Annotated in this window: 35 protein-coding genes; 10 read left to right on the top strand and 25 right to left on the bottom strand. The window is 73.0% G+C overall.

Going from position 1 to position 40,578, the window contains the following annotated elements:
* Nucleotides 1-127 precede the first annotated feature (127 nt).
* From ABZ693_RS30525 to ABZ693_RS30560, 8 genes are all read right to left on the bottom strand, one after another.
* Complete coding sequence (locus ABZ693_RS30525; protein WP_359883943.1) at nt 128-1,060, bottom strand: TauD/TfdA family dioxygenase; 933 nt, start codon at nt 1,058-1,060, stop codon at nt 128-130.
* A 12-nt stretch (nt 1,061-1,072) separates the two neighbouring features.
* Complete coding sequence (locus tag ABZ693_RS30530; protein ID WP_359883945.1) at nt 1,073-1,930, bottom strand: enoyl-CoA hydratase/isomerase family protein; 858 nt, start codon at nt 1,928-1,930, stop codon at nt 1,073-1,075.
* Nucleotides 1,917-2,735, bottom strand: a complete 819-nt coding sequence (locus tag ABZ693_RS30535) for an alpha/beta hydrolase (protein ID WP_359883948.1) — start codon at nt 2,733-2,735, stop codon at nt 1,917-1,919. Before ABZ693_RS30535 ends, ABZ693_RS30530 begins: the two co-directional genes overlap by 14 nt.
* Nucleotides 2,732-4,336, bottom strand: coding sequence for an amino acid adenylation domain-containing protein (locus tag ABZ693_RS30540; RefSeq protein ID WP_359883951.1), 1,605 nt, complete (start codon nt 4,334-4,336; stop codon nt 2,732-2,734). Before ABZ693_RS30540 ends, ABZ693_RS30535 begins: the two co-directional genes overlap by 4 nt.
* Nucleotides 4,320-5,519 carry an acyl-CoA dehydrogenase family protein gene (locus ABZ693_RS30545; RefSeq protein WP_359883954.1) on the bottom strand — a complete coding sequence of 400 codons (1,200 nt, stop codon included), beginning with the start codon at nt 5,517-5,519 and terminating at the stop codon, nt 4,320-4,322. The genes ABZ693_RS30540 and ABZ693_RS30545 overlap by 17 nt, the downstream gene beginning before the upstream one ends.
* Nucleotides 5,516-6,919, bottom strand: a complete 1,404-nt coding sequence (locus tag ABZ693_RS30550; protein WP_359883957.1) for a TrpB-like pyridoxal phosphate-dependent enzyme — start codon at nt 6,917-6,919, stop codon at nt 5,516-5,518. The genes ABZ693_RS30545 and ABZ693_RS30550 overlap by 4 nt, the downstream gene beginning before the upstream one ends.
* Nucleotides 6,916-7,200, bottom strand: coding sequence for a phosphopantetheine-binding protein (locus tag ABZ693_RS30555; protein WP_359883959.1), 285 nt, complete (start codon nt 7,198-7,200; stop codon nt 6,916-6,918). Before ABZ693_RS30555 ends, ABZ693_RS30550 begins: the two co-directional genes overlap by 4 nt.
* Before the next feature lie 169 nt (nt 7,201-7,369).
* Entirely contained in the window at nt 7,370-8,149 is a 780-nt protein-coding gene (locus ABZ693_RS30560) for a thioesterase II family protein (protein ID WP_359883961.1), read from the bottom strand.
* Nucleotides 8,150-8,405: 256 nt separating this feature from the next.
* On the opposite strand from ABZ693_RS30560, the gene ABZ693_RS30565 reads away from it, so the two are divergent.
* The 5 genes from ABZ693_RS30565 to ABZ693_RS30585 all read left to right on the top strand — a co-directional run bounded on the left by ABZ693_RS30565 (nt 8,406) and on the right by ABZ693_RS30585 (nt 13,999).
* Nucleotides 8,406-9,836: an aldehyde dehydrogenase family protein gene (locus tag ABZ693_RS30565; protein WP_359883962.1), complete on the top strand. Its 1,431-nt coding sequence runs from the start codon at nt 8,406-8,408 to the stop codon at nt 9,834-9,836.
* Nucleotides 9,837-9,934: 98 nt separating this feature from the next.
* Nucleotides 9,935-10,939, top strand: coding sequence for a terpene synthase family protein (locus ABZ693_RS30570; RefSeq protein ID WP_359883965.1), 1,005 nt, complete (start codon nt 9,935-9,937; stop codon nt 10,937-10,939).
* A gap of 54 nt (nt 10,940-10,993) precedes the next feature.
* On the top strand, nt 10,994-11,896 hold the full coding sequence (locus ABZ693_RS30575) for a DUF2236 domain-containing protein (protein ID WP_359883968.1): 903 nt from the start codon (nt 10,994-10,996) through the stop codon (nt 11,894-11,896).
* A gap of 4 nt (nt 11,897-11,900) precedes the next feature.
* On the top strand, nt 11,901-12,968 hold the full coding sequence (locus ABZ693_RS30580) for a PLP-dependent cysteine synthase family protein (RefSeq protein WP_359883971.1): 1,068 nt from the start codon (nt 11,901-11,903) through the stop codon (nt 12,966-12,968).
* The gene (locus tag ABZ693_RS30585) at nt 12,968-13,999 is read left to right on the top strand and encodes an ornithine cyclodeaminase (protein ID WP_359883973.1); all 1,032 of its coding nucleotides are present in this window, start codon (nt 12,968-12,970) and stop codon (nt 13,997-13,999) included. The genes ABZ693_RS30580 and ABZ693_RS30585 overlap by 1 nt, the downstream gene beginning before the upstream one ends.
* 106 nt (nt 14,000-14,105) lie before the next feature.
* On the opposite strand, the gene ABZ693_RS30590 is transcribed toward ABZ693_RS30585, so the two are convergent.
* The 5 genes from ABZ693_RS30590 to ABZ693_RS30610 all read right to left on the bottom strand — a co-directional run bounded on the left by ABZ693_RS30590 (nt 14,106) and on the right by ABZ693_RS30610 (nt 19,966).
* Nucleotides 14,106-15,476: a M1 family metallopeptidase gene (locus ABZ693_RS30590; protein ID WP_359883976.1), complete on the bottom strand. Its 1,371-nt coding sequence runs from the start codon at nt 15,474-15,476 to the stop codon at nt 14,106-14,108.
* Between the two features lie 84 nt (nt 15,477-15,560).
* Nucleotides 15,561-16,148 carry a hypothetical protein gene (locus tag ABZ693_RS30595; RefSeq protein ID WP_359883979.1) on the bottom strand — a complete coding sequence of 196 codons (588 nt, stop codon included), beginning with the start codon at nt 16,146-16,148 and terminating at the stop codon, nt 15,561-15,563.
* Nucleotides 16,149-16,522: 374 nt separating this feature from the next.
* A complete protein-coding gene (locus ABZ693_RS30600; protein WP_359883981.1) occupies nt 16,523-17,293 on the bottom strand; it encodes a hypothetical protein in 771 nt (256 codons plus the stop codon).
* A 364-nt stretch (nt 17,294-17,657) separates the two neighbouring features.
* Complete coding sequence (locus tag ABZ693_RS30605; RefSeq protein ID WP_359883984.1) at nt 17,658-18,812, bottom strand: acyl-CoA dehydrogenase family protein; 1,155 nt, start codon at nt 18,810-18,812, stop codon at nt 17,658-17,660.
* Entirely contained in the window at nt 18,809-19,966 is a 1,158-nt protein-coding gene (locus ABZ693_RS30610; protein WP_359883987.1) for a CaiB/BaiF CoA transferase family protein, read from the bottom strand. The genes ABZ693_RS30605 and ABZ693_RS30610 overlap by 4 nt, the downstream gene beginning before the upstream one ends.
* 236 nt (nt 19,967-20,202) lie before the next feature.
* On the opposite strand from ABZ693_RS30610, the gene ABZ693_RS30615 reads away from it, so the two are divergent.
* Both ABZ693_RS30615 and ABZ693_RS30620 read left to right on the top strand, forming a co-directional pair.
* Nucleotides 20,203-21,918, top strand: coding sequence for a class I adenylate-forming enzyme family protein (locus ABZ693_RS30615; protein ID WP_359883990.1), 1,716 nt, complete (start codon nt 20,203-20,205; stop codon nt 21,916-21,918).
* Nucleotides 21,919-22,043: 125 nt separating this feature from the next.
* Entirely contained in the window at nt 22,044-23,087 is a 1,044-nt protein-coding gene (locus ABZ693_RS30620; protein ID WP_359883993.1) for an LLM class F420-dependent oxidoreductase, read from the top strand.
* A 33-nt stretch (nt 23,088-23,120) separates the two neighbouring features.
* Here ABZ693_RS30620 and ABZ693_RS30625 read toward each other — a convergent pair whose 3' ends face one another.
* The gene (locus ABZ693_RS30625; protein WP_359883995.1) at nt 23,121-23,771 is read right to left on the bottom strand and encodes a response regulator; all 651 of its coding nucleotides are present in this window, start codon (nt 23,769-23,771) and stop codon (nt 23,121-23,123) included.
* 2 nt (nt 23,772-23,773) lie between these two features.
* Nucleotides 23,774-24,997, bottom strand: a complete 1,224-nt coding sequence (locus tag ABZ693_RS30630; RefSeq protein WP_359883998.1) for a sensor histidine kinase — start codon at nt 24,995-24,997, stop codon at nt 23,774-23,776.
* An 84-nt stretch (nt 24,998-25,081) separates the two neighbouring features.
* Here ABZ693_RS30630 and ABZ693_RS30635 point away from each other — a divergent pair, with 84 nt between their 5' ends.
* Together ABZ693_RS30635 and ABZ693_RS30640 are read left to right on the top strand one after the other, a co-directional pair.
* Complete coding sequence (locus tag ABZ693_RS30635) at nt 25,082-26,047, top strand: ABC transporter ATP-binding protein (RefSeq protein WP_359884001.1); 966 nt, start codon at nt 25,082-25,084, stop codon at nt 26,045-26,047.
* A gap of 2 nt (nt 26,048-26,049) precedes the next feature.
* A complete protein-coding gene (locus ABZ693_RS30640) occupies nt 26,050-26,799 on the top strand; it encodes an ABC transporter permease (RefSeq protein WP_359884003.1) in 750 nt (249 codons plus the stop codon).
* 72 nt (nt 26,800-26,871) lie between these two features.
* On the opposite strand, the gene ABZ693_RS30645 is transcribed toward ABZ693_RS30640, so the two are convergent.
* The 4 genes from ABZ693_RS30645 to ABZ693_RS30660 all read right to left on the bottom strand — a co-directional run bounded on the left by ABZ693_RS30645 (nt 26,872) and on the right by ABZ693_RS30660 (nt 34,274).
* Entirely contained in the window at nt 26,872-28,935 is a 2,064-nt protein-coding gene (locus tag ABZ693_RS30645; RefSeq protein WP_359884006.1) for a BTAD domain-containing putative transcriptional regulator, read from the bottom strand.
* Between the two features lie 70 nt (nt 28,936-29,005).
* Nucleotides 29,006-29,197, bottom strand: a complete 192-nt coding sequence (locus ABZ693_RS30650; protein ID WP_359884009.1) for a hypothetical protein — start codon at nt 29,195-29,197, stop codon at nt 29,006-29,008.
* A gap of 137 nt (nt 29,198-29,334) precedes the next feature.
* The gene (locus ABZ693_RS30655; RefSeq protein WP_359884011.1) at nt 29,335-32,391 is read right to left on the bottom strand and encodes an AfsR/SARP family transcriptional regulator; all 3,057 of its coding nucleotides are present in this window, start codon (nt 32,389-32,391) and stop codon (nt 29,335-29,337) included.
* A 710-nt stretch (nt 32,392-33,101) separates the two neighbouring features.
* Nucleotides 33,102-34,274: an MFS transporter gene (locus tag ABZ693_RS30660; protein ID WP_359884014.1), complete on the bottom strand. Its 1,173-nt coding sequence runs from the start codon at nt 34,272-34,274 to the stop codon at nt 33,102-33,104.
* An 89-nt stretch (nt 34,275-34,363) separates the two neighbouring features.
* Between ABZ693_RS30660 and ABZ693_RS30665 the strand changes: the two genes are divergently transcribed.
* Nucleotides 34,364-35,332 carry an ArsR/SmtB family transcription factor gene (locus ABZ693_RS30665; RefSeq protein ID WP_359884017.1) on the top strand — a complete coding sequence of 323 codons (969 nt, stop codon included), beginning with the start codon at nt 34,364-34,366 and terminating at the stop codon, nt 35,330-35,332.
* 396 nt (nt 35,333-35,728) lie between these two features.
* Here the strand turns inward: ABZ693_RS30665 and ABZ693_RS30670 are convergent, their stop codons facing one another.
* The 6 genes from ABZ693_RS30670 to ABZ693_RS30695 form a co-directional block, all read right to left on the bottom strand.
* Entirely contained in the window at nt 35,729-36,622 is an 894-nt protein-coding gene (locus ABZ693_RS30670) for a hypothetical protein (protein WP_359884018.1), read from the bottom strand.
* Nucleotides 36,623-36,722: 100 nt separating this feature from the next.
* Nucleotides 36,723-37,727: a peptidoglycan-binding protein gene (locus tag ABZ693_RS30675; protein ID WP_359884021.1), complete on the bottom strand. Its 1,005-nt coding sequence runs from the start codon at nt 37,725-37,727 to the stop codon at nt 36,723-36,725.
* A gap of 1 nt (nt 37,728) precedes the next feature.
* On the bottom strand, nt 37,729-37,875 hold the full coding sequence (locus tag ABZ693_RS30680; protein WP_359884023.1) for a hypothetical protein: 147 nt from the start codon (nt 37,873-37,875) through the stop codon (nt 37,729-37,731).
* Between the two features lie 679 nt (nt 37,876-38,554).
* A complete protein-coding gene (locus tag ABZ693_RS30685) occupies nt 38,555-39,103 on the bottom strand; it encodes an amidohydrolase family protein (RefSeq protein WP_359884026.1) in 549 nt (182 codons plus the stop codon).
* A gap of 84 nt (nt 39,104-39,187) precedes the next feature.
* Complete coding sequence (locus ABZ693_RS30690; RefSeq protein WP_359884029.1) at nt 39,188-39,838, bottom strand: class I SAM-dependent methyltransferase; 651 nt, start codon at nt 39,836-39,838, stop codon at nt 39,188-39,190.
* A 424-nt stretch (nt 39,839-40,262) separates the two neighbouring features.
* Nucleotides 40,263-40,454, bottom strand: coding sequence for a hypothetical protein (locus ABZ693_RS30695; protein ID WP_359884031.1), 192 nt, complete (start codon nt 40,452-40,454; stop codon nt 40,263-40,265).
* Nucleotides 40,455-40,578 lie beyond the last annotated feature (124 nt).

Consider the following 40,578-nt stretch of genomic DNA (forward strand, 5'->3'; position numbering starts at 1 on the left):
CTGCCACCGGACAGGGGCAGGACCCCGGGCCGCGCGCCGCCGCCGTACAGCAGTCCCGCCGCACGGAGCGCGGGGCCGGCCCACTCGGGCCGGCCCTTCGAGGCGTGTACGGGAGCGGAGGCGCTGATCAGGCCATGGCGACCAGGATCCGGCGCTGCCCGGTGAACGCGCGGCGGCCGTGCGCGACCGCGACGTTGTCGACGAGCAGCAGGTCGCCGGCCTCCCAGGCGACATCCACGGCGGTCTTCATGCCGATCTCCTGGACGTGGGTGATGTACTCGGCCGGGATGGGGCTGCCGTCGGCGAAGAACGCGTTCTGCGGGAGTTCGTCCTCGGGGATGATCTCGGCGAGCGCGGCGGCGTCGTCGCCGAGTCCGGCGATGTGCCACTGGTCGGCCTGGTTGAACCAGACCTCCGTGCCCGTGACCGGGTGCTCCAGCGTCGCGCGGCGGAGCTGGGTGACGCGGAGGGTGCCGTCGGGCTGCCAGCTCCACTCGGCCTCGGCGCCGTCGAGGAACGTCTCGACCTCGGCCCGGTCCTCGGTCTCGAAGGTGGCCTGCCAGCTCTTGCCGAAGCCCATGCCGTCGTGGAGGTTCTGGGTGTAGCGGACGCCGGCGGCGAAGGCCGCCCGGATCTCCGGGTCGATGGACTCCAGCCACAGCCGGCCGTCGACGAGCGGGGTGGCACCGCCGGTGGCGGCCGCCACGTCGCAGAAGAACAGGATCCGGGAGGGCCAGGCGTGCGCGTACGACATCTCGTTGTGCATGGAGATCTCGAACTCGGCCGGGTACTCGGTGGAGGTGTAGAGGTTGCGGCCGACCTTGGTACGCGGCGAGTTGCCGTGGACGTACGCGAGACGGTTCGCCAGCAGCAGGTCGGCGGCGCCGTCGTAGCTGTCGGCGGTGATGCCGAAGCCGCGGAAGTAGACGGCGCGTTCCTCGGCCAGGAGCCGGGCGACGTCGGTGGCCCGCAGGTACTCCTCCAGGCCCTGCGGGGTGGCGTCGGCGCCCACGTCGGCGGGGCGCAGGATCCGGGGCAGCCAGGCGTTCTCGGTGGTCACGTGGAGTTCCTTTCAGGAGGGGGTCGCCGACGGGACGGCGTCCCCGGCAGGCTGGGAGGTCGTGGGCCGGGCGGCGCCGAAGTCGGGCGCGCGGCGGTCCCGGAAGGCGGCCACCGCCTCGCGGACGTCCGGCGAGTGGGCGGCGACGACCTGGACGGGGGCCTCCCTGTCGAGGGCGGCCGCCAGCGAAGGCGCGTCGGTGTTGGCCTGGAGCACCTGCTTGGTGAGGGCCAGGGAGACCGGGCTGTTCGCGGCGATCTCGGCGGCGAGGCCGAGCGCGGCGCCGGCCGGGTCGCCGGGGGCGGTCACCCGGCTCACCAGGCCGCGGGCGAGGGCCTCGTCAGCCGCCACGAACCGGCCGGTGAGCATCATGTCGGAGGCGAAGCCGAGGCCGGTGAGCCGGGGCAGCAGCCAGGAGGCGCCCATGTCGCCGCCGGAGAGTCCCATCTTCACGAAGGAGGCCCGGAAGCGGGCGCCGGGCGCGGCGAGCCGGATGTCGGCGGCGAGCGCCAGGGAGAGCCCGGCGCCGACGGCGGAGCCGTCGACGGCGGCGATCACGGTCTGCGGCAGGGCCGTGAGTCCGGTGACCGCCTCGGCCTGCCGGTGCAGCAGGTCGAGCAGGGTGAGCGGAGGCAGCGCGGCGATCCGGCCGACCTCGTCGATGTCGTACCCCGCGCAGAAGGTGCCCCCGGCGCCGGTCAGGACGAGCACTCGTACGGAGGGGTCGGCCCGCAGCTCGGCGCAGAGGTCCGTGAGGCGGGCGAACAGCTCCTCGTTCAGGGCGTTCTTGCGGGCGGGCCGGTTCAGGGTCGCCGTGACGACGCCCGGGAGGGGGCGGGTGACCAGGAGGGAGGGTTCAGACGCGTTCACGTGTGCGCTCCTCCGTGTGGCGGGCGACGAAGTCCAGGGAGGCGGGCAGAGCTCCGTCGACGAACCGCCAGTCGTGGCCGCCGGGCCGCTCGTGGTACGTGACCTCGTGGCCGCGCTCGCGCAGCGCGTCGCGGACCCGGCGGTTCATGGCCCGCATCCGGTCGTGGTCCTCGGTGCCGATGTCCAGGTAGAGGGCGGGCGGCGGGGTGTGGCCGTCCTTCCCGATCAGGCGGTACGGGTCGTACCGCCGCCGGGTCTCGCTGCCGGGCGGACCCCAGACCCGCTCGTGGCACTCCACGGTGGGCATGGCGAATCCGGGGTCCGAGCGGAACGCCGCGTACGGGTCCCCCGTCCGCAGCGGCGCCTCGAAGGCCCCGGCGTGCGAGGCGACCGCTCCGAAGACGTCGCGGTGCCGCAGCCCCAGGTAGAGCGCGGCGGCCCCGCCCATGGAGAAGCCTCCGACGGCGCGTCCGGAGCGGTCGGCTCGGGTGTGGAACGCCGTGTCGATGGCCGGCACGAGTTCGTGGACGAGGTGGTCCTCGTACCGCAGCCCGGCGTGGTCGTTGACGAACCAGCGGCGTCCGCTCTGCGGCAGGACGACGATGGTCCGGCCGGCGCCGACCAGGTCGACGAGACGGGTGTTGACGATCCAGGTCTCCTTGCTGCCGCCGTAGCCGTGCAGCAAATACAGGACGGGGTGGGCGGGTCCGTCCTCGCTGTAGCAGCCGGGCAGGACGATGTTGACGCCCTTGTCGCGGCCGAGCAGCCGGCTCGGCAGGCGCGGGGTGAGCACGCGCGCGGTCACGCCGCCTCCTGGAGGGAAGGGGCGGCCAGGGCCCGGCGGTCGATCTTGCCGGTCGAGGTGCGGGGGAAGGAGCCGGCGAGGTGGAAGGCGGCGGGGACCATGTAGCGCGGGAGGGCCGCCCCGCAGTGGGCGCGCAACTCCGCGGGGTCGGGGGCCGCGCCGTCGGCGGGCACCACGTGGGCGTGGAGTTCCTGGTCGCCGTCGGCGTCCGGGACGGCGACGCAGACCGCCTCGTGGACGTCGGGCAGCCGCATCAGGACCGCCTCGATCTCCTCCGGTTCGACCCGGTACCCCCGGATCTTGATCATGTGGTCGCGGCGGCCGAGGTAGCGGTAGCCGCCGCCCTCCAGCGACCGGACGAGGTCGCCGGTGCGGTGGATGCGGGCCGCTGTCCCGGGGGCCTCGGCGGGCGGGGTGCGGCCCCAGTAGCCGAGCATCACCGAGTCGCCTGTGACGCAGAGTTCGCCCTCGGCGCCCGGGACGTCCGGGACCGGCCGGCCGTCCCGGTCGAGCAGCCGGGTGTCGGCGTACGGGCAGGGGCGGCCGATGGGCGGGGGTGCGGTGCGGCCGGGGGCGAGGTCGGCGTCGGTGACCCGGTGGTGGGTGCAGACGTTGGTCTCGGTCGGGCCGTACAGGTTGTGCAGGGCGGCTCCCGGCAGCGCCGCGCGCAGCCGCCGCAGGTGCGCGAGCGCGAACGGCTCGCCCGCGAAGAGCACGGTCCGCAGCCGTGAACTCTCCAGCAGAGAGCGGTTCTTGGCGTCGAGCATCCGGATGAGGGCGCCGGGTACCGAGTACCAGACGGTGACGCCCTCCTCGGCGACCAGCCGGTTGAGCGCCGGGCCGAGGGCCCGCTGGTGCTCGGGCACGAGGACGAGGCAGGCGCCGGCGCTCGCGGCGGCGAAGACGTCGAAGACGGAGAGGTCGAAGTGGACGGGGGCGTGGGAGGACAGCCGGTCCTCGGCGGTCAGCCCGAACTCGGTCACGGTCCAGCCGACGAACGCGAGGGCGTTGCGGTGGGAGAGCATGACGCCCTTGGGCGTGCCGGTGGAGCCGGAGGTGTAGAGGATGTAGGCGAGGTCGTCGGGGCCGACGGCGGCGGGCGTGAACCCGTCGGGCGCCGGCCGGTCCACGGCCCGCGCCCAGCTCGTCGACCGGAGCGCCGGGACGCCGGGCGGGACGGGCGGCGCGGGCGGCGCGGGCGGCGCGGGCTCGTCGCCGACGAGGACGGCCGTGCGCAGCGCGGCGGGAACGCCGTGCTTCTGGAGCAGCGCGAGCCGGGGCGCGTCGGTGACCAGGCAGCGGACGGCGCAGTCGCCGAGGATGTACCCGGCGCGGGCGACGGGCGTGGCCGGGTCGACCGGCACGTACGCGGCCCCGCACTTGAGGATCGCGTGGAGGGTCACGAGGGTCTCGGTCGACTTGCCGAACCACAGACCCACCCGGTCGCCGGGGCGGACGCCCTGCTCGCGCAGGGTCGCGGCGAGCGCGGTGGCCGCCCGGTCCAGGCCGGCGTAGTCGGTGGAGCGGCCCCGGTGACGTACCGCCTCGGCCGTGGGCCGGGTGGCCGCGGCGCGGGTCAGCAGCTCATTCAGCGTGCGCATGGCGGACTCCAGCGGGGCGGGGGGACGCGGCGCGGGCGCGGGTGGTGAGGCCGAGCTTCTCGGCGATCACCATCCGTTGCATGTCGGAGGTGCCGGAGGAGATCCGGGTGCCGAGCGCGTCGCGCAGATTCCGTTCGACATCGGTGTCGGTGGTGTAGCCGAGGCCGCCGTACACCTGGAGGGCGTCGAGGAAGGTCTCGACGGCGGACTCGCTGGTACGGAGCTGGGCCGCCTCGGCGTAGTGCGAGGCGACATCCCGCTCCAGGTCACAGGCGGCCCGGTGGGTGAGCAGCCGGGCCTCGTCCAGCCGGATCCGCATCTCGACGATGCGGTGGGACACGGCCTGGAACCTGCCGATGTTCCGGCCGAACTGCTCGCGGGTGCGCGCGTACTGGACGCAGTCGTCGATCTGCCGTCCCATGGTGCCGAGCAGCGGCGCCAGGATCAGCGAGCGTTCCCAGGCCATGGTGGCGGCGAGGACGCGGGAGCCCTGTTTCTCCGCGCCGAGTCGCGCGGAGAGCGGGACGCGGCAGCCGCTGAGGGTGATCTCGCCCCAGGGCGCGGTGCGCAGTCCGGCCTTCTCGTAGCGGGTCTCGACGGTCAGCCCCGCCTGGTCGCGGTCGACGAGGAAGGCGGTGACGCCGGTGAATCCGAGGGCCGGGTTGACGGTGGCGTACACGAGGAAGACGTCGGCGAGGGGCGCGTTGGTGATGAAGCGCTTGGTGCCGTCGAGTACGTAGGTGTCCCCGTCGCGGCGGGCGGTGGCGGTGAGAGAGAGGGCGTCGGAGCCGGAGCCGGCCTCGGTGATGGCGTGGGCGCCGATCAGCCGGCCGTCGCAGAGCCCGGGGAGATAGCGGTTCTTCTGCTCCTCGCTCCCGAAGAGCAGCAGCGGGATCTCGGCGGCCCAGATGTGCGCGCCGAGCGCGATCATGAGGCCGTTGTCCCGGCAGCCTTCGCCCAGGCCCTCCAGCGCGCGGGCGCAGGTCAGCGGGTCCAGGCCGAGCCCGCCGTAGGCGCGGGGCACGGGAAGGCCGAGGACTCCGGCGTCGGCGCAGCGCTGCCAGTCGCCGGGCTGGAGCGTCCCGGTGCGTTCCCGGGCCGGGAGGTCGGCGCCGAGGTCCCGGCCGAGCCGGCGGAAGCGGTCGGCGAGGGCGGTCTGTTCCTCGGTGGGGTCGAAGGTCACGGGCGGCCGCCGACCGGGTCGAGGGCGGGCAGCCCGGCCAGCGAGGCGGCGATGTGGCCGTCGGAGACCACGTGGTCCTCCAGGGTGCCCGCCAGGTACTGGTCGTACGCGGACAGGTCGAGCAGACCGTGGCCGCTGACGTTGAAGAGGATGACGCGCGGCCGGTTCTCCTCGCGGGCCCGTACGGCCTCGTCGACGGCGCACTTGACGGCGTGCGCGGACTCGGGGGCGGGGATGAGGTTCTCCGTGCGGGCGAAGAACGCTCCCGCCTCGAACACCTCCTTCTGCCCGTAGGCCACGGCCTCCATCAGGCCGCGGTCGTAGAGGGCGCTCACCAGCGGCGCGGCGCCGTGGTAGCGCAGCCCGCCGGCGTGTACGCCGGGCGCGACGAAGGTGTGGCCGAGGGTGTACATCTTCGTCATGGGAGTGGTGCCGGAGAAGTCGTTGTAGTCCCACGCGTAGCGGCCCCGGGTCATCTTGGGGCACGCTTCGGGCTCCACCGCGACCAGCCGGGTCGCGGCTCCGGTGCGCAGCTTCTCGCGGTGGAAGGGGAAGGCGAGACCGGCGAAGTTGCTGCCCGCGCCCATCGCGCCGATGACCACGTCGGGGAACTCCCCCGCCGACTCCATCTGGAGCAGGGCCTCTTCGCCGATGACCGTCTGATGCAGCAGGACGTGGTTCTCGCCGCTGCCGACGGAGAAGGCGCCGCGGGTCACGCTCCGGGCGTGTTCGAGGGCCTCGGCGTTGGCGATGGCGACGCTGCCGTCGCCGTCGGGCGAGGCGGCGAGCAGGGCGCGGCCCGCCTCGGTGGTGCCGCTCGGACTCGGGATGACGCGGGCGCCGTTGAGCTCCATCAGCACCCGGCGGTAGGGCTTCTGCCGGTAGCTGCAGTTCACCATGAAGACGGTGCAGGCGAGGTCGAGGGCGTGGCAGGCCATCGACAGCGCGGTGCCCCACTGGCCGGCGCCGGTGCCGGTGGTGATCTCCTGGACGCCGGCCTTCTTGTAGTAATAGGCCTGCGCGAGAGCCGAGTTGAGCTTGTGACTGCCGGAGGCGTTGGCGCCCTCGTACTTGTAGTAGATGTGCGCGGGGGTGTCGAGCGCCTGCTCAAGGCGGTGGGCACGGATCAGCGGGGTGGGGCGCCAGCGCTGGTACTGCGCGCGTACCGGGTCGGGGATCCTCACATGGCGCTCGGTGCCGACACTGCCGCGGTACATGGAGAGCGGGATGTTGGCCCCGGTGGAACCGCGGTCGGCCGTCCGCGCGTCGCCGTCCGGCTGTGCGGCGGGCCGGGCCCGGCGGACGTCGGAGGACGACACGTCGAGGTCGGCGAGGATGTTGTACCAGTGGGTCGGGACGTCGTCCTCGTCGAGAAGGTACTGGTTGCGCACGGCCCTCATGCCGGGATCTCCCTCCGCGGGCCGGCGACATGCCGGCGGACGAGCTCGATCAGGTCGCCGACGGTCTCCAGGTCGGCCTCCATGACGTCCTCGTCCTCGACGTGGCCGCCGAACTCGGTCTCCACGGCGAGCAGGAGCTGGAGCAGGTTGAGCGAGTCGAGCTGGATCATCGGCGAGTAGAGCGAGGTCTGCGCACCGATGTCCTGAGGGTCGAGCCGGAGATCGAGGGCGTCGACCATGAGTGCGCGGACCTTCGTGGCCACGTCGTCGTCGGGCAGCATGTCGAAAGGCTCCTTGGGGGCAGGAAATGCGTCGGGCCGGGATGACTTCGTGCGAGCGGCACCGTCATGACGCCGGAGAAGGATTCCCGCGACGGCCGACAGCCGGGGGCGCGGGAAAGCCGGGGAAAGGCGGGAAAAGACGGGGTTACGGAAAGGGGGATACGGGGGGTCAGTGCGGGGCGGCGAGAACGCGGGCGACGTCCGTGACGATCTCGCTCCCCATCACGAGAGAGAAGTGGTCACCAGGGAAGACCCGCAGGGCGAATTCCCCGGACGTCGCGTCCGACCAGGCGGCGGCGTGCGCGACGGGCACGCCCGGGTCGGCGTCCCCCACGTACGCCGTCACCGGCACGGTCACCGGCCGTGCCGCGGCGGGGCGGTAGGTCTCGATCAGCGTCAGGTCGGCGCGGAACGACGGCAGCAGCAGGGCCAGCAGCTCCGGCTCGGCGACCACCGCCGGGTCCATGCCGCCGAGCGCGAGCAAGCCCTCGACCATGGCCTCGTCGCCTTGGAGATGGAGGTCCCGGCCGCCCCGGGGGCTGAGCGGCGAGCCGTGTCCCGAGACGAACAGGTGTAGCGGCCGGGCCCGGTACAGCGCCTCCAGACGCAGGGTGACCTCGTACGCGAGGGCCGCGCCCATGCTGTGGCCGAGCAGCGCGACCGGCCGGTCGAACAACGGCAGCAGCTCCCGCGCCACGCTGTCGGCGAGCGGCGCCATGGCGCCGACGCACGTCTCCCCCAAGCGGTCCTGCCGCCCGGGGTACTGCACCGCGACGAGTTCCACGTCGTCCGGCAGGGCGTCGGCCCAGCCGTAGAACGCGCCGGCGGTACCGCCCGCGTGCGGCAGGCACACCAGACGGATCCTCGGCGCGAACACCGGGCGGGGCCGGCGCAGCCAGAGCCCGTCCGGGCCGGCGGCATTCGGGGCACGTACCGGGCTGGGTATCACTGGCGGCCTGCTTCCCTGGGCTTCTCGAACGGCCGGGACTCACCCGTCCCGGCATTTCAAGTACCGCACCCTAACGTCATTCCACGGCTCGTCAACACCCGATTCGGGCGGCAGTTTCGCCGTGCAGAACTCATCCAGTCCACCGACGTCCGGACTCCGTACATTGGTCCGCCGTCACGTCGCGAATTTCCTCCCTGTTGCCCGTCGCCGGAGAAATTCCGCTCATTCGATCCTGCCGAAAGAGAACCGTCACGCCATGAATTCCCTCCCTCTGCGCCAGGTCTATGTCGACGGCCGGTGGACCGCCCCGCGCGCCACCGGCACGATCTCCGTGGAGAACCCGGCGACCCTGCGGATCGTCGGCGAGGTCCCGGACTGCGGCAGCGAGGACGTCTGGCGCGCGGTGGACGCCGCCCGACGGGCGCTGCCCGGCTGGGCGGCGACCGGCGTCGAGGAGCGCGCGGCGGCCCTGACGGCGCTGCGCGAGGCCCTGGTGAAGCACCGGGACGAGCTGGCGGAGACCGTCACCCGGGAGATGGGGGCACCCCTCGCGTTCTCCCGGCGCGTCCAGGCGGGCCTGCCGGTGCGGGTACTCGACGGCTTCACGGCGGAGCTCGCCGCGGCCACCGCCGAGGAACGGATCGGGCACTCCCTCGTGGTGCGCGAGCCGGTCGGCGTGGTCGGCGCCATCACCCCGTGGAACTACCCCCTCCACCAGGCGGTCGCCAAGATCGGCGCCGCCGTCGCGGCGGGCTGCACCCTGGTGCTCAAGCCGAGTGAACTCGCCCCGCTCTCCTCCTGCTTCCTTGCGACGCTCATCGACGGGATCGGGCTGCCGCCGGGCGTCTTCAACCTCGTGCCCGGCCGGGGCACGACGGCGGGCGCCGCGCTGACCGTCGACGACGGCGTCGACCTGGTGTCCTTCACGGGGTCGCTGGAGGCCGGCCGGAAGGTCGGCGCGGCAGCGGCCGGTACGGTCAAGAAGACCTGCCTGGAGCTGGGCGGCAAGTCCGCCACGCTGGTCCTGCCGGACGCCGACCTGGTCACCGCCGTCGAGGACGGGGTCCACAGCGCCCTGCACAACGCGGGACAGACCTGCACCGCCCGCACCAGGCTGCTGGTGCCGCGGGCGCGGCTGGACGAGGCCCTGGACATCGCCCGTGCGGTCGTCGCCGGCTACGTGCCGGGCGACCCCGAGGATCCGGCGACCCTGCTGGGCCCGCTCGCCTCCGCCGGGCAGCGGGAGCGGGTCCTCGGCCATCTGGCGCGGGCCGCCCGCTCGGGCGCCCGCCAGGTCGCCGGCCAGGACATCGCGGCCGCACTGCCCCCGACCGGGCATTACGTGGCGCCGAGCGTCTGGGCGGACGTCAGCCCGTCCATGCCGCTGGCCCGTGAGGAGATCTTCGGCCCCGTTCTCGCGGTCATGGCGTTCGAGGACGACGACGAGGCGGTGTCGCTCGCGAATCACTCCGAGTACGGCCTCGCCGCCACCGTGTGGTCCGGCGACCGGGATCGCGCCCTCGCCGTGGCCCGCCGGCTCCGGGTGGGCCAGGTCGACGTCAACGGCGCCAAGTTCAACGCCGCCGCTCCGTTCGGGGGTTACAAGCAGTCCGGCATCGGCCGGGAACTCGGCCGGCACGGCATCCGGGAGTTCCAGGAAGTCAAGTCCCTCCAACTCCCGGTCTGACCCTGCTCGGTGGCCGCCACCGGACCGAGGCCCCCTTCTCCCTCCCCCTGTTCCCTGCACCTCGACTCGAAACGACGGGTGACACCGTGTCCCTGCGCATGCCGCACATCCATGTCGAATTCCCTCCGGAACTCAGTCCGTTCGCCGACCGGGCGGAGGCCGGCGCCCGGGCCTTCGTGGCCCGCTTCGGCCTCGCCCCCGACGAGGCCGCCCGCCACCACCATGAGCGCTCCCTGCTCGGCACCCTGATGGGCAGGGCGTACCCGCACTCCGGCGCCGAGGAGCTCCAGCTCGTGACGGACTGGATCAGCTGCATGCTGGTCCTGGACGACCAGTTCGACGAGACCTCCCTCGGCACGGAGCCGGAGCGGCTGCGCGAGGTCTGCGACGAGGTCCTCGGCTGGTTCACCGAGGACGGCTCCGTCGACGACGCCGGCCCGGCGGCACACTCCCTGACCCGGGTGTTCCGCCCCGCCTACGCGGACCTGTGGCGCCGCACCGTCCCGCTGACCTCGCCGGCCTGGCGCCGCCGGCTCGCCGCGCACATCGGGGCCTTCTTCGACACCTGCGTGTGGGAGTCGGAGAACCGGCTCGCGGGCCGTGTCCCCGGCCTGGACGAGTACATCGCCCACCGGGGCCGCGCGCTCATGCCGTACCTCGACCTCATCGAGGTCACCACGCACTTCGAGGTGCCGGAGGAGATCTACACGCTGCCGGCCTTCGCCGAGATGAACGCGGCGCTGTCCGACGCGGACCTGTGGACCAACGACCTCTTCAGCTGCGAGAAGGAGGCGCTGCTCGGCGACCCGCACAACCTTGTCCTGGTCCACCGGCACGCCCACGGCACGGACCTGCAGACCGCCGCGGACGCCGTCGGGGAGATGGTGCAGGGCCGCTTCGACCGTTTCACCGAGCTCAGTTCCTCCTTCGCGAAGCTCCTGACGCCCGCGCAGCGCGCGCTCTTCCCGACGGACCGCCTGGAGCGCCACGTCGCGGGGCTGCGGAGCTGGCTCACCGGCCAGCTCCAGTGGCGCTTCGAGACGCTGCGGTTCGACCCCACGCGGCCCGAGGTCACCAGCACCGCGGGGTCCACCCCGCTGTAGGCGCGCGTCGTCGACCGACTTCCCCCACCGTGACCCACCGTGAACGGGGTACGCATGCGAGACCGTTACGCGACACTCAGACATCTGGAGACCCTCGACCCGAAGGCGGACCACCAGGAGATCCACCGCATATCCTCCGACCGCGAGTTCCCCTGGGACTACGGCCGGGGGCTCGAGGTGGCGATCTGGCGCACCTGTTGCGTGCCCGCCATCTCCGACGTCCTGGACGGCAGCGGCGAGTTCGCCCTGCGCGCCCAGAAACGTTACGACGACACGCGGATCCTGCTCGGCGAACTGGTCCGCGGGGGCTACGACTCCACCCGCGGGCGCCAGGCGATCCGGCAGATCAACCAGGCGCACCACCGGTTCGACATCGCCAACGAGGACATGCTGTACGTCCTGTCGACCTTCGTCTTCGAGCCGGTCCGCTGGATCGACCGCTGGGCCTGGCGGCCGACCTCCGAGACGGAGCGGCTGGCCGCCTTCTACTTCTTCACCGGGGTCGGCAAGCGGATGAACATCCGTGAACTCCCTACCGACTACGACTCGTTCGAGCAGTTCAACCGCGAGTACGAGCGGGCCCGCTTCCAGCGGGCCGCGAGCAACCACCGCGTCGGCACCAACATCCTGGGCCTCTACGCGTCCTGGTACCGGCGCCCGGTCAGCGATCTGGTCGCGGCCACGCTGCCGTGCCGGCTGGACGCACCCGCGCTCGACGCCCTCGGCCTGCCCGTCCCGCCCCGGTGGGTACGGGCCGTCCACCGCGCCGGGCTGCGCGGCCACGCGGGGGCCGAGCGCGTCGCGCCGCGGCTGATGGCACGGCTGATGACCCGGCCGACCGCGCGGACGTACCCGGGCTACCCGCACGGTTACGACCTCGCCGACATCGGTCCCCAGCGGACCGTCCCGCCCGTGCGGCAGCAGCCGACGGCCCGTGTCGACAGCCTCAAGGACTGAGCACATGACCGAGACCACAGCCCTCGCGGCGCCCTTGGCGGCCATCGGCGACACGCCCCTGCGGCCGGTCGTCGTCCCCCTCGGCGACCGGACCGTGCGGATCTGGCTGAAGCTGGAGGCCGAGAACCCCTTCGGGTCGATCAAGGCCCGTACGGCGGAGGCCCTGTTGAACGCCCTGGAATCGAGCGGGGCGCTGCGTCCGGGGATGCGGGTGGTCGAGTCGACCTCCGGCAACCTGGGCGTGGCCCTCGCCGGCCTCTGCCGGCATCGCGGCTACCGCTGCACGCTGGTGGTGGAGCCGAGTACGCCGCCCGCCAGTGTCGCGCGGATGCGCGGGTACGGCGCCGAGGTGGTGACCGTGCGCGAGGTGCCGGGCGGCCGGACCCTCGGGGCCCGGCTCCAGGCCGTACGGGAGATCGTGGCGGCCGACTCCGACGCCGTGTGGACCGACCAGTACGACAGCCCCGCCAACCCCGGGGTGCACGAGTGGCAGACCGCCGCGGAGCTGATGAAGGCCGCGCCGGACGGCCGGTTCGACGCGGTCGCCGTGGCCGTGTCGACCGGGGGCACGCTGGCGGGGATCGCGCGGTTCTTCCGCGACCACGCCCCGGACACCCGGGTGATCGCGGTCGACGCGGTGGGATCCTCGGCGCTCGGCGGGGCCCCGGCCGACCGGCCGTTCAAGCTGATGGGCTTCGGCTCCGGACAGGTGTCGGGCTTCATCGATCCGCGGCACGTGGACCATGTGGTGCGGCTGACGGACCAGGCGGCCGCCGCGGCCTGTGCGCTGATCGCCTGTCGGACCGGGATCTCCCTCGGCGGCAGCGGCGGCGCCGCGGTGCTCGCCGCGGTCTCCCGGGCGCTCCTCGACCCGTCGCTGCGGGAGATCACCTGCGTCTGCCCGGACAGCGGGGAGAAGTACCCGCAGCTCCGCGACGCCCCGGCCGACGGCGGTCCCGGCTGCGCGGGGGACATCCGCGCGGCCCTGGGCCTGCTGGACCGGGTGCGTACGGGGGAACCGTCCGCGTCCACCCCGCCGAGCCGGCCGAACCCCCGGAAGGGAACGCACTGATGACACCGCACGACGACACGACGCTCACCTATCTGGACAGCGCCGACGTGGCCCGGCTCTGCGACGGACTGCCCGTCGCCGACCTGGCGCACGACACGCTGCTCGCCTACCGGCGCAAGGAGGCGGGGCTCACCCCCGAGGCCGCGCTGCGCTGGACCACCCCGTCCGGGGCGTCGGCGCGCAGCCTCGTCCTGCCCGGCTGGGCGGACGGCGCGTACGGCTGCAAGATCATCAACGCCTCGCTGGGCAACCGGCTCCTCGGCCGCCCGCGCGCCGCCGGGCTGGTCGTGCTCGACGACCCGGAGACCGCGCGACCGGTCTGCATCATGGAGGGCGGCCGGATCAGCGCCCTGCGCACCGCCGGTGTCTCGGTCGCCGCGCTGCGCGCCGTACGCGACCTGGCGGCCGTCCGGCGGGTGGCCTTCCTCGGCTGCGGCCGGCAGGCCGAGGTCCACCGGGAACTGCTGGCGAGCGCCTGCCCCGGCGTCGAGGAGCTGTTCGTGTACGACCAGGACGCGGGCCGGGCCGAGGAGCTCGCCGGCCGCTGGCGCGCGGCGGACCCGGCGGTCGCCGTCACGGTGACCGCGGACGCCCGCGCCGCCGTCGAGCGGGCCCAGGTGACGGTGGCGGTGACGACGACCACCGAGCCGTACGTGGAGCTGGACTGGGTGCCGGCGGGCGGGACCTTCGTCAACGTGTCCCTCGACGACGCGGCGGAGAGCCTGCTCCTGGGCTGCGACCATCTGTTCGTCGACGACTGGGAGCTGGTCGTCGACGACGACCACCGGCTGCTGGGCAAGCTGGCCCGGGCCGGCCGCGTCACCGGTCCGGGGACCGCCGCCCCGGCGGGCGGCCGGTCGGTGGACGCCTCCCTGCCGGAGCTGTTCGCCGGCGACTACGCGCGGACGGTCGCCGCGGACGACCGGGTGGTGATCAACCCGTTCGGCATGGGCGTCCAGGACATCGCGCTGGCCGCCGCCGTGTACGCGCGGGCCGTCGAGCAGGGCGTCGGCCTCTCCCTGGCCCACTGATCCAGGGGCCGGTACGGCAATCCCCCACCCCGCCCGGCCCCTCGTACGACCGTGGCCCCGCCGGATTCCCGGCGGGGCAGCTCCGTGCGTGCCGGTGCGGTGGGGTTCACCGGATGCGGTGGCTCTCCCAGAAGGGGGTCAGGTCCTTGTCGGTCATGGACTGGGCCGTCTTCTTGAAGTCGGCGGTGGTCGCGACGCCGTACCAGTGGTCGGCGGCGTAGCGCTTGAGGACACGTGCCATCGTGGCGGCACCGACCGTGCGTTCGAGGTCCGCCAGGGCGCAGGGGCCGGAGCCGTACACGACGCGCTGGAACCAGCCGGGCCGTCGCGACCAGTCGGCCATCGAGCTGGTGAGCGCGGCATCCTCGTCGGGCCAGCCCTCCGGGTCCCAGCAGTCGAGGGTGTCCCAGCCGTAGAAGCGGCCGTTGGCGTACTGGGCGAAGCTCTCGTCCAGCCAGGGCGTGCGGTACTCGTCGTTGCCGACGATGCCGTACCACCACTGGTGGGCCACCTCGTGGACGACGGCATTGCCCTCCTCGGTGGTGCCGAGCAGGACCAGGCCGGGGTACTCCATACCGCCGCCGAACTGCGGGGTCATCACCAAGTCGAGTTCGCCGTAGGGGTAGTCGCCGAACTCCGCGCTGAACTGGTCGACGGCTGCGGCGCCGTCCCGGCGGGCCATCCGTACGCCCTTCGCGGGTGTGCCGGGCGCCCAGTACGACCTGATCCGGACCCCGCCGGGCGTGGTGTCCTCGGCGGTGCGGAACGGACCCGCCGCCCACGCGAAGTCCCGTACCCGGCGCGCGTCGCTGTGGGTGAGGGTGCGCCCCGGCTCGCCGGGCCTGGTGCTGGTGCGGCCGGTCGCCGGGACCCTGAGGCGCGACGGGTGGTCGAGCGTGACCTGGAAGTCGCCGGTCAGGGCGTAGAAGCTCTCGCCGGTCGACACGTACGGATCGAGGTGCCATCCCGTCGCGTCGTGTACGGCCAGTACGGGCAGCGCGTTGCCGAGGAAGCGGAACGCGCCCTCGCTGCCGAAGCGGTTGTTGCGGCTGGGCACGGTGAGGGACACGTCGAAGGAGACCGTCGTGCGCCGACCGCTTTCGAGTGGCCTGGGCAGGGTGATACGCAGCGCGGTGCATCCCACGCCGAGCGGGCCCGCCGTGCCGCCGCGCACCCGGGACACGGTGACGGCAGAGGGGCTGCCGGAAGTGCCGCAGCCGTCCTCACCGTTGCCCCACAGCCGCAGGTACACCTCGCGCAGGGGTTGCCCGGACGCGTTGCGGAACGACACACGCTCCCGGCCGCTCCAATGACTGCCGTCGGAGTCCGCGCGCAACGTGACGTCGTAGCGTGCGCGATCGGGCGTCGCGGCCGTGGCTTCCGGGGCAGCCTCGGCGACACCGGATCCCACTATGACGAGCAGCGAGAGCAAGGCAACCAGCCTGCGGCGTAGGCCAGTTGATGGCAATGCGGTCATGAACGGCATGGCAGCCAATCGTGCCACAGCACTTCCGCCATGGGCCCTTGCGCACGAGAAGCGAACGAGTCGTTTCCGCTCGTCTCAGCAGGGGCGGGAGGAAGGGCCGTCGAAGCGGGCCCAGATCGGCGTCCAGTCGCGGGTGTACAGGACGAGGTTGGTGTCGGCCTGGACCCGCAGCCAGGCCCCCAGATCGCCGCACCTGTTCGTGCCCGTGGCCCACATCGGGTTGCCCGCGCCGTCATAGATGACGACGTTGCCGTCCCGCTGCATCCACAGCGACGCGTTCGAGCCACGGGTTCCGGTCTGCCACTTCGCCGTGTAGAACGGGGCGCCGTGGAAGTAGAGGACGACATTGCCGTCGCTCTGCATCCACAGCTCGTACCAGCCGCCCGGTTCGGTGTTGACGGCGATGTACGTGTTCGGCGTCAGGCACTCGCCGGGGGCGAGGTAGTCGTGGTACCCCCAGCCCTGTGGGGGCGTGGTGCAGTCGTAGTCGGGGAACGCCTGAGCCGTCACGCCGCCCGCGGCCGTCGACGGCCGTGAAAGCAGACGTCTCCGCTGCGCTTCCCGCAAGGTCGGAAGGCCCTTGAGAGACGCGGACGGCAGCGCGGGGACCTTGGTGTCCCCCTTCTTCGGCCAGTCGGACCTGCCGGGCCCCGGGTGGGCCATGCCGGAGATCGTGTGCGAGGCCGGGTGCGAGCGGCCGGCAGACGCCGCTCTCTCGGCTCCGGAAGCAGTCGATACACCGGTGGCGCCAAGCACGAAGGCGGCGAGCGCGACACCTGCCATGGTTCGTCTGAGGTTCATACCGACATGCCACCGCACGGTGTTCAAGAATCGGTCAACAGGCGATAAACGGGGCCGGATATGTCATTGCGGCCACTGGGCCAGTCAGCTCCACACGAAGCGGCTCCGCCGAAAGGTGGGCCGGGCGAGCCGGACACGGACGTACCCGGCGACGCCCCAGACTCCGCCTGAAGGCCGCCCCGCTCGGACGCTCACGGGACGGTCGGACCAGCAAGAGCAGCCGCAGGCTCGGGCGATCAGCCGCGGTCGAGACGCGGCAGCGACGCACAGAGGTGCTCGGGCATTTCCGGCAGGGCTTTGTGGATCCCGCCGCACCCCGCATCGCCGCTCGTGGCGACCGGCCGCCAGCCAGAGGAGTCCGCCTGGTAGAACCAGCGCCGGGAGACGCTGGAGGAGGAGCATCCGTCGCCGGCGTCTCCGCACGCCGGCCCCATCCGGGTCGACAGGTCCAGCACCAGCCAACTGCCGTCGCAGCCGCGTTCCTCCCAGCTCGTATGCTTGGGGATGTCCGTGTCGTTGACCGCCTGTCGGTACGAGGACGAGGTGCAACGCGGCGGCGTGGGGTCGCAGCCGTTCTCACCGCACTGCCGCAGGGCGGGTAGCACGGCACCGACGGGGGTGTACACGTCCATGCTGTTCACCATGACCCTGCGGGAGCCCAAGGGCTCGCCCAGCTTCACCGTCGCTTCGACCCGCCGTGTGCCGGTGCAGCCGGAGCCCTGGTCCAGGGAACGGGTCTCATACGTGACCTTCACGTAGACCACGCCGTGCTCGACGGTGTCGAGCTCACCACGCAGGCCGCGCACACAGTCGCGTGCCCCGTCGGGCACTTCGGCATCGACCACCAGAGACCGGCCGCCGTCGGCGGCACGGACGCCGTCGATGCGAATCGGAGCGGCGAGCGTCCAGGCGGCGGCCGTGACCGCTTCTGTCGCCTCCGCGTGGGTCTCGGCGGTCTTGGAACCGCAGCCGGCGAGAACCACCAGGGCCACGCCGAGCACGACCACCCATATCCCCCGCTGCCACATGCCATGTCCCCCATCCGCCGAAAATGCGCAGCCTAGCGTGCCCCCAGGCGTCCCTCACCGTCTCCTCCCGGACCGCCTGCGGGGCGGATCCAGGCCGAGCACGTCGTCCGGGGCAGGGAAGACGCCGCAGCGGTGACTCGCCGCGACGGCTCCCCAAGATCCGTGCTGGTTCCCGTCCGCACGGGAGCGGTGACGGGGACCCCCGCGAGCGGTCCGTGGCCGCCACCGGGGAGCGTCTCACCGTCCAGCGTGACCTGGATGACCTCCCGCGCCCCCGGCTACGCCCCCCTCAAAAGGAAGCGAAGTCGTCGACACGGCAGACATGGCCTGACACGACACGAGGTCAGTAGGACTTCGGCAGCCCCAGGGTGTGATGCGAGACGAAGTTGAGGATCATCTCCCGGCTCACCGGGGCGATCCGCGCCACCCGGGAGAGCGTCAGCAGCGAGGCAAGCCCGTACTCGGTCGTGAGGCCGTTGCCGCCCAGGGTGTGGATCGCCTGGTCGACGGCATGGGCGCAGGCCTCGGCGGCGGCGTACTTGGCCATGTTGGCGGCCTCGCCCGCGGCCATGTCGTCGCCCGCGTCGTAGAGTGAGGCGGCCTTGCGGGTCATCAGCCGGGCGAGTTCCAGCTCGATGTGGATCCGGGCGAGCGGGTGGGCGACGGCCTGATGAGCGCCGATCGGAGTGGACCACACCTGCCGGGTACGGGCGTAGTCCACGGCCTTGTCCAGGGCGTACCGGCCAAGGCCGACGGCGAACGCGGCGATCATGACGCGTTCGGGGTTCAGCCCGGCGAAGAGCTGCTGGAGCCCCGCGTCCTCCTCGCCGACCAGCGCGTCCGCGGGCAGCCGCACGTCGTCCAGGACGAGTTCGAACTGCCGCTCCGGGGCGCCGAGTTCCATCGGGATCTGGTGATGGGCGAAGCCCGGAGTGTCGCGCGGGACGACGAAGAGACAGGGCTTGAGGCGGCCGGTGCGGGCGTCCGCCGTCCGGCCCACGATCAGGGTGGCGTCGGCCTCGTCGACCCCGGAGACGAAGACCTTCCGGCCGGTGAGCAGCCAGTCCGTGCCGTCCCGGCGGGCGGTGGTGGTCAGCCGGTGGGAGTTGGATCCGGCGTCCGGCTCCGTGATACCGAAGGCCATCCGGGAGGAGCCGTCGGCCAGTCCGGGCAGCAGCCGGCGCTTCTGCTCCGGGGTACCGAAGCGGCTGATGACCGTGCCGCAGATGGCGGGCGACACCACCAGCATGAGCAGCGGGTTGCCGGCCGCGCCGAATTCCTCCATGACGAGGGAGAGTTCGGTGATGCCGCAGCCCCCGCCGCCGTACTCCTCCGGCAGGTTGACCCCGAGGTAGCCGAGCCGTCCCGCCTCCGCCCAGAGCTCCTCCGGGGAGCGAGGGTCGGGGCCGGCGTCGCCCCGGCCGCGCGCGAACGCGGCGACGGCCTCCCGCAGCGCCCGGTGCTCGGCGCTCTCCGCGAACGCGCCGCGCCCGCTCATCGGTCCGACTCCAGCTCCAGCTCCGCGAGGATCTCGTCGGTGTGCTCGCCGTGCCCGGGAGCGGCGCCGCGCAGCGAGTCGAGTCCGGCGCCGAACAGGACGGGAAAGCGGACCTGCCGGCGCGGCTCCTCGGTCGGCGACCCCGGCAGGGTGCCGACCAGGTCGCGGGCGGCGACGTGCGCGTCGGCCAGGAACGCGTCGGCGGTCTCGTACACCGGCGCCCAGGGCAGATCCAGATCCAGTCCGGCGAGCGCGGCACACCACCAGGCCAGGTCGCGGCGGGCGAAGACGCCGGTGAGCAGCTCCCGGATCCGCCCACGGGCCCGGGTGCGCGCGGTGCGGCGGTCGTACGCGTCGTCGTCGAGCTCGGGGAACTCCCCGGCGAAGGCCGTGCGGAAGGTCAGCCAGAACTTGTCCTCGAAGGTCGCGAGCGCGATCCGGCCGCCGTCGGCGGCGGTGAACACGTCGTTGTCACCGGTGACCAGGGGGCTGTCGGCGGCGTCGGGCAGCGTGCGCAGGGGCAGCGCGAGCGGCCCGGCCCAGGCGGCGGCCGCCTCGTGCAGCGACACGTCGAGGTGCTGGCCGTGGCCGGTGGTGCGGGCGGCGGCGACCGCGACCGCGGTGGACAGCGCCGCGTACATCGCTCCGGCGAGGTCGGCGATCCTCAGGCCCACCCGGTCGACGCGCTCGCCTGGGCGGTGCGGCACGGCGAAGAAGCCCGACAGGGCGAGGAAGTTGAGGTCGTGGCCGGGCCGGGCGGCGTACGGGCCGTGCTGTCCGAAGCCGGTGATCGAGCACAGCACCACCCGCGGGTTGGCCTCGCGCAGCCGCGCGTACCCGAGGCCCATGGCGTCGAGGACGCCGGGCCGGTGGCTCTCCACCACGGCGTCGCTGCGCTCCACCAGACGCAGCAGGGTGTCCCGCCCGGCCGGGTCGCGCAGGTCCAGGACGAGGGAGCGCTTGTTGCGGTTGAGCGCCGCGAACGTCTCCGGCTCGACCAGCCGGCCGTAGTCGCCGCCGTCCGGGCTCTCCACCTTGATCACGTCGGCGCCGAGGTCGGCCATCAGCACCGTGGCGAATCCGCCGGGCAGCAGCCGCGAGAGATCGAGGACCCGTATGCCGTCCAGGGCCGGCCAGCCCGCCGTCACTTCCACTGCGACTCCTTTCGTTCCCGCGGCCTCCGGTCGAGGGCGGGCCCCAGCGGGCGCACGCTACCGGCGGCGGGGCGGCCGGTCCTGGACGGGATCTGCACGGCTCCTGCCTCCCTCCTCCGGTTCCCTCCCGGGAGGGAACGGCTTCCAGCCGCCGGGGGATCCGGCACCAGGGGCCCGCGCGATGGGATGGAGTCAGCGCCGGACGGACCGGCAGCCCACCGCCGAGGAGAGTCACCATGCAGGTCACCGCACCGGCCGCCCCGCGCACCGCCACCCCGCACGACGGCTTTCCGTACGCCGGTCTTCCGCACACCGGCCTTCCGCGCGTCGACGCCCTGCTCACCGAGTCGTTCCGCCCCGCGGACACCGAGGCGCCGCTCTCGGACCACACCGTCGGTTCCCTGCTCCGCGAGGTCGCCGCGGGCCAGCCGGACGCCCTCGCCCTGGAGTCGGTCCCGGACGACGGCGGCGTCCCGCGCCGCTGGACGTACGCCGAACTGCTCGCCGAGGCCGAGAGCGTGGCCGGCGGGCTGCGGCAGCGCGTCGGACTCGGCGCGCGGGTCGCCCTGTGGGCGCCGAACGTCCCGGAGTGGCCGATCGTCGCGTACGCGGCGGCGCTGGCCGGGGTGACGCTGGTGACGCTCAACCCGGCGCTGCGGGCCGGCGAGCTGACCCACGCCCTGCGCACCTCCGGGGCCGAGATGCTGATCCACGCCGATGTCGCCCGGGGCTACGACATGGCCGCGACGGTACGAGCGGTGACGCCGGGCCTGCCGGGGCTGCGGCACGTCGTACCGCTCGCCGCGTGGGAGTCGCTGCGGGGTGCCGCACCGCTGCCCTCGCGGGAGGAGATCGCCGCCGTCCCGGCGCAGATCCAGTTCACCTCCGGCACCACCGGCGACCCGAAGGCGGTGCTGCTCTCGCACCGGTCCGTGGTCAACGTGGCCCGGCTGACCTTCGAGGGGCTCGGCGTCCACGACGGCGCGACCGTGGTCTCCCCGCTGCCGATGTTCCACACCGCCGGCTGTGTCATCTCCTGCCTGGGGCCGCTGTGGAGCGGCGGTGTCTTCACGCTCCTGGAGCGTTTCGACCCCAAGGTCCTCTTCGAGGTGCTGCGCCGCTCCCCCGGCGCGGTGCTCACCAGCGTGCCGACGGTGCTGAGCGCCCTGAACGACGTGGCCCGCGCCGCCGACGGCGCGCCGGCCCGGCTCTCCTCCGTGCTCACCGGCGCGGCGCCGGTCCGCCCGCAGCTCATCACCGAGACCGAGGAACTGTTCTCCACCACGGTGTTCAACCTGTACGGGCAGACGGAGCTGGCCTCCGTGGTCACCCTGACCCGGCCGGACGACACCGCCGAGGACAAGACCGGCACCGTCGGCCGCCCGCTCCCCCACGTCGCGTGCAAGATCGTGGCCCCGGACACCGGCCGGGTGCGGCCGCTCGGCGTCCCCGGCGAGATCTGTGCCCGCGGCTACCAGCAGCTCCTCGCGTACTACGGCGACGCGGAGGCCACCGCGCGGAAGGTGGACGCGGACGGCTGGCTGCACACCGGGGACATCGGCTCGATGGACGCGACCGGCGCGGTCCGGATCGAGGGCCGGCTGAGCGATCTGATCATCCGGGGCGGCGAGAACATCGCGCCCGGGCCCGTCGAGTCCTTCCTCAGCACGCTGCCAGGCGTCCGCGATGCCGTGGTGGTGGGGGTGCCGGACGACCGGTGGGGCGAGATCGTCGCCGCGGTGCTGCTGCCCGCCGCCGACCGTCCGGAGGGCCCGGACGTCGAGGAGTGCGTCGCCCTGTGCCGTGAGCGGCTCTCCCCGCACAAGATCCCGGCCCGGTGGTATCTCGCGGACGGGCTGCCGTTGACCGCCTCCGGGAAGATCCAGAAGTTCCGGGTCCGGGAGCTGATCGCCGAGGGCGTCCTCCCCCGCCTCGACGCACCGCGCGCCTGACGCGCGGTAGCTGATCCCGCTCCTGGCACCCCGCCGGATCCCGGCCCTGACGCCCCGACGCCCCGTCTCCGACGCGCCACCCCTGACACCCCATCGCCCCGCCGACACACCTCGGAGCCCCCGCCATGAAGATCTCCATGCAGCTGAAGTACGACACCGACATCGTCGCCGCGGCCGGCCAGGTCGCCGAACTGGAGCGGGCCGGCCTGGACCTGGTCTGGGTGCCGGAGGCGTACGGCTACGACGCGCCCAGTTTCATGGGCTTCCTCGCCGCCCGTACCGAGCGGATCGAGATCGGCTCCGGCATCCTCTCGGTGTTCAGCCGGACGCCCGCCCTGCTGGCGATGACCGCGGCCGGCGTCGACGCCCTGTCCGGCGGGCGCTGCCACCTCGGCCTCGGCGCCTCGGGCCCGCAGGTCGTCGAGGGTCTGCACGGGGTGCCGTACACCGCGCCGGTGGCCCGGACCCGCGAGACGATCGAGGTGATGCGCGCCCTCTGGCGGCGCGACGAGCCGGTACGCCACCAGGGGCGCACGGTCACGCTGCCGCTGCCCGAGGGGCAGGGCACCGGCCTCGGCAAGCCGATGCGGCTGCTGACACCGCCGGTCCGCCCGTCCGTCCCGGTGTGGGTGGCCGCGCTGGGCCCGAAGAACGTCCGGATGGTCGCGGAGACCGCCGACGGCTGGCTGCCGCTGTTCTTCGTCCCCGAGTGGTGCGACCGGGTGTGGGGGCCCGCGCTCAAGGAGGGCGGCGCGGCTCGCGCACCCGAGCTCGGCCCGCTGCAGATCTCGGCGGGCGGCCTGCTCGCGATCGGCCCGGACGCCGAGCGGGCCCGGGAGCTGGCCCGCGGCCAGCTCGCGCTGTTCGTCGGGGGCATGGGCGCGCCCGGCCACAACTACTACTACGACCTGGTCAGCCGGTACGGCTACGCCCGTGAGGCGGAGACGATCCAGCGGCTGTTCCGGTCCGGCGACAAGGCCGGGGCCGCGGCCGCCGTGCCCGCCGCGCTGCTCGAGGCCACCACGATCTGCGGCACGGAGAGCTATGTGAGGGATCGCCTGGACGCCTACCGCGAGGCCGGGGTCACCCACCTCCAGGTCGTGCCGGTGCCGCGGGAGGGCGAGTCCGAGGCGGCGGTGGTCGCCCGTCTGAAGGACCTCGTCGGCTGACGGGCGCCGTGGGCCCGGGATCCCGGAGCCCGCTCAGCCCGCGCCGACGAACCCCGACTCGTACGCCAGGACCACCGCCTGCGTCCGGTCGCGCGCCCCCAGCTTCGCCAGGGTGCCGCTGACATGGGTCTTGACCGTCTGCACCCCCAGGAACAGCCGCTCGGCGATCTCCGCGTTGGACATCCCCCGCGCCATCAGCCGCAGCACCTCCGCCTCCCGCTCCGTGAGCTGGGCGCCGGCCAGCGCGTCGCCCGGCTCACGGGCCTGACGCCCCTGCACCAGCGAGCGGATGGCGGCGGGGAAGAGCACCGAGTCCCCGGTCGCCACGGTACGGACGGCCTGGACGATCTCGGCGGGCCGGGACCGCTTGAGCAGGAACCCCGACGCCCCTTCCCTGAGCGCCTCGTAGACGTAGTCGTCCCGCTCGAACGTGGTGATCACCAGGACCCGCGGCGGGTCGGCGACGGCGGCCATGAGATCGCGGGTCGCGGTGATGCCGTCGACGGTGGGCATCCGTACGTCCATGACGACGACGTCCGGGCGCAGTCTCCGGACGAGCGGCACGACCTCGCAGCCGTCGGAGGCCTCGCCGGCCACGGTGATGCCGGGGGCGTTGCCGAGGATGGCCGACATGCCGGCCCGGACGAGTTCCTCGTCGTCGACGAGGAGGACGGAGATGTCCATGATCACGATCCCAACCGCAGAGGGAGACGGGCACTGACGGTCCAGCGCCCCGAGGTGGCGCCGGCCGTGGCCCGGCCGCCCAGGAGCGCGGCGCGCTCCCGCAGACTGCGCAGCCCCTTGCCGGTGCCGGAAGCCCGCGGGGCCTCCTCCACCAGCCGGTTCGCGACGGTGAGCCGGACCTGTTCGCCGGTGACGTCCAGGTCGACGTCCACGGGTGAACCGGGCGCGTGCTTCATGGCGTTGGTGAGCGCCTCCTGGAGGATGCGGTACGCCTCGCGGGAGACCACGCCCGGGACGGCGTCGACGTCGGCGGCGGTCCGCGAGCGCACCGTGACGCCCGCCGCGCGGCTGGCCTCCAGGAGCTGCCCGACGTCAGCGAGCGTGGGCCGGACGGTACGGGCGGCCGGCTCGTCCTCCTTCAGATAGCCGAGGGTGCGCTCCAGGTCGTCCATGGCACGGCGGCCGGTGTCCTCGATGGCGGTCAGCGCCCGGATCACGAAGTCCCGGTCGACATCGATGAGTTCGCGGGCCGCGCTCGCCTGGAGCACGGTGGCCGTGAGGGCGTGGCCGATGGAGTCGTGGAGTTCGCCCGCGAGCCGGTTGCGGGCCAGCAGTCCGTCCGCCCGGCTCTCCGCCTCCGCGAGCCGTTCGGCCGTCGAGGGGCCCAGCAGTCGCCGCGCGAGGGCGAGTTGCACCTTCCCGGCCCAGACGACCAGCGCGAACGTGGCGAGCAGCAGCGGCGGCACCAGTCCCAGGTACCAGATGTGCCGGTGGCCGCCGGGGACGGTGACGCCGAGGACCGTCCGGGCACCTTCGACGGCGGGCGCGGTCGCCAGCGTTCCGGTGACGGACAGCAGTTGGGCGACGACACTGGCGACGAGCAGTCCCCACCAGCAGCGCAGCACCAGCCAGACGCTGGTGCGCCGGCGGTCAGAGAGACTGCGGGCGGGGGCACGGCCGATGTCGTTCTCGTCGTCCGGCACGAGCAGCAGCCGCGCCTGGATGCCCTCCGCGCGCCGCGTCCCCGGCACCAGGCCGATGAGCAGCAGGGGGATCACCGGCACGAGGGCGCAGGCCGCGAGGGTACGGACCAGGCTCTCGGTGATGCCGGGCCACACCAGCACGCAGGCCGGCCCCACGGCCGCGCCGAGCAGCAGATGGAGCCCGCGGGCGTACGTACGGCCCTGGCGCAGGGCGTCGTAAAGCGTCGACGGCAGACGCCTCATGGTGAATCGGCTCCCTCCCCGGGGGGAGGTGACTCCCGCCGCCGGGGGATCCGTCCGGGGCCGCCGGACGGTTGGCTTGAGGACATGAACAGGGACAGCGAAGCGGCGCGCGGTGCGGGGGACGCACCCGCCGTCGAGGTACGGGGCCTGGTGAAGGCCTACGGCGACAGGACGGTGGTGAAGGGCCTCACCTTCCGGGTGCGGGCCGGTTCGGTCACCGGCTTCCTCGGCCCGAACGGCGCGGGAAAGTCGACCACCCTGCGGATGATCCTGGGGCTGGACCGGCCCACGGCGGGCGAAGTGCTGGTCGCGGGGCGGCCGTACGGCCGGCTGACCGAGCCGCTGCGCCACGTCGGCGCGCTGCAGGACGCCGGCGCGGCGCATCCGGGGCGTACGGCACGCGACCATCTGCTCTGCGTCGCCCACGCCGGGCGCCTGCCGCGGGCGCGGGTCGACGAGGTGCTGGCGCAGGTCGGTCTGGAGTCCGCGGCCCGTCGACGGGTCGGCGGGTTCTCGCTGGGGATGCGTCAGCGCCTGGGCATCGCCGGGGCGCTGCTCGGCGACCCCGAGGTGCTGATCCTCGACGAGCCGGTCAACGGCCTGGACCCGGAGGGCATCCGCTGGCTGCGGCACTTCCTGCGGGGTCTGGCGGACCGGGGCCGGGCGGTGCTGATCTCCAGTCATCTGATGACGGAGACGGCGCTGCTCGCGGACCGGCTGGTCGTGATCGGCCGGGGCCGGCTGCTGGCGGACGTGTCCATGGCCGAGTTCGCCGCCGAGCACGGCCGCTCCCGGGTGCGGGTACGGACCGACGAGCCGGAGCGGCTGAGCCAGGCCCTGGCCCGTAAGGGGCTGCGGGTGGTGCCCGGCGACGGCGGGGCGCTGGAGGTGTACGCGGCGGAGGCCGCCGGCGTCGGCCGGATCGCGGCTCACGAGGGGGTCGCCGTCCTGGAACTGGTCCAGGTCGAGGACTCGTTGGAAGAGGCTTTCATGCGCATGACCGCCGATTCGGTGGAGTACGGGGGGCGACCCCTCGGAGAGGTGGTCTGACGATGTCCGTCGACGCGGTGCTCCGCTCGGAGTGGACGAAGATCCGCTCGGTGCGTCCGGTCCTGTGGTCGCTGCCGCTGGCCGCGGCCCTGCTCGTCGGCATCGGCGCCGGCGTGACGGGGTCGGTCGGCCGGGAGGAGGCGGACGGCCCCGGCTTCGACCCGGTGCAGCTCGGTTTCTACGGCATCCTCTTCGCCCATGTCGTCGTGATCGTCTTCGCCGTCCTGGTGGTCGGCAACGAGTACCAGCACGGCGCGATCCGGATCTCGCTGGCGGCGGTGCCCCGGCGCGGTCTGATGTACGCGGCCAAGCTGACCGTCGGGGCGGTGCTGGCCCTGGTGGCCGGTGTGGTGGCCTCGCTGGGCACGTTCTTCCTCTCGCAGCGTCTGCTCGGCGAGTACGGCGCGGCGTTCGGCGAGGCGGGGACGGTGCGGGCGGTCGTGGCGGGCGCCCTGTACTTCCCGCTGCTCGCGGTCATGTGCATGGGGTTCACGGCGATGCTGCGCAGTCTGATGCTCTCCATGGGCGTCCTGGTCCCGGTGCTGTTCCTGGTCTCCCCCGTGCTGGCCGAGATCCCCGGTCTGCGGGAGCTGGCCTGGTACCTGCCGGACCGGGCCGGCCAGTACGGGCTGCGGCTCGATCCCGCCGCCGCGGCGCCCTACGGTCCCCTGACCGGGGTGCTGGTCATGGCGGTGTGGGCGGCCGCGGCGGCGGTCGGCGGCTGGCTGACGCTCCGCTCCCGCGACGCGTGAGCGCCCCGCCGTCGTGAGGGACGCGTGAGGGGACGGGGACGGTGGGCATCGACGACCGTCCCCTCACGCCGTTCATTGCTCCCGGGTGTGGAGACGCACCAGGGGCGACATCGCGTACGCCTCGCCGGCGCTCACCGGGGGTTCGAGCAGCTGGTGGTCGACCAGCCGGTCCAGAAGGTCCTCCGCCTGGCGTCCGCCGCAACGCAGCAGGGCGGACGCACCCGCGGGGTCGAACGCCCGGTCCGCGGACCGGGCGAGGGCGCGCAGAGCATCGCGGAGCGAGGGGTCCAGGCCCTCGTACGCGGAGGTCAGCCGGTCCCGTACGGACAGGTCTCCGGCGACCAGCTCCGACAGCCGCCGCTCCTCGTCGGCCAGCCGGTCCGCCAGCCGGGCGACGGTCCAGTGCGGGCGGGCGGCGAGCCGCATGCCCGCGATCCGGACGGCCAGCGGATTCCCGTCGCACAGCTCGGCGACGGTCTCGGCCGCCGTCCGTTCGGACAGCACCCGCCGCTCGCCGGCGATCCGGGCGAGCAGGGAGACGGACTGGTCGGCGGTGAAGCGCTCGACGCGGAAGTGCTGGGCGCACTCCAGGCCGGACAGCGGGGTCCGGCCGGCCAGCAGCGCGGCGCCGCCGGGGCCGGACGGCAGCAACGGGCGGACGGCGCGTTCCCCGGGAGCGTCGTCGACGACCACCAGGACCCGGCGGCTGGCGACGGACTCCTGGTAGAGCGCGGCGAGTTCGGGCAGCCCGGCGGGCAGCTCGGCCGCCGGCACGCCCAGCGCCCGGGTGAAGCCGCGCAGCACGGTGCGGACCTCGTCGGGCGTGCCGGTGCGCAGCCGGGCGTGCAGGACGCCGTCGGGGAAGTGGCGGGCGACGGACGCGGCGATCTGGACGGTCAGGGCGGACTTGCCGACGCCGACGGGTCCGTGGAGCGCGGCCACCGGGGCCGCGCCGAACGCGGCCAGCGACCCCTGTCCGGTCAGGTACTGCCGGACCTGGAAGTGCTCGACCCGGCCCACGAAGTCCCCGACGCTCTGCGGAAGCTGGACGGAGCGCAGCGCGTCGGCCCGGCCGGCGGGCCGTGCCGTGCTCACCGTCGCGGCCGGGCCGTCCTCCCGCAGCACGGCCATCTGGGCCTCGCGGAGTTCGGCGCCGGGCTCGATGCCGCTCTCGGCACGGAGCCTGCGGTCGACGGCGGCGAACAGCTCCAGCGCCTCCGCCCGGCGGCCGGAACCGGCGAGCGCGGCGAGCAGCCGGGCGTGCAGGCCCTCGTGCAGCATCTCGTGCCGGGCGATCGGCCCGAGCTGGGCGAGCACCTCCTCGTGCTGTCCGCGGGCGAGGGCGAGATCGGCGAGGCGCAGCGCGGAGGCGACCCGCAGGCGGGTGTGCTCGACGGCGGCGGCATGGCGGGCCAGCCGCGGCGGGGCGCCTTCCAGAAGGTGTCCGCGCCAGAGCCCCAACGCCTCGGCGAGCAGGGCCTGTTCGTGGACCTGGTCGTCGCCGGCGCGGGCCCTCGCGGCCTCGTGCGTCAGCCGGCCGAACTCCAGGACGTCGAGCCGGCCGTCCCCCTCGATCCGGAGCTCGTAGCCGCCGCCGCGCCGCAGGACCGCGGTCCGGCCGGTACCGGGGAGGGTGTGCGCGTCCAGCATCAGCCGGATGCGCGAGATGTAGGTGTGGATCAACTGCCCGAAGGTGTCCGGCAGTTCACCGTCCCAGAGGACCTCGATGATCTCGTCGCGTTCGACCACCTGGTGGGCCTGGAGCGCGAGCAGTCCGAGCAGGGTCCGCTGCTTCGGTGTTCCGGTGAGCAGTTCGGCGGTGCCGCGCGTGGCGGAGAGCCGGCCGAGGATCCTCAGGACCAGCGGGTCGTCCTCGGAGACGTCCCCTTCGGCGCCGGCCGTGGCACCGACCTGCGCGAGCAGGGCGGGTTCGCTCAGGGCTTCGGCGATTCTGCGCAGCGATCCGGATCTCGGGGCGCGGACCCGGCCCCGTTCGATCTCGCGGAGCGTCCGCAGACCGATCCCGGACTTCTCGGCGAGGTCCCGCTGACTGACCCCGTTGCGGGTCCGCGCGGAGCGGACCAGGGTGGCGACGTCTCGTTCCGCCAACGCCGTCGCCGGACTTGCACCCGTCATGACTCCCCCATGGCATGGTCGTTCGTTTCGCGTCCGTCCCCGTTGTCCTCGACGGGCCGCGCCGGCGTGGTCAGCCGCGGCTGTCCCACTCCTCGTCGGGGTCGCCGGTGATCGGGCTGTCGGCCACGACGGTGCTCGGGGCGGGGGCCGTGAGCTCCTGCTCCACGACGGCCACGAGGGAGAGGCCGAGCAGCGCGGTGACCGCGACGCAGGTGGTGCGCAGGGCGTGGGAGGTGCGGGTGAAGGAGGTGATCGCTCGCATGTGCTCGGTCTTCCGTTCGCTCGTCGTTCGTGCTGTCGGATAAGACTCTGCCAACTGCCGATCTACGCTGGATAGATCCTGAATATGCGCTCTGACCTGCGAATATATCGCTCCTGCGGGAGGGGTGGGGGGCAGCTCTACCGCGGTTCGCCGAGGGCGTCGAGGAGCGCCGCCGCGTGGTCGGCGTCGGGCAGCCCGAGCCGGGTGAACAGCGCGTGGGCCTGCCGGGCCCGGGCCGTCGCGGCCTCGGTGGCCCCGAGGTCGGCGAGGGTCCGGCCGAGCACCAGGAGGGCGAGCCCCTGGTCGCGCTCCGCGCCGCGCTGCTCGCACAGCACCAGCGCGCGGCTCGCCTCCTTGACGGCCTCCTCCCGACGGCCCGTGATCCGCAGGGTCTCGGCCAGCCGGAAGCGGGCCTGCGACTCCTGTCCGCGGATCTGCCAGGCCGCGCACAGGTCCAGGCACTGGGCATGGCTCGCGACCGCCTCGTCGTACCGCCCCAGTTCGTGCAGGGCCATGCCCTGCACATAGAGCGCGTAGGCGGCGCCGTGGTGGTCCTCGACCTCCCGCAGCGCGGCCAGCGCCTCGGCGCACGCGACGAGCGCCTCCTCGGCGCGGCCGCCGCGCAGCCGGGCCTGCGCCGCGTTGAGCCGCGTCACCAGTTCGCCCGAGCGGTGCCCGAGCCGCCTGGCCAGCTCGATCGCCTGGTCGTAGCAGTGCACCGCGTCCTCGTAGCGGTGCTGGAACTGGGCGATCAGGCCCCGGTCGTTGAGCGTCTGCCGGAGGATCACCCGGTCACCGACCCGCTCGCAGGCCTCCGCCGCGAGCCGCGTGAACAGCTCGGCCTCGGCGAGCCGGGCGCTCTGCAGGGCGGCGTTCCCGCAGACGAAGCGGGCCCGTCCGGCGACATGGTCGTCGCCGCGCAGCGCGGCGGTCTCGGCCAGCGCCTGCGCGGCGCCGGCGAGCTGCCGGTACGGGATGTCCTTGCCGAACGGCGTGAGGGCGATGAGCAGGTCGGCGGCGACGCGCAGGATCCGCGGGTCCGCCCCGGCCGGGCTGCGGGCGGCCAGCATCACCGCGTTGGTGAGGCATTCGAACTCGGCGGTCACCCAGGCGCGGGCCTCCGCGAGCCCGGCGAAGTGCGGCCCGGGCACGGTGCCGGGGGTGAGGAAGATCCCCTCCGGATTGCCGGGCACCATGCACTGGAAGGCGGCGCGCCCGGCGGCCAGCAGGTGGTCGAGGAGCGGCGGCAGCACGGGGATGCCGGCCTCGGCCCCGCCGTCGCCCGGCGGCACGCCGAGCTGGAGCGCGAAGGCCCAGACGAGGTCGTGGTAGCGGTACCGGCCGGGCTGCGGGGCCTCCAGCATGGCCGCGTCGACCAGGGACTCGAGGATCTCCTCGGTGTCGTACGGGTCGAGACCGAGGGCCGCGGCGGCCACCCCGAGGCCGATGGTGGGCCGGGCGACCGGGGCGAGGAGCTGGAAGGCGCACGCCTGGTCCTGCGGGAGCTGGCGGTAGCCGAGTTCGAAGGTGGCCGCGACGGCCAGGTCGCCGGCGCGCAGCTCGCCTATGCGGCCGCGCTCGTCGGCGAGCCGGCGGGTCATGGTCTCGATCTGCCAGCGCGGCCGGGCGGCGAGGCGGGCGGCCACGATCCGTACGGCGAGCGGGAGATGTCCGCACGCGGTCACCAGTTCGGTCGCGGCGGCGGGTTCCGCAGCCACCCGTTCGGCGCCGACGATCGCGGTGAGCAGACCGATCGCCTCGTCGGCCGCGAAGACCTCCAGGGCCACGGCGGTGACCGCGCTGGGGATGCCGACGAGCCGGGTCCGGCTGGTGACGATCACGGCGCAGCCGGCCGAGCCGGGCAGCAGCGGGCCCACCTGCGCGGGGTCCCGGGCGTTGTCGAGGAGCAGCAGCATGCGCCGGCCGTCTAGCAGCGTGCGCAGGAGCCGGGCCCGGTCGTCGGTCATCGAGGGGAGCGCATGCGGCGGCACACCCAGCGCGGCGAGCATGCTGCCGAGGACGGCCGACGGGTCGGCGGGCTCAAGACCGCTGCCGCGCAGGTCGACGTACAGCTGCCCGTCGGGGAACTCGTGCTTGATCCGGTGGGCGACCCGCAGGGCGAGGGTGGTCTTGCCGAGGCCGCCCATCCCGCTGATGGACACGACCGGAAGGGAGATCCGCTCCGGGGCGGTGAGGACCGCGCTCAGCTCCTCGACCTGTTCGGCACGTCCGATGAAGTCGAAGGCGTCGGCGGGTAGTTGGGCGGGCCGGGTGAGGGCCGGAGCGGCGGACTCGGGGTCGGATGCGGGGGCGGGACCGCTGTCGGGTCCGGCGGTTCCGGGCGCCGGGGAGGGCTGCGGATCCTCGGGAATCCCCGGGTCGTGGGGGGCCTCGGGGGCGGCCGAGGCCGGTGCGGTGCCGCGTACCGAGACGTCGAGGAGCGGGTCGCCCGCGAGGATCCGTTCGTGCAGCGCGGTCAGTTCGGGACCGGGGTCGACGCCGAGCTCCTCGGCGAGGACACGCCGGGCCCGCGTGTAGACGGCCAGCGCGTCCGCCTGCCGCCCGGAGGCGTACAGGGCGCGCATGAGAAAGCCGTACGGCCGCTCCTGGAGCGGGTATTCCTGCGTGAAGACGGTGAGGTCGGGAATGACCGCACCGTACCGGCCCGCCCGCAGCTCATGAGCGAAACGTTCCTCTTCCAGCCCGAGCCGCAGCTCGGTGAAGCGGGCCCGCTGCTGCTCGGCGTACGGGCCGGGAACTCCGGCCAGCGGCGCGCCCTGCCAGAGGTCGAGCGCCTCGTTCAGCAGCCGCCCGCAGGCCTCGTCGTCGCCCCCGGCCCGGGCCCGGCCGGCGTCGGCGGCGAGCCGCTCGGCACGGTGCAGGTCCACCGAGAGCGGCGGCGCCACCATGCGGTAGCCGTCGGGCTGGGAGAGCAGCAGCCGGGGCGCGGCGGGGTCCTCCTCCAGGAGCTGCCGCAGCCGCCACACATAGGTGCGCAAGCTCGCCAGCGCGGAGCCCGGGGGCTCCTCACCCCAGACCGAAGCGATCAGTTCGTGCGTGGAGGCGACCCGGCCGGAGCGCAGCAGCAGCGCCGTGAGCAGCGCCTGTTGCTGTGGAGAACCGATGGTGATCGGTGTCTCGCCCCGGTGCACGGACACGGCTCCGAGCACGCTGAACCAAATCGTCCCCCCCATGGACCTGCCTTCTGCGCTCGCGGCTACGCGACCCCCGTCGCATAGACGCCGGACGTCAGGCGTCCGGTCCTGCGGATCATTACATGATCCGCAGGAATGCTGCACCTACCATTGGGGATGTTTACCGGGACCCGTGCCCGGCATCGATGGCCTGCGGACGATCCGTGCCTGGCGCGGTGTGACTGTCGGTCCGGCCGGTGGAGGAAGCAGGGGAAGCCGGGCATCACCGCGCTCGTCGGCCTCGGCCGATTGCCGACCCGTCGGCGGCCTCCCTTCGCCGGCCGCCCTTCATCGGTCTTTCGTCTTCTCCTGGTCCACGACCCCAGCACCGTCAGGGACTTGGAGCCGGTGACGCCGCCGGTGCGGCGCAGCCACTCGATGACGTGCCGCGGATGTCGGCCCCGGAGTCCTGGCTCAGGCACCGGCCGCACGGTAGGTCGCGGGTAGCCGGACAAGCTCCGTTTCCCTGTCCTGGGAGCCGAACCTGCATGGGCGATGAAGCTGAGCGAGGAGGACCGGCGCGGCCTGACCGCGCTGTTCCGGTCCCACGTCAACCCGTACGGCACCTTCCGACTGGTCATGAGCAAGCGCCCCGAACTTGGGCCGGCCGCTGCCGTGCCCCTCCCCCGCAGCCCGGCGAATGCCGCCGACCGGCCACGACAAAGTGGTGAAGGGCTTTCAGGGTGTGGGCGACAGCGTTCGCCAGGACATCAGGGCGGCAATGGCCGAGGCCGCGCCGGCCAGTGTGACGACCAGCGCCGGCGCCGCGATTTCGCCCAGCGCACCCCGGCTGCGGCGGCCAGGCCCTGCAGCGTCATCGTTCCGGTCAGCAGCAGGCCGAATGCCTGACCACGCTGTGTCTCGGGCACCGCGTCGAGGAACCTGCGGGGCAGTGCGAGCCGGTAGGCGACGCCGAAACCGGATACCGCCAGCAGGATGGCGGCGTATCCCGGTGCGGGGTGCGGCGCGAACCCCAGCAGCGGCAATCCCAGCGCAAGCGCCAGGGGGCGGGCCAGCCGCTCCCGGCTCACAGGGCGTACCAGGCGGCCGACGATCAGGTTGCCGGCGAACATCCCGGCGGCGACCGCTGCGAACAGCGGACCGGCCGCGTCAGGCGCGCCGACCTGCGCCGCGTACGGGACCAGCACGCCTTCGGCGCCGACCATCAGCGCCGGTGCCAGCCATTGCGCCAGCAGCAGCGCCCGGACCGCAGGCCGGCGCAGCAGCGCCCGGTTCACCTGCCAGGTCTCGCTGATGCCGGCCGAGGCACCGCTGCGGCAGCGTGGGTGGTGGGACAGGCGCAGTCGCAGCAGGCCTGCCGAGGCCAGGCAGGTCGCGGCGGTGATCCAGAGCGCGCCCGGCGCGCCGACAGCGGCGATCAGCATGCCGCCGGCGGCGAAGCCGAGCACCTGCGTGCCGCCGGCCGCCATGGAGAAGACGGCACGGCCGAGCACGTAGCGGTCGCCGTCCAGCAGGTCGGGCAGGAGGGCGGTGCGCGAAGCGGAGGCGACGGCGCTGGGCACACCCGTGACGAACACAAGCGCCAGCATGGCCGGTACCGGCAGGAGACCGGCGGCGAGCACGGCGCTGACCGCGGTGCGCAGCACCTCGTAGCCGACCATGACGGTGCGCGGAGGCCAACGGTCGGCGAAAGCCAGCAGCAGTGTGCCGCCCAGGGCATAGGGCAGGAAGCCTGCCGCATACGCCAGCGCCGACATCAGCGGCGACCCGGTTGCCGTGTAGACCATCACGGACAGTGCGAGCATCCGCACCGTCTCGCCGATCAGGAAGAGCGTGTAGCTGCCGAACAGCACGCGGAACTGGCCCACAGCGAATACCTCGCGGTAGGTGGCCGGGCGTGCCGCGACGGGCGTAGTCGTCATGGCCGACAGCATCACGGCAGCCCAGCCGCGGTGACTATGCTTTCGCCTGGAGGCAAAACATGCCGGCCATCGAGGTGGGATCCGCCGACGTGGCGCGTACCCGCTATGCGATCTCGCCGCTGGGCGAGGCGATGCGGGCGCTGCGCGTCGCGGCCGGCCTGCAGGCCGCCGGCCCGCTCCGGCCGTGGGCCGAGCGCATCGCTCCCCGGTACGAGCAACCGCGTCGGGAGGTGCCCGCGGTCGGGGCGCTGACGGCGCTGTTCCGCCACGGCGCCTACAACGCCGACTTCATCCATCCGCCGCCGTCTGGCTCCGGTGGCGACTTCGCCGCCGAGCTGGCCGCCGTCCGTGCCACGCCCCTGCGCCGCGCACGCCTGGAACTGGCCCGTAACCTGGAGGGACTGCGGACGCCGCCACGCTACGTGCGGCGCATCCTCGACGCGCCGGACGTGGTCACTCAGCTCGCCGACGCACTCGAAGCGAGCTGGCAGGCGCTGATCGAGCCGGACTGGCCGCGGCTGCGGGCGGTACTGGAGCGCGACCTCGTCCGCCGCGCCGGGCACCTGGCGATGTACGGCTGGGCGGCAGCGCTGTCCGATCTCGACCCGCGGGTGAACTGGCGCTCCGAGGGCCAGGCCGGGACCATCGAGGTGCGCACGGGCTCGCGTACCGAGTGGGACCGACACCGGCTGGCGGGCAAGGGCCTGTTGCTGATGCCGACGGTGTTCGGCACTCTGATCAGCTACGTCGAGCCGCCCTGGCCCTACGCCCTGGTCTATCCCGCCCGGGGCACCGCGGACCTGCTCGGCCCAGTGGCGCGTCCACCGGGCGGCGAGGCCCTGAGCCGGCTGGTCGGCCCGCGCCGCGCGGACGTGCTGCGCGCGCTGGACGTGCCTGCGACGACGACGCAGCTGGTCGCCCAACTCGGCCTGAGCCTAGGCACCGTCGGCAGCCATCTGGCGGTGCTGCGCGATGCCGGCCTGGTCACCCGCACCCGCACCGGCCGGGCCGTCCGCTACGAGCACACACCGCTGGGCGCAGCCCTGGTGGCCGACTGAACGCCACCGGGCGGCACACCTGGCCGCCCGAGGCGGGGTGCCATCGACGAACACGATCCCACCGACAGGCAGCTGACTGTTTCCTGGGTGATCGCTCATGAAACAGTCCAGGCTTGCGAGCGACGACTTCAAGCGCGTGGAATCGCACGACTGCCCGATGTCCACCTGCGCCGCCCCCGCGGGCTCCCCTGCCGGACCGGCAAGAACAGGGTGGCCATCCAGTACCGCACCGCCCGCTTCCGCCTCGTGCCCCGACTCGCCAGGGCCCTCAGCGTCCCACCCCCGCCGTACGCAAGCCGGGCTCGGCGTGGACCGAACTGCCCGGCCCGTGCGCACCGGCGCCGAACCGGTCGGGCACTTCCGCCTCGCCTACGCCCCCGCCTCGACCGCCCGGTGTCAGTGGAACTGGGCTGTGTACAGGCGGGCTTTGTAGATCTGGGCGCCGGCGCGGGTGCGGTCACCTCCCGCGGAGAAGTACACGGTGGGTCCGCCCCAGAGGGAGTCCTCCATGTCGGGGTCGGTGGTCCACATGCTCTGCCCGTTCGCGTGGCGTACGTAGGACTTCGGGTACGACAGCTTGACCAGCGTGCTGAGCGCGCGGGTCTTCTTGTCGAGGGAGTAGACGTGGTGGCTGTCGGAGACCAGCAGGGTGCCGGGTCGGCTGTAGTCGGGCTGGAGGTCGTGGCCGTTGCCGGCGATGGTGATGTCGGTCCCTTGTTTGACCAGCCGGGCGGCACGCATGGTTCCGGTGACCCGGTAACTGCGGACGACGGTGCCGCCGGTCACCCAGAGCAGCCCGTTCTGGTCGTCCCACAGCACGGCGTGCGCCTTGGTGAAGTCCAGGGTCTGCACCTCCTTCAGAGTGGCCGGGTCACTGCTGGACGGCCCGAAGACGTGCAGCCGGTCCCGTGCCCCGGCGACCACGACGGTGCCGGTCCCGGGCACGCGCTCGACCGAGTGCGGATAGCTGGTGATGCGCGCGGACCACATCACGTCGGCGCGGGTGAGGTGCGCTTTGCTGGTCACGTTGACGATCGCGGCCCGGCCCTCGCCAGGGCTGCCGAAGGTCATCAGCGCGATCGTGCCGTAACGCTGGGTGTCTCGGAAGCGGATCTCGAACGGGTGGTCCCAGCCGGGCGCGTTGCCCGTGCTGAAGCTCCACTGGACGTTGGCGTCGGTCCACTGGGCGGTCCGGTCGAAGAGCAGGATCCGCCCCGTGCGCTGCTCGGTGATCGCCACCTTGTAGGTTGCCGCCGCGGCGGCACTGGAGGTGTCGGAAGAGGTGTCCATCTGTCGTGCTCCTGGTCCGTGACGACGGGTGGGTGCGGGGAGCCGGGCGCCGGACCGGGAGAACGCCCCCGTGGAGTCTCCCGGTCCGGCTGTCAGCTGGTCAAAAGGAGCCCGCGTTCAAGGCTTTCTGGAGCGCGCGGTTGGTCGCCGCGTCCCAATCACCGCTGGTCGGCACGGCCAGGTGGTTCTGGAGCGCGGTGACCGTCTTGGGGCCCACGATGCCGTCCGCCGTCACCTTCAGGAACTTCTGGAAAGCGGTGATGGTGAGCGGTCCGAAGGCTCCGTCCACCTCCAGTCCCGCCTTCTCCCGGCTGTTGAGCACGCGCTGGAGCGCCGCACAGGTGGCCGGTCCGAACATGCCGTCGACCTCCAGTGCGCCGGCCGCGGCGATGAGAGCCCGGGGCCGGATCGGCGCCGTCTTGCCGGCCAGGGCGGCCTTCATCATCGCTGCGGACTGAGGTCCGAACTCGCCGTCCGCCAGCAGGTGATGGTTGGTCTGGAAGACCTTGACCGCCTTCTGTGTGGCCGGCCCGAACTCGCCGTCCACGGTGAGCCCGGCCTGCTGCATGGTGTTCAGGTTCTTCTGGAGGGTGCTGACGGCCTTGCCCTTCGAACCCACCCGCAGGATGCCGTCGCCGGAGGGCATCGGTGCGCTGCCCGCCTGGTACGCGGGACGGCCGTAGCCCACGACGCAGGCGGAGCTGCGCCGTCTGCGGAGGAAGGCGTTGGAGGTGTTGCCCTCCAGGGTGGTGATGGTGCGGTTGGCGTGCACCGCCTCGACGATCCCGACGTGGTCGATGGCGCCGATGGAACGGGAGCCGGACCAGTCGAAGAACACGATGTCGCCGGGCCGGATCCCGCCGATGCCGTAGTGCCAGCGGCCCTTCTTCTGGAAGGCGCGGGCGTGGGCGGTAGTGAGAGCGTACTTGCCGCCTATCGCGGAGAGGTTGTCGGAGTGGGCGGCCACGTAGCTGACGGCCATGTCGCACCATGGGCCGGTGAAGCCGTACCACTTGGTGATCGCGTTGCGGTTGGAGCCGGGCGGTTTCTCGGTGGTACCCAGCAGCGAGCGGGCGGTGGCGAGCATTCCTTGGACGTTGCCCATGTCAGAACTCCACGTCTTCGGGGAGGGCCTGGATGTCTCCTGTCACCGCGTCATCGGGGTTCTGGCTGACGCCGCCCTGGTCAGGGTCGACATCGAAGATCCCCGCGCCGCCCACCGGGTAGGGCGGGGTATCCACGGGCTCGGTCATGAGCGTTCCTCCATGTGTGAGGTGTGCGGGGGACGTACGCGTCGCACGGTCGGACAGGGTCGGCCGGACGCCGGGCGGCGTGGCGTGGCAGTGCCGCTGGACCATGGCCGACGCCCCCGAGAAGCTGTCCGGCGTCGGGCCAGGCACCAGGATTTCGCCAACGACGCGACCGATCGACTGGATTCGGTCAGGACCGAACAGGCCCAGGCATCCAAGGCGGTGTTGCTGGCGCCATGTCAGCCCGCGCGGGAGCGGGTGAGAAGTGCTCGCATCGGGGCTTTCCTTCCGTCGGCCGACTGGCCGGGACCATCGCCGGGCATGGATCGAATCGGCCGCGCCGGTTCACTGCCCGGTCGAACCATCCGCGGCAGACACCATCCTGGGAAGAAGACCTGCAGGGAATCTGCAGGGAATCTGCAATCCGCAGGTCCGGCAGGGGAAAGCACACCAACCGGAACGGGTACACATGCCACGAGGCCGCGGTGGAGCCGGTCTACGGGCAGTTCTTCCCGAGGGTCACTCGTACGGGTGTCAGGGACGTTGCCGGCGAACCAGCTGGCTTGCTGGTGCGACACCGATCACGCCAGCCATGACGTCGACGCGCTCAGGCTTGTCATGGGTGAGGAGACCTCACTGCCCCGCGCCTTCCAAGCAGGTGCCGAGCGTCTGATCGGATGACTCACCGACCCTCGCGACGCAGATTTCTGGCGTTCCCAATTGCGGTGGCCGATGTCGGCCTTCTGCTCGTCGGTGAAGGGCGAGTTCTCCAAGAAGGTACGGGCGGCACCGTTGCTGGTGTCGACGTAGGGAAGCCTCCGGGGCGGAAGCCGTAGGTGAAGGGGCAGTCGGCGGAGTACAGCATTCGGTCGGTGCCCATCACCTCGGCGGTCCAGCGCAGGTAACGGGGGCTGTTGGTTCCGCTGCCGGCCACCCGGAAGTGCTTGAAGTAGTCCGCCAGGGGCTGTCGCAGGCCGCCCGACTCGGCGAAGAAGCCGGTGTGATCGAGATAGAACAGCACGACTTCGCCCCAGTGTCCGGCGATCACCTGCAGGCCGGGGAACCGGTCGAAGACCCCCGAGAAGATCATGCGCAGGTACTGGACGCCGAGGTCGTCATACCAACCGAGCCCGGCTCCGGCCAGCAAGGGCCCCATGGGGCCCGGGAGGTCGGAGTAGTACGCGTCGATGACGGGCTGGAGCGGTGTCTGCGGGTGGAAGTGCAGCGGCACCGCCAGCCGAGAAGCGTCGGCACGCCGCCGACCGCGGATCCGGGCAGGTTCCGCTCCCGGGTCCTCCACCCGCGAGCTGCGGATCTACCTGCCGGCCTCACTCTGGGCGCGACTCAGGACCCAGACGCCGTAGGCCTCGTTCGCGGGGTGCAGTTGGTAGGTGCCTGCCCGCAGGTCGACGCGGAGTCCGGCCGCCGAGAGATCCGCCTCGAACTCGGCCGCGGTGTAGGCGCGGGCGTGCGACGGCTGGTCCTGGAGGTGGAAGCCGAGCAGGATCCGGCCGTTCTCGCCGAGCACGGCGCGCATCGCGCGCAGGGCCTCGATCTCGGTGCCCTCGGCCAGGTAGATCATGACGTTGCCGACGCAGACGACCAGGTCGAACGGGCCGTCTTCGGGGCCGAGGCCGAGGATGTCGCGCTTCTCGATCGGCAGGCCGGGGTAGATCTCCCGGGCCTGCCGGACCAGTGTCTCGTCGGGCTCGATCGCGACCACTTCGTGCCCGCGCCGCAGAAGTGCCGAGGTGACCCGGCCCATGCCCGCGCCGGCGTCGAGCACCCGGGCGCCACGCGGCAGGAGCGTGTCGGCGAGTCGGGCTTCACCGTCGATGTCCTCGCCAGCCGAGACGAGATCGGCGAACCGCTTGCCGAAGTTCTCGCTGTTGCCCGCCTCCTGCCAGCGGGTCCGCCGCGTCGCCATCGATATGGGGTCTCCGTGTGCCGGCGTGGTCCTGTTCATGCTCCGCATCCTAGGCCGACAACAACGGCGTCGGTCGTGGCCGCTGGAACGACAGCCTGCAGGCCTGCGGGCCGAGTCGCGGAGATCGGTCACGGTCGACGTGCCGCCCGAGCTCGGACTGAGGCCACCCGGTCCATCAACGCGTCGGCTCATGGATCATGTGCGATCTGACCTGCGAAGGCGACGGTGCCCGGTGCGCAGAAAGGACCTCATAGCGAGAACAACAAGTTTTGCAACCATCGCCACACGCGGCATCCCGGTTGTTGGCCAAGGCGTGACGTTGCATGGCCAGGCGTTCTCTCCTGACCAGCGCGTTTGCCTTATCGCTCGCGTCGCGGCGCACCGTACGGACGGGCCGCGGCTTCGGCTTCGCCTTCTGCCTCGCCGCCGTTCTGGCACACCTGCGCCCTCGCGGCCCGCAGCACTACCCAGGCCAGGTCCACGCCGGGTGGTTCTCGAGGACGAGCTCTTGGTCGTCCTCGCTGTCGGCGTGCTTCGGCCGTGCAGCAGGGACGATGGCGACCGGGAGCGGCCCGGGCAGCAGGACGGGCGCCGTCAGCACGGCCGGGGCGCCGCCGGCCGGCTGCGCGGACGCAGCCTCCGTGCATCGCCTCACCGGGGACCGGATAGTCCCGGGACAACCCTTAGTACTGCAACCGCATCTGGGGTGACTGATGGCACTGTTCGTCGTTGATGTGACTGTGTGCTGATGAGTTGACGGTCGAGCAGGTCGAGTCGTG

The sequence above is a fragment of the Streptomyces laurentii genome (genome assembly GCF_040635425.1).
Classification (GTDB): Bacteria; Actinomycetota; Actinomycetes; order Streptomycetales; family Streptomycetaceae; genus Streptomyces; species Streptomyces laurentii.

Excerpts from the sequence above, each read along its gene's own strand:
- ABZ693_RS30540 (WP_359883951.1), bottom strand. The coding sequence starts at position 4,336 with ATGCGCACGCTGAATGAGCTGCTGACCCGCGCCGCGGCCACCCGGCCC.
- ABZ693_RS30550 (WP_359883957.1), bottom strand. The coding sequence starts at position 6,919 with ATGAGGGCCGTGCGCAACCAGTACCTTCTCGACGAGGACGACGTCCCG.
- ABZ693_RS30555 (WP_359883959.1), bottom strand. The coding sequence starts at position 7,200 with ATGCTGCCCGACGACGACGTGGCCACGAAGGTCCGCGCACTCATGGTC.
- ABZ693_RS30565 (WP_359883962.1), top strand. The coding sequence starts at position 8,406 with ATGAATTCCCTCCCTCTGCGCCAGGTCTATGTCGACGGCCGGTGGACC.
- ABZ693_RS30570 (WP_359883965.1), top strand. The coding sequence starts at position 9,935 with ATGCCGCACATCCATGTCGAATTCCCTCCGGAACTCAGTCCGTTCGCC.
- ABZ693_RS30575 (WP_359883968.1), top strand. The coding sequence starts at position 10,994 with ATGCGAGACCGTTACGCGACACTCAGACATCTGGAGACCCTCGACCCG.
- ABZ693_RS30580 (WP_359883971.1), top strand. The coding sequence starts at position 11,901 with ATGACCGAGACCACAGCCCTCGCGGCGCCCTTGGCGGCCATCGGCGAC.
- ABZ693_RS30585 (WP_359883973.1), top strand. The coding sequence starts at position 12,968 with ATGACACCGCACGACGACACGACGCTCACCTATCTGGACAGCGCCGAC.
- ABZ693_RS30590 (WP_359883976.1), bottom strand. The coding sequence starts at position 15,476 with ATGACCGCATTGCCATCAACTGGCCTACGCCGCAGGCTGGTTGCCTTG.
- ABZ693_RS30595 (WP_359883979.1), bottom strand. The coding sequence starts at position 16,148 with ATGGCCCACCCGGGGCCCGGCAGGTCCGACTGGCCGAAGAAGGGGGAC.
- ABZ693_RS30605 (WP_359883984.1), bottom strand. The coding sequence starts at position 18,812 with ATGAGCGGGCGCGGCGCGTTCGCGGAGAGCGCCGAGCACCGGGCGCTG.
- ABZ693_RS30615 (WP_359883990.1), top strand. The coding sequence starts at position 20,203 with ATGCAGGTCACCGCACCGGCCGCCCCGCGCACCGCCACCCCGCACGAC.
- ABZ693_RS30620 (WP_359883993.1), top strand. The coding sequence starts at position 22,044 with ATGAAGATCTCCATGCAGCTGAAGTACGACACCGACATCGTCGCCGCG.
- ABZ693_RS30625 (WP_359883995.1), bottom strand. The coding sequence starts at position 23,771 with ATGGACATCTCCGTCCTCCTCGTCGACGACGAGGAACTCGTCCGGGCC.
- ABZ693_RS30630 (WP_359883998.1), bottom strand. The coding sequence starts at position 24,997 with ATGAGGCGTCTGCCGTCGACGCTTTACGACGCCCTGCGCCAGGGCCGT.
- ABZ693_RS30635 (WP_359884001.1), top strand. The coding sequence starts at position 25,082 with ATGAACAGGGACAGCGAAGCGGCGCGCGGTGCGGGGGACGCACCCGCC.
- ABZ693_RS30640 (WP_359884003.1), top strand. The coding sequence starts at position 26,050 with ATGTCCGTCGACGCGGTGCTCCGCTCGGAGTGGACGAAGATCCGCTCG.
- ABZ693_RS30645 (WP_359884006.1), bottom strand. The coding sequence starts at position 28,935 with ATGACGGGTGCAAGTCCGGCGACGGCGTTGGCGGAACGAGACGTCGCC.
- ABZ693_RS30650 (WP_359884009.1), bottom strand. The coding sequence starts at position 29,197 with ATGCGAGCGATCACCTCCTTCACCCGCACCTCCCACGCCCTGCGCACC.
- ABZ693_RS30655 (WP_359884011.1), bottom strand. The coding sequence starts at position 32,391 with ATGGGGGGGACGATTTGGTTCAGCGTGCTCGGAGCCGTGTCCGTGCAC.
- ABZ693_RS30660 (WP_359884014.1), bottom strand. The coding sequence starts at position 34,274 with ATGACGACTACGCCCGTCGCGGCACGCCCGGCCACCTACCGCGAGGTA.
- ABZ693_RS30670 (WP_359884018.1), bottom strand. The coding sequence starts at position 36,622 with ATGGACACCTCTTCCGACACCTCCAGTGCCGCCGCGGCGGCAACCTAC.
- ABZ693_RS30675 (WP_359884021.1), bottom strand. The coding sequence starts at position 37,727 with ATGGGCAACGTCCAAGGAATGCTCGCCACCGCCCGCTCGCTGCTGGGT.
- ABZ693_RS30680 (WP_359884023.1), bottom strand. The coding sequence starts at position 37,875 with ATGACCGAGCCCGTGGATACCCCGCCCTACCCGGTGGGCGGCGCGGGG.
- ABZ693_RS30690 (WP_359884029.1), bottom strand. The coding sequence starts at position 39,838 with ATGAACAGGACCACGCCGGCACACGGAGACCCCATATCGATGGCGACG.